Raw genomic sequence first — 57671 nt, 5'->3', positions numbered from 1 at the left:
GCGGACCCCGGCTTCGAGCTGCGCCTGCGGGCGACGATGACCTCGGCCGCCCGGATCATCCACCAGCCCCCCGGCCTGGCGCAGCACGTGATCGAACGTGGACGCCGCCACCGCCGACGCAAGGCGCTCACCGCCGCCGTCGCACTGGCGGTCGCGGCCGTCGGCGCGGTGGTCGTCCCGCAGGTCCTCCCCGAGAAGAAGTCGGCGATGTACCCCGCCGACACCAGCATCCTGCGATCACCGCTCGACACGGTGTACGGAGTGGACGTCCACTGGCTGCCGGACGGGTACGGCGTGCGTTCCCGCGAGGCCCAGAACCTCTGGGGATCGACTTCGGACCTCGACCGGTTCCAGATCGTCACTACCTACAACAGCCTTCCGACGACCGCGAGGTTCGCACCCCACCAGGTGCGCGACGCACCGGAGAGCCGGGGCTACACGGTGGCGGTCGGCCGCGGTCCCGACCTGGATCTTGAGGCCAGGATGCGGCGGATAACCGAAGCGATCGGCGAGGCCGATGTGGCGAAACCGATCCGGGCAGCGGATGTGCGCGGCCACCCGACTTATACGTACGCGCCGCCTGCGCACGGGGCTTACACCGGAGAGGATCTGACCTTCTGGTTGACCTGGAGTCCGGAGCCGGCGGTCGTGCTCACCGTGTGGGGGCCGTCGGAGGCCGACACCCGGAGGATCGCCGAGAGTCTCGTCGTCGGGCCGGAGCCGGACATCTCCCCAGACCCGGGACAGTCGCTCCAGGTCGAGCAAGTGGTGCACGGCGCCTTCACCACCGGCCCTGGAACGGACCCGCAGGACACCCTTGACCGAGTGGAGGGCGGCGAGGGCCTACGCACCTCCATGGACGGGGCGCTACGGACCAACCGGGAGCTGCTGGAAAGCATTCGGGTCGCGTCAACCGGGCCGGTCACCTTCCTGAACGAGACCGAAGCCGTGCTCGCCTTTCAGGTGGAAGCCCAGGAACAGGCGGTCGGCGGGGTGGCGAAGGTCTCGTGGTACGGCTCGGTCCGCGTAATCCGGACCGCCGACGGGTGGAAGGTCAGGAAACAGGACTACTGTGCCAGCGCGACCTGGCTGCTGACCTGCCCACCGGTGACCATCTCGTGACCGGGAGACATCGGAGGCATCCCGCCGACGGGCCTCAAGGAGTCACCGGCGGTGGTCGGTGGCTCCGCGGGTTACCCGTGGTCGGCGCGGCCGCAGTGACGCTTGCCGCGCTCCTGGCCGCCGACGCGGTCGTGGCGGCGCCGCGCGACTGGCCGCGGCATCAGCGGCCGAGCCGGCTCAGCACCGCCGACACCGTCGAGATCCGGGAGCAGGTCTGGGGAGTGCGGGTGGGGTGGGTTCCCGCCGGGTTCCGCCGGCAGTCACGCGAAGGCGAGTACTTCCGGGACGTCCGCGGCCCGCGGCGCGACCATTTCGAGGTGCGGGTGGTCTACGCCGCCGCGCCCGCCGACCGCGCGGGCGCCCGGCCCGCGAGTGCCCGATCTGACGACGCTGACGCCAGCACCGGGAACGCCAGCACCGGTGGGGACCTCCCGGTGGGGCCGGCGACATACGGGATCGGTGTCCGGCGCGGCCCGGCGGTCGACCTGGCCGCCGAGGTCGCGCATGCTCCAGGCGCCGGCTGGGAGACGGTGCTGCCCGCCGTCGTCCACGGTCACGGCGGGTTCCTCCTCAGCACCGGGATCGGTGACCGACGGTCGTTCTCGCTGCTGTGGAGTCCCGGTCCGGGTCTCGTGCTCAGCGTCGGCGGGGGCCGGGCGGACGAGGTCGCCCGGATCGCGGACAGCCTCGTGGTGGGCTCGGTGCCGCCGGGCCCATCCGACGCGGCGGGCGCGCGCAGGTCGGTCGAGGCCGCGGTGCGGGTCTGCTTCGGCGCGGGGAGATCCGCCGGTGGGGTCGCGGGTCTCGCGGTGGACCGGGTCACGCCGGTCGTCTTCCTGAGCGGGACCGAGGCCATGGCGGGGTACGAGCTGCGCGACCCCGCCGCGCCCGCCGGGGCGCCGCGGGCGGGCACGACAGTGAGCGGCGTGCTGGAGCTCGTGGCGACGCCGTCGGGCTGGCGGCCGGCCACCGGTCCCGGAACCGGGGCTTCGGTGCCCCGGTCCGCGGGATGCGCGAGCGACTCGGCCGACTCGGCCGGTTCAGGTGACTCGGCCGGCTCGGGTGATCACGTCGGCCCGGCGTCGCTGGGCGTCTCGCGGGTCGGGGCCTGGAGGGCCGCGCCGGAGGCGAGCAGCGCGTCGAGGTCGTCCTGGGCGAAGCCCCAGTCGAGCAGGACCTCCCGGGTGTGCTGGCCCGCGGCCGCCGGTGGCCCGCCCGGCCCCGCCGGGGTCCGGCTGAACCGTGGGGCGGGTGCCGGCTGGACGACGCCGTCCACCTCGACGAAGGTCCGCCGTTCGACGTTGTGCGGGTGGCGGGTGGCCTCCTCCATCGTCAGCACCGGGGTGAAGCAGGTGTCGGTGCCCTCCAGCTCGGCGGTCCACTCGGCCAGCGTGCGGGTGCGGAAGACCGCTTCCAGCGCGGCCCGGCCCGCCGGCCAGGTCGTGGGGTCGCCCTGCTGGCGCAGCAGCTCGTCGCCGAGGCCGAGCCGCTGGAGCAGCTCCGCGTAGAACTGGCTCTCGCCCGCCCCGACCGCGACGTACCGGCCGTCGGACGTCTCGTAGACGTTGTAGAACGGCGCCGCCAGGCTGAGGATGTCCGACCCGGGCTCGTCGGACCACAGTCCTTCGGCGCGCATCCCGTGGAACAGAGTGGTCAGCAGCGCCACCCCGTCGACCATCGCCGCGTCGACGACCTGCCCGAGCCCGGACCGGGCGCGTTCGACCAGCGCGCCGAGCACGCCGAGGGCCAGCAGCATCCCGCCGCCGCCGAAGTCGCCGAGCAGGTTCAGCGGCGGGGCCGGCGGCTGGCCGGGGCGGCGCAGCGGATCGAGCGCCCCGGCGAGGGCGACGTAGTTGATGTCGTGCCCGGGGCTGCGGGCGTAGGGGCCCTCCTGCCCGAACCCGGTCATCCGCGCGTACACCAGCCGGGGGTTGCGCCACAGGCACTCGTCCGGCCCCAGCCCGAGCCGCTCGGCCACCCCCGGCCGGTACCCCTCGACGAGGACGTCCGCCCGGTCGACCATCCGCAGGACGGCCTCGACGCCGCCGGGATGCTTGAGGTCGAGCGCGACGGACCGGCGTCCGCGGGTCAGCAGGTCGATCCGGCGGTGCCCCTTCAGGGAACGCTCGGTCGCGCTCTCTGCCTCGCTCGGCGCGACGTCCTCGAGCCGGGCGACGCGGACGACCTCGGCCCCCAGATCGGCGAGGATCATCGCGCCGAAGGGCCCCGGCCCGCGGCCGGCGAGCTCGACGACCTTCACCCCCGCCAGCGGCCCGCTTCCCGGCTTACCGTCCTTGCGCTCAGACAACGGATGCACAGCCGATAAGTGTACGTTCACTTTTTTATGGCCCGCAACGACCGGGCGCCGCCGGCGCTGGTGCTCAGGGACGCGGGTGCTCAGGGGCTCAGGGGCGCAGGCGGTCCAGCGCCGCCTCGGTCTCCAGTTCGACGAACGCCGCCCCGTACCGCTCGGCGAGGGCGAGCGAGACGTCCCGGCGCTGCCAGCCGTCGGTCCCCAGCGTCGACAGCCACACCGCGAGACCGTAGGCCGCCGAGGCACGGTAGGACAGCCAGCCGGCCTCCGGCGACGGGCGCCGCTCCCCCGGCACTTCCAGCGCCCCCAGGTACTCCGCGACCAGGTCGGCCTCGTGCTCACGCCGGTCCGCCACCGTCAGCGAGCCCACCAGGAAGTAGCCGACGTCCTGCGACCAGCCGCCGCGCCGCGCCACCTGCCAGTCGAGGAACCCGACGTCGCCGTCGGGCAGGACGTAGGTGTTGCCGATGTGGGCGTCTCCGTGCAGCAGGGTCGGCGGGTCCGCGGCCAGCGACTCCACGTAGCGCCACCACAGCCCGACGAGCTCGTCGGCGCTGCGCGACCTGACCTCGTCGGGCAGCAGGTCGATGCCGCGCTCGACCCCGGTCGGCACGCGCGTGCGCAGCGCCCCGGCGAAGCCCTCGGTCGCCGCCCAGGTCCGCACCCAGGCCAGCTCCGGGTCCGTCTCGCCGGAGAACCCCCAGTACCGGCTGTGCAGCCGGGCGAGCCCGCGCAGCCCGTGCGCGACCTGGTCGGGTGTCATCGGCCGGGTGGCGTCGCGAGGATCGGCACCGCGCCCGGTCACGTCCTCCATGACGATCACGTAGTCCTCGGCCGGACGGTCGATGACGACCAGGTACGAGGCGGGATGATCGACCGGGAGGGGGGCACCGGACGCGAACAGGTCCGGCTCGTTGAACATGTTCCCGTTGTTGCGGTGCAGCACCCGGTGCTCGCCGAGGCCCTCCGCCTTGCAGAACACGGTGTCCGGGCCGGTGCCCGCGCTGTAGGTGACGCCGAACCGGGCACGGCGGTTGTTGCCGTCGTCCCGGAGGACCAGCCTGACCTCGCCGACCTCCGAGCCCGGGTGCCGGCTGGCGAGTGCCGCCGTCATCCAGCCGGGAGTGACGTCATCCCAGTCCGCCGGTATCGGGAGTGCCCTCGGTTCCGGCCCGCCGTTCCCACCGTTCGACATTCGGGCGAGTATGCGTTCACTCAGCCAAGCCGTCAAGATCCGCCTCCCCACCACCACCCCCCGAACAGCGAACACCGACAGCCCACCAAGCGCACACGTTCAGCCACACACCTCGACTCGGCGGGCACCCCGGAGTGTGCGCAGTTGATGTGTGGCGAGTCAGCGAGCCTGTGGACTCACCCAGCCGCCACGCTTCTCCGCCGCCACGCTTCGATCTTGCTCTGGGGCCGGGTGCGGACGGCGACACCTGCACGGGGGCAGAAGCAGCACTCGGAGCGACGGCGGAGCCATTCAGCCGGCCGGGCGCTTTGGCTCGTCCGTCCCAACCCAATAGGATCTGAAACGGGTCCGGACGGCAGGATGACAATCGTCGAGGGCACTTTCGGCGGCCCCGACGGAGACCCTGGTCACAGGTCGGGAGGGCCGAAAGTCCGGCGGATTCAGGCGGCGCCGCGGCCGCCCGGAAATTGGACATCCGGCCCGTGGGAGCACTGCGCGTCACGGCCAGCGGATACCGTGCCGCACTACTCACATCCACTGCGGAAAATTCCGGCCGACAGATTTCGATCATGCCTCTTACCAGGCAAAACAGGAACAGAAACGAGTCTGATAGGCAAGCACCGACCAGCCATTGAAATGCCACCACTATTACCGGAAAACCGAGTAGTCAAGGTGTCACGCGGAGAACAACCGCAAGATTCTGCCCGTGTTTCCCTACGACATGACCCACGCAGCTGATGCCATACCCGAACCCCCAGGGTGATTCTGAACACGGTCCAGCCGTCGAGCAGAGGCGGAAAATCGGTTGGCAGCGGCCGGCTACCGCCTGGATACCGTCAACGGGAAGCCGCGAAGCCCAGCCAGTGCCAAGAAGTCGAGCGGAGAAGGATCGTGATCACGGACAGCGCCCGAACCGGGCATGCCGGCGAACCTGAACAGCTCGCGCCCGGCCACCGCTGGCCACATCTCGTTTCCTGAACGTCGGACCTCGCGTTGGCGGCTCACCAGGGTGGTGAGGGGCACCGCCGCGTCTCGGTCGGGCTGCAGAGCCGGCGACGGGCCGCATTCGAACCCTTTCCGCCGCCAACTGCCGAAGGTGGACCATGACGATCCTCGACGCCAGCGCCGCGTCCGGCCTCGCCGGGCCGCCAGGCTCCCACGGCCCGACCGACCGCGGTCCGGTCTACCACGGTCCGCGGCGTGACCCGGGGCCGTTGCTGCCCGGTCCCGAGCCGGCCCGGGTGCTCGGCACGCCGGCGGCGCGGGCGCTCGACGCCGAGCTGCTGCGCGCGCTCCACCGCCGCCTGGTGCTGGGACGTCGCTACAACCAGCAGGCCACCACCCTGGCCCGGCAGGGCCGCATCGCGGTCTATCCGGCCTCCACCGGGCAGGAGGCGTGCCAGATCGCCCCCGCGATGGTGCTGCGGGAGACGGACTGGCTGTTCCCGACCTACCGCGACACGCTGGCGGTGGTGTCGCGCGGGGTGCGGCCGGCGGACGTCCTGGCCATGATGCGGGGGCACACGCACGGTGGGTACGACCCGCGGGAACACCGGATCGCGCCGCTGGCGACCCCGCTGGCCACCCAGGCCTGCCACGCGGTCGGGCTGGCGCATGCCGCCCGGCTGCGCGCGGCGTCGGATCCGGGGGCGCCGCGGGACGTCGTGGCCCTCGCCCTCGTCGGCGACGGTGCCACCAGCGAGGGTGACTTCCACGAGGCGCTGACCTTCGCGGGGGTGCTGAACGCGCCGGTGGTGTTCCTGGTGCAGAACAACGGCTACGCGATCTCGGTGCCGCTGGCGCGGCAGTCCGCGGCGCCGACGCTGGCTCACAAGGCGGTGGGCTACGGCGTCACCGGACGTCTCGTCGACGGCAACGACGCGCCGGCGGTGCACGCCGTGCTCGGCGCCGCGGTCGAGCACGCGCGGGCGGGACGGGGGCCGGTGCTGGTCGAGGCGGTCACCTACCGGCTGGACGCGCACACCAGCGCCGACGACGCGACCCGGTACCGCACGGCGCAGGAGGTCGCCGCCTGGCAGGCCCGGGATCCGGTGACACTGCTGGAGCGGCATCTGCGCGACGCCGGCCTCCTCGACGACGCGGCGGGGGCCGCCGTGGCCGCGGCGGCCGAGGAGCTCGCCGCCGAGATGCGCTCCGAGTTCGGCGCCGAGCCCCCCGCGGTGGACCCGGGCTCGCTGTTCGCGCACGTCTACGCCCGTCCGACCAGCCAGCTGCGGGAGCAGGCCGCCGAGCTGGCCGCCCGCATCGCCGCCGAGACCGACCCCGCGGACACCGACCACGCGGACACCAACCAGGCAGGCAGCAACCAGGCAGGCACCGGCCCGGCCGGGGGCGAGGCCCGGTGAGCGCGGCGACGATGGTGCAGGCGCTCAACGCCGCGCTGCGCGACTCGCTGCGGGCGGATCCCGACGTCCACGTGCTCGGTGAGGACGTCGGTGCGCTCGGCGGCGTGTTCCGGGTCACCGACGGCCTCGCCGCCGAGTTCGGGACGCAGCGCTGCCTCGACACCCCGCTGGCCGAGGCGGGCATCCTCGGCACCGCGGTGGGCATGGCGATGTACGGGCTGCGGCCCGTCGTCGAGATGCAGTTCGACGCCTTCGCGTACCCGGCGTTCGAGCAGCTCGCGTCGCACGTGGCGAAGATGCGCAACCGCACCGGCGGGGCTGTCGGGCTCCCGATCACGATCCGCGTGCCGTACGGCGGGGGCATCGGCGGCGTGGAGCATCACAGCGACTCCAGCGAGGCGTACTACGCGCACACCCCGGGGCTGCACGTGGTCACCCCGGCCACCGTCACCGACAGCTACGGGCTGCTGCGCGCCGCGATCGCGTCCGACGACCCGGTCGTCTTCCTGGAACCCAAGCGGCTCTACTGGTCCACCGAGGACGGGCTCTCCCCCGCCGAGGTCACCCGCGCCGAGGTCGGGCCGATCGGACGGGCGGCCGTCCGCCGGCCCGGCACCTCGGCGACGCTGCTGACCTACGGCCCGGCGCTGCCGGTGTGCCTGCGGGCCGCCGAGGCCGCGGTCGCGGAGGGCTGGGACCTGGCGGTCGTCGACCTGCGCTCGCTGGTGCCCTTCGACGACGAGACGGTCTGCGCGGCGGTCCGGGCCACCGGGCGCGCGGTCGTGGTGCACGAGGCCGCGGGTTTCGGCGGCGTCGGCGCGGAGATCGCCGCCCGGGTCACCGAGCGGTGCTTCCACCACCTGGCCGCCCCGGTGCTGCGGGTCACCGGGTTCGACATCCCGTACCCGCCGCCGATGCTCGAGCATCACTACCTTCCCAGCGTCGACCGCGTCCTCGACGCCGTCGCCCGACTCCAGTGGGAGCAGTGACACCGTGGCCGCGGTACTCGAATTCGCCCTCCCGGACCTCGGCGAGGGGCTGACCTCCGCCGAGATCGTCCGCTGGATGGTCGGCATCGGGGACGTCATCGTCGTCGACCAGCCGGTGGCCGAGGTCGAGACGGCGAAGGCGGTCGTCGAGGTGCCGTGCCCGCACGCGGGCGTCGTCACCGCGCTCGCCGGCCCGCCCGGCACCGCCGTCCCGGTCGGCACCCCGCTGATCACCGTGACGGTCGACGAATCCGCGGAACAGCCGGCGGACGGCCCGGACGGCCCGGACGGCGCTCCGGGGCCGGCGGGCGGAGGGCCCGGCAGGGTCCTCATCGGCTACGGCCCCCGCGCCGAGCCCGCGCCGGCCAGCCGTGCCGGCCGCGCGAGCCGCGCCAGCCGCGTTGACCGGTCGCTGGTCGGTACGACCGCCCCGGAGTCCCTGCCGTCGACGCCACCCGTGCCGACGCCACCCGCGCCGATGCCGACGGCGCGCGACGCCCGGCAGGCGGTCAAGGTGATCTCGCCGCTGGTCCGGCGGCTCGCCCGGGACAACGCCGTCGACCTGCGTGAGCTCACCGGCACCGGCCCGGACGGCCTGATCCGCCGCCGGGACGTCGAGGCGGCTATCACCGCAGCCACCCGAACCACCCCGGCCGCGCCGGCGGACCTGGCGACCCCAGCCGCACCAGCCGCACCGGCCGCACCGGCGGACCTGGCCGGCCCGGACGGCGCGGACGTCGTCCCGTTGAGCCCGCTGGCGCGGCGCGCGGCGGAGGCGTTCGGGCGCAGCCGGCGCGAGGTGCCGGACGCGACCACCTGGGTCGACGCGGACGCCACCGAGCTGCTCGCCGCCCGGGACGCCCTCAACGCGGGCGGCGCCGAGCCCCGCATCGGCGTGCTGGCGCTGCTGGCCCGGGTCTGCGTCGCCGCGCTGCGCCACTTCCCCGACCTGAACTCGACCGTCGTCACCGACGCCGACGGCCGCGCGACCGGCGTGCGCCGGCACCGCGCCGTCCACCTCGGGTTCGCCGCGCAGACCCCGCGTGGACTCGTCGTCCCGGTGGTGCGCGACACCCAGGGCCACACCACCGCCAGCCTCGCCGCCGAGGTGACCCGGCTGACCGCCGCCGCCCGGGCGGGCCGGCTCACCCCCGCCGAGCTGACCGGCGGCACGTTCACCCTGAACAACTACGGCGTCTTCGGCGTCGACGGCGCCACGCCCATCGTGAACCATCCCGAGGTGGCCATGATCGGCATCGGCCGGATCCTCCCCAGGCCGTGGGCGGTGGACGGCGAGCTGGCCGTCCGCCGGATCACCCAGCTCTCGTTCACGTTCGACCACCGGGTCTGCGACGGCGCCACCGCCGGTGCCTTCCTGCGCTTCGTCGCCGACGCGGTCGAGAACCCCACCACCCTGCTCAGGCACCTGTGACCGCCGACCTTCACCCCGCAGGCGACGACCGCCGCCTAACCGGTCCCAGGAGACACGTCTTGCCTGCCCACGCCCCGCACGCCCGCCTCACCTACCTGGGCCCTGAGGGGACTTTCACCGAAGCCGCGCTGCGCACGCTGCCGGAGGCGGCCACCCACGAGCTGTTCCCGTCCATGTCGGTGGCGGCGGCGCTGGACGCGGTGCGCAACGAGGACGCCGCCGCGGCGCTGGTGCCGATCGAGAACTCCGTCGAGGGCGCGGTGACCGCCACACTGGACGAGCTGGCGACCGGCCGGCCGCTGGTCATCCGCCGCGAGGTGCTGCTGCCGATCAGCTTCGCGCTGCTGGTGCGGCCGGGCACGACGCTGGACGACGTCAAGACGGTCACCGGCCACTCGGTCGCCCAGGCCCAGGTGCGCCGGTGGCTGGCGGCGAACCTGCCGCACGCGGAGTGGGAGTCGGCGGCGTCCAACGCCGAGGGAGCCAGGCTGGTTCGGGACGGGCGGTTCGACTGCTGCTTCGCCGGGGAGTTCACGGCGCGGCGCTACGGCCTGGAGGCGCTGCTGACCAACGTCAACGACGCCGCCGACGCCACGACCCGGTTCGTCCTGCTCGGACGTCCCGGCCCGACGACCGCGCCGACGCGCGCGGACAAGACGTCCATCGTGGTGTGGCCGACCGAGGACGAGCCGGGCGCGCTGCTGGCGCTGCTGCAGGAGTGGGCGGTCCGCAAGGTCAACCTGATCCGGATCGAGTCCCGGCCGACCGGTGAGGGGCTGGGCCGGTACTGCTTCTCGATCGACGCGGAGGGGCATGTCAGCGGCCGCGGGGTCAGCGAGGCCCTGATGGGGCTGCACCGGATCTGCCGGAAGATCCGGTTCCTGGGTTCCTATCCCCGTGCCGACCGGCCCGCCCCGCCCGCGGGCCAGCGGCTGACGGGGCACGACTTCGTCGAGGCCGCGGACTGGCTCTCCACCTGTCTGACCGGCGACGACGGGGACTGGGAGCCCTGACCGTGGCGGCCACATTCCTTTGATTGTGACGTCGATATTTGCTTAGTGTGGTGCGCGGAGCACCTGCTCCGGCGGCCGCCGGGGAGGACGAGGCCAGCGACGGCGCGCTCCGGCCGTCGGGCGTGACATCGAGGTCACGTGCCCCCGCCCCGCCCCGTCTCGTCCCGTCTCGTCCCCGGACCAGGAGCGTGGCTTCCGTGAGCAGTGACAGCGACGTGCGCCCGAGCACGCACATCCTGTCCGACCTCGGTTTCGAGCTGACCAGGGTCGGTGACGAACTGCGCGGCTCGGCGGCGATCGTCCCCGAGATGTTCGTGCCCGGCACGCCGAGCGTCCGGACCTCCATTCTCGCCGTCTGGGCCGACACCGCGTGCGGGCATGCCGTCATGGCCGCCGTCGCCCCGCGGGTTCCGGTCACCCTCGACCTCGACGTGCACGTCTACCGCCCGCTGCACGAGTCCGGGACCATCAACACCGTGGCGCGGCTGGTCAAGGCCGGGAAGTCGGTCTGTGGCGTCGAGGTGGTCTTCACCGGCACCGGCGGCGACGAGCTGGCGTTCTGCACCGCGTCCTTCATGGCCGCCCCGAACCCAGAGATGATCATGCCATCGGCGCAGACCGGCCTGGCCTCCCGCCCCCGCGGAGGACGGCTCCAGGTCCCGCTGGCCGAGCGCGCGCGCTGCGAGATCCGCGAACCGGGCATAGCCACGCTCCCCCGCACCGAGGACGGGCTGAACTCGTCGCAGACGGTGAGCGGCGGGCTGATCGCCCTGGCCGTCGAGGAGGCGGCGCTCTCCCTGACCCCGGGCACCTCGCTCTCCTCCCTGGCCCTGCGCTTCCTGCGCCCGGTGCGCACCGGCCCCGTCGTGGCCACGGCCCAGGTACGGGACGGTCTCGGCCGCGTCGAGGCCCGCGACGCCGGCGGCGACAACCGCCTCGCCGTCCTCGCCACCACCAGGGTGTTCGGCTAGCCGCCCTGTTCGGAGGGGTTCATTCGGAGGGGTTCAACGGACGTCCGCGGGCAGGAAGGCGAGCGCCTCGCGGAGATTGCGTTCGGCGATATCCCTCATCAGGGCGCGCTCCGGGAAGTCACCGTCGAGCAGCCGCAGCGGCCCGGCGACGAGCGACAGGCGCATCGCCAGCGTGTAGAACGCCAGCCGCCGCGCGTCGAGGTCACCGTGTTCCAGCCACCGGTAATGCTCGCCGAAGCGCAGCCGCAGGAACACGTGCTCCCACTCGACGTCGAAGAACATCAGCCCCTCGACGTCGATGAGGACCGGCCGCCCACGCCGGTCCACCAGAACGTGGTCCGGCCCGAGTTCCCCGTGGACGAGCCCGTACCGCGAACGCGGGCGCACGGCCGCGGCCAGTGTGTGGACCACTGACTCCAGGCGCTCCCGGACGCGGGTGAGCCGCGTGTCACGGACGGCGGCTTCGGCGAGGTCGCCGAGCGCGCGCTCGAGGACGACCTGCTCGCAGGAGCTGCCCCTGGACGTACCGCCCTTGTTGGCCCGGGCGACCTTGCCGAAGTGTGGACCGTGGTGCCCCCGCATCACGGCGAGCGTCTCGGCGAGCTGTGCCATCGTCGCCTCCGCGCCGTGCGGGTCCTCCCGGAGCAGTGCTTCCAGGCTGTCGCCGGGCACGTCCTCGACCACGGCGACGTCCGCCGGGTAGTGACCCCCGCTCCGGTCAGTCAGTCGGATCCGCGGCGTGCGGATGCCGAGGACGTCCAGCTCGCGGGGGGCGGCCTCGAAGAGATCGAGGCATGAGGCCGGCTCGAACGGGTCCGTGTGGCTGTCGGTACCGCTGTCGGTACCGCCGGCCCGCGGGGTGGGCCAGTAGTTCTCGGAGTCGTCCCAGATGTAGACGATCGCGGTCGAGTCGTCGTCGAGAGTTAGTCGGTACACGCCCTTCCTGCTTCCGCCTCGCAGCCGGGAGACACCCACGAGTCGATGTCCAGCGCCCAGCGCGGCGCGTGCGACAGGCTCCAGGTGCTCTCGGGTGACGACTCTGCGCGCCATGTGCACGGCCTGCCTCTCCCGTGTGCCGATTGTTGACCTCAGACACGGCCCGGCGGCGGAGGCCCTGGTGCTTCTGGTGCTCGGCTACTCGCCTCTTGGTTTCTTTCTCGCCATTTCGGGGGGCATTTTCTGCGGAATCCGACCTGAAAGGGCGAGAAGGATGTCAGAGGGCGAGCAGGCCACCCTGACGTTCAGGCGGTTTATCCGATATAGGGCATAGCCCCTGGTAGGACGGCCCGGCGGCCCGGCGGCCCGGCGGCCCGGCGGCCCGGCGGCCCGGCGGCCCGGCGGCCCGACGGTGGCGCGGGGGTCCGTCCCGTTTCGTCATGCCCGACAGAATAGGCAATGGTCTTTCCTATTTGCAACGGCGGACTGCCCGCGCGACCGGAATGTCGACGTGGCCGAGAGCTAACGTGACTCACATGTCCAGGCCGGCCGCCGCGCAGACCACCCCGGCGCTGTTGCAGGCCGTGGCCCGGTCGCAGGCGTCCCGGGTGGCCGCCAGGTTCACCGAGGCCGGGCTCACCGGGCTGCGCCCGGGTCACGCGCAGTTGCTGATCCCCCTGCTGAGCGGTGGACGGCGGGTCTCCGAGCTGGCGGAGCAGCTCGGCGTCTCCCGACAGGCCGTGGCTCAGGTGGTTACCACGCTCGAGAAGGGCAGCTACGTCGAGCGGGTGGCCGATCCGCGCGACGGGCGGGCCCGCGTCGTCCGACTGACGGCGCTCGGCCTGGTGGCGCTGCGGGCGATGCGCGCCACCGCGCTGGCCGTGGAGCGGGAGTGGGCCGCCCGGCTCGGCGCCGACGGCCTCGGCCAGCTTCGCGACCTGCTCACCACCCTGCTCGACACCGACACCGACACCGACACTGGTGCGGGCGCGGGTTCCGACACCAGCGCCTGACGCGCCACCCCGGGCCATCTTGCGAAAATCGCAAGGCGAGGTTATCGTCGCAGAGTGCCCAGCATCCCCGAACGCCCGACTTCGTCCGGGCACACGACTTCGTCCGGTCAGGCGGCCTCCCCCAGGCACGCCACCGTTCCCGAGCGGGTCGCCGGGCTGATCGAGGCGTCCGGGCTGACCCGTCGCGATTTCGGGCTGCGCATCGGGCTCGACGAGTCGAAGATGTCGAAGTCGTTGCGCGGCACCCGCCGCTTCTCCTCGACGGACCTGGCCCGCATCGCGCAGGCCTGCGAGGTCACCGTCGACTGGCTCCTCACCGGTGACGAGCCGGCCCTCTCGCTGGCTGCCAGAACCGCCGGCGGTGACGCGGGCGGCGCGCTCGCCACGGCCAGACACCTCAGCACGATGCGCGCCGACCTGGCCGAACTCGGCTACCCGGCACCCTGGCAGGGGCCCCGGCTGGAGCACGTTCCCGTCGGCTGGTCCGAGCAGGGCCGGCGGCTGGCCGGGCGCGCGCTCGACGAGGTCGACAAGGCGGGCCGGTCGGTGCTGGAAGAGGACCTGATCAGCGTGATCGAGGCCGTCTTCGGCGTCGACATCGCCGTCGCCGACCTCGGCCCGGGCATCGACGGCCTGGCCGCTGCCTCCGCCGAGGTGGCGCTGATCCTGCTGGCGACATCCCCGGTGCCGGCCCGCCAGCGGTTCACCCTCGCCCACGAGCTCGGCCACCTGCTCGCCGGCGACGACCAGGACGTCCACCTCGACCGGGACATCTTCGACCTCGCCCAGGCGAGGGATCCCAGCGAGATCCGCGCGAACGCGTTCGCCTCGGCGTTCCTGATGCCGGCCGACGCCCTCGGCGACGCGGTCGGCGATCCGGTCGACCCGGCCGGCTTCGCCGACAGCTGTTTCGCCACCCTCGTCTGTGACCTGATGGTGACTCCGTCGGCACTGGCCTACCGGCTGCGCAACCTCCAGATGATCGACTCGGCCACGTGTGACCGGTTGAAGCGGATGACGGGGCCGAAGGCGGCCCACCTCGCCGGCCGCAGCGACCAGTTCGCCCGGCGGGCCGCGGTCGCCGGCACCCCGCGGCCACCCGGGCTCATGCTCCGGGACACCTACGCCGCCTACGAAACCGGCGTGACAACCCTGCGTCCCTATGCCAACCTGCTCGGCGTAGACGTCGATGATCTCAGCACCGCACTCGAAGCGGACCGCCCGGCGCCCGGGGAGTAGCCACGGAACTTCTCTTCCCCGACAACACCGTCCTGTGCAACTTCGCCGCCGTGGGGCGCCTTGACCTGCTCAGGTCGGTGCTCCGGGGGCGCGGGCGCTGGACGGCCGCCGTCGCCCACGAGGCGAGCCGCTCGGCGCGGTACTTCCCCGACCTGGCCCTGCTGCCGGCGGAGGGCTGGCTCGGCGAGGCGATCGAGATCGTCGACGAGGTCGACATCCGGCGGGTCAACCGCATCCGGCGGGCCGTGTTCGGCGGCACCGACGCCGAACCGCTGCGGCACCTCGGCGAGGCGGAGAGCTGCTTCGTGATCCTCGAGTGGGCGGCCTTCGCCGGCTCCTGGTGGATCTCCGACGACCGGGAGTCCCTGCGGTACGCCCGCCGACGCGGCATCACCACCGCCGAGACGATCGACGTCATGGGAATGGCGGTCGCCGACGGCCATGTCGACAAGCGCGACGCGGTCGCCCTGATGCACCGGATGACAGCCGAGGGCAGGCACCTTCGGCTGCCCCGCTCCGACGCCGACCTCGTGACCTGACGGGTCGCCTGGGGCGTGACCTGCGCCGCGGGCGCACCGCCATCCGCGCCCGGGGTCACACCACGTCGACGACGATCTTTCCGCGGACGTGGCCGGCCTCGACCAGGGCCAGCCCCGCGGCGACGTCCACCAGCGGGATCGTCCGGTCGACGACGGTGGTGAGCCCGCCGGCCGCGGCGAGGTCGGCGAGCGCGGCCAGTTCGGAGCGGTCGAGGCGGGTGGGCAGGACGCGCAGGTGCTGGCGGACGAACCTGTCGGCCGCTACCGCCCCGAGCATGGCGCCGACCGCGCCGAACACCCGCCCGGGTGAGCCGCCCGCGTTGACCACCAGCGTGCCGCGCGGGGCGAGCGCCCGCCGCAGCCGGCGCAGCGGGTGGTTCCCGACGTTGTCGAGGATCACGTCGTAACCCCCATGCCGCTCGAGGAAGCCGTCCGCGGTGAAGTCGCCCTTCGTGTAGTCCACGACGTGCGCGGCGCCGAGCGAGCGGACCAGTTCGGCGTTGCGCCCGCTGCACACGCCGGTCACCTCAGCGCCCAGCCCGGCCGCGATCTGGACGGCGTAGGTGCCCACCCCACCGGCGGCACCGTTGACGAGCAGCCTGGTCCCGGCCCGCACCTCGCCGGTCTCCCGCACCCCGCGCAGTGCCGTCGTGCCGGCGGTCGGCAGCGCCGCCGCGTCGGAGAAGGCGAGGCCGGCCGGTTTGCGGGCCAGCATGCCCGGCCGGGTGCGGGCGAGCTCGGCGAAGGCGCCCGGGCAGAAGCCGAACACCTCCGTGCCCGGGATCGGCTCGCGCACGTTCACGCCGACCGCCTCGACCACGCCGGCCGCGTCCAGCCCGGCCACCGGGTTCTTCGGCCGGCGCAGCCCCATCCCGCCCATCAGCCGCGCGACGTACGGGTCGCCGCGCAGCATGTGCCAGTCGTACGGGTTCAGCGCCGCGGCCCGCACCCGCACCAGCACCTCGTCCGGCCCCGGCACCGGCACGTCGACATCGGCCAGCCGCAGGATGTCCGGCGGGCCGAACCTGTCCTGGACGACCGCCTTCACCGTGACCTCCGACCGGGCTGACCGGGCCGACCGGGCCGGCCGGCCGCCACCGCGGCGCGGGCGCGCCCGGCATCCAAACTGAGAACCGTCATGAGGCAACGGTGGCGTCGCCGTGTTGAGCGGCGGCGGTGAATCGCTGGCGCGGCGGTTGAGTGTCGGTGGCGGGTCGCATACTGGCGGCGGGAGAGTTGATCGTCGAGGCAGGAAGTCGTCGAGGCAGGGAGCGCACCCGTGCTGCGGATCCGGCTGCTGGGCGGGGTCGGTGCCGTCACGTCCGGCGGCGAGCCGGTCGACGTCGGCCCGGCGAAGTGCCAGGCGCTGCTCGCCGCGCTCGCGCTCGCTCCCGGCAAGGTCGTGCCGGTCGGGCGGCTGGTGGAGCTGGTCTGGGGCCCGCACCCGCCCAGGACGGCCGACCGCACCCTGCAGTCGTACGCCACCCGGCTTCGCAGGGCGCTCGGTCCCGGTTCGATCCGCCGGGTCGGCGCCGCCTACCTGCTGGATGTCGCGCCGGAGGCGGTGGACGTCGTCCGCTTCCAGCGGCTGCTCGACGAGCGGGACGTCGCCGCCGCCCTCGCCGAGTGGGCGGGCCCGCCGCTGGCCGGGCTGGTCGTGCCCGGCCTGGCCGGAGCCGTCGACGGGCTGGTCGAGCAGTGGCTGGCCGCCGTGGAGGTGGATCTGGCACGCCAGGTGGAGACCGACGCGCGTTCCGCGCTGGGCCGGCTCACCGAGCTGACCGCCGCCTACCCGCTCCGCGAGGGCCTGTGGGCGCTGCTCATGACGGCGCTCTACCGGGCCGGGCGCCCGTCCGAGGCCCTGGCGGCGTTCCGCGCCGCCCGCCGGCACCTGGTCGACACCCTCGGGGTGGAACCGGGGCCGGCGCTGCGCGAGCTCGAGGCACTGGTCCTGGAGCACGACAGACGGCTCCTGCCGCCCGGCGAGGGATTCGGCCAGGTCGGCGAACGTCCCGTCCCGGGCGAGCACCCGGGCAATCTTCCCCGCCGGCTGGGGCGGCTACTCGGCCGCGAGCATGATCTGGAGGCCGTCGGCGGCGCGCTGGCCGTCTCACCCGTCGTGACCCTGGTGGGGCCGGGTGGGATCGGCAAGACCCGGCTGGCCCTCGCGGCGGCGGCGCGGCACCGCGACGCGGACGGCGTCTGGCTGGTCAAGCTGGCCGAGATCGCGGCTCCGTCCGATGTGGCGCGGGCGGTAGCCGGTGTCGTGGGCGTGACGGAGAGCTCCGGGCGCCCGCTGGGCGAGTCCGTCGTGGCGGCGCTGCGCCATCGCCGGGTGCTGCTCGTCCTGGACAACTGCGAGCATGTCGTCGACGGCGCCGCGGCGCTCGCCCAGGCGATCGCCGAAGGCTGCCCCGAGGTGCGGATCCTCGCCACCTCCCGGGAGCGGCTCGGCCTCGGGAACGGCTTCGAGCGGCTCGTCGCCGTGGGCCCGCTGGAGCCCGCCGGGGCGGCCGCCGAGCTGTTCGCGCAGCGCGCCCGCGCGGTCTTCCCCGCCTTCGACGCGCGGGCCGGCCACGCCGAGATCACCGAGATCTGCCGCCGTCTCGACGGCCTCCCGCTCGCCATCGAGCTGGCCGCCGCCCGCACCGCGGCCCTCGGCCTCACCGACCTGCTCGAGCGCCTCGACGACCAGCTGCGCCTGCTCGTCGGCGGCGCGCGGACGGCCGACGAGCGCCACCGGACGCTGCGCGCCACCGTGCGGTGGTCCTACGACCTGCTCGCTCCCGCCGCGCAACGCCTGTTCCGGCAGCTGTCGGTCTTCGCCGGGCCGTTCGACCTGGGCGCGGCAACCACCGTCGCGGCCACCGCCGTCGCGGCAACCACCGAAAGCAACGGTGCGGACGGCTCGCGCGCCGCCGGCCGGCCGGGCGACCCGGGCACGGCCGACGCGGGCGGCACGATGGGCGAGGCGGAGGACCTGCTCGGTGACCTCGTGGCGCGGTCGATGCTCGTGGCGGAGACCGGGCCGTTCGGGCGGCGCTTCCGGCTTCTGGAGACGATGCGCCAGTTCGCCGCCGAACGGCTCGCTGACGCCGGTGAGACCCGGCAGGCGACCGAACGGCACGCCCGGTGGTGCCTCGAGGCGGCCACCCGCGTCCAGGTGCTGCTTGCCGGCCCGGCCGAGGTCGAGGGCGTCGCCCGTCTCGACGAGCTCTGGCCCAACCTGCGGGCCGCGTTCGACCGGGCGTGCGCGGCCGGTGACACGGCGCTGGCCCGGGCGCTCGTGCGCCCCGTCGTCGTGGAGATCGTCCGCCGCAGCCGCCACGAGATCGGCGACTGGATCGAACGGCTCCTGGCACTCGGGCAGCCGGGGGCGGAGCCGGACCCCGACCTCGTCGTCTTCGCGCTCACCTGGGCGGCGCAACGCTACAAGATGAGCCAGGACAGCGCCGCCTACGAACGACTCGTCGAACGCCACGGCGAGCCGGACCATCCGTTGGTCCGCCATGCGCGGGCGTCCGTCTACGAGGACTACCCGGCCCATGTGACCTGGGCCGCGCCGGCCGTGGCGGAGCTGCGCCGGCACGGCGCGGACGACCTGGCCGAGCAGTTCGAGCTGGACGTCGGCGCGGCCCTGCTGTTCACCGGCCGGTTCGCCGAGCACGACGCCGTGGTCGGGGCGCTGGTCGAGCGGTACCGCCGGCAGGGGCCGCCCACCCTGCTGAACCTGACTCTGGTGCTGCTCGGCTACTCGGCGCTGCTGCGTGGCCGGCACGACCGCGCCGACCGGCTGTTCGACGAGGCCGTCGGCGTCGAGGTGCCGGCCCGGACGCACTCGCCGAACCGGGCCGTCCAGGCCCGGGCGGTCTTCCGACGCGGTGAGCGGGCGCGGGCGTTCGCCATCCTGCACTCGCACGTCGAGCAGCTGCTCGACGACGGGAACATGCAGGCCGTCTGCGTCACCACGGTCGAGTTCGTCAACATGGCGGCGGCCGTCGGCCGGCTCGAGGAGGCGGCACGCATGCTGGGCTTCCTCGAGACGACCGGCCTGCTCGAGCATCCCGCGTGGCGGACGCTCGTCGACGGCACGACGGCCCGGGTCGCCGCCGACCCCGGCGTCGACCCGGAGCGGGAACGGGCCGGCGGCCGGCGGCTGGACGACCGTCAGGCTCTGGAGTACATGCGAGGCGTCCTGGACCTCCTCACCTGACCGGCGGCCCGTGGTCTCCGGCCCGACCGGTCGCCCGCCGGATGACAAGCGGGGACGATGCTTGGCGGGCGTCTCATAACGCCCGCTCACGGCTCCGCACCGACGCAGGAGGACCGCCGATGACCGTCGACTCCCCGTTATCGACCCCGCGCCAGGACGACGCCGCCGGACCGCCGCCGCCCTTCGACGCCGAGGTGCGCCCGACAATGGTGATCATGCGGCAGGCGCTGGCGGGGATGCGGACGCTGGACGCCGTCCTGGCCGCCCGTGAGCACACCGGCCGGGCCCGGGACCAGGACGCGCGGCTGGCCCGCGACGGGGCGTTCGAGCTGACCGAGGTGTCGGTGCCCGGCCCGCCCGGCGGGCCCGAGGTGTCACTGCTCGTGTGCCGGCCCACGGCGACCACCGCGCCCCGCGCCGTCCTGTACTTCGCGCACGGCGGCGGAATGATCATCGGTGACAACCGACTGGGGCTCGACGACCCGCTGGACTGGGCGCAGGAGCTGGGACTCGTTGTGGTCTCCGTGGACTACCGCCTCGCGCCCGAGCATCCCCATCCGGCACCGGTCGAGGACTGCTACGCGGGTCTGGTGTGGACGGCCTCGCACGCAGCCGACCTGGGCGTCGACCCATCCCGGATCATCATCTCAGGACAGAGCGCCGGCGGCGGCCTGGCCGCGGCGACGGCGCTGCTGGCCCGCGACCGCGGCGGCCCGGCCCTGGACGGGCAGCTGCTGATGTGCCCGATGCTCGACGACCGCAACGACACCCCGTCCGCCCGGCAGATGGCCGGGGCGGGCGTCTGGGACCGGTCGATGAACGAGATGGGCTGGTCGGCTCTGCTCGGCGAGGCCCGGGGTGGCCCCGATGTCTCCTCCTACGCGGCCCCGGCCCGCGCCACGGATCTCTCCGCGCTGCCGCCCACCTTCGTCGACGTCGGCTCGGCCGAGACGTTCCGGGACGAGGACGTCGCCTACGCGAGCCGCATCTGGCAGGCCGGGGGCGAGGCTGAGCTGCACGTATGGCCCGGCGGCTTCCACGGGTTCGACCTGGTGGCCCCGCAGGCGGCGCTCTCGCGGGCGGCGAAGGCGGCACGGCTCCAGTGGCTGCGCCGCCTGCTGCGGGACTGACCCGCTTGCCGCGGTGACGTGATTCACTCGACACTCGTCCGTGTATGTGTTCACTTATGAGGCCTGTCGGCGGCCCGGCAGCTTGACATCGGGCCGCCTACCACGACGTGGGTGCCGACCGGCCCCGCGTGCCGCGGCCCGCGGCCTACAGAACTGGAGTCCAGGCGATGAGAGTTGTGGTGGTCGGTGCGTCGAGCGGCCTCGGCCGGTGTATCGGCGTCGACCGGGGCCAGCGCGGCGACCAGGTGGCGCTGCTCGCCCGCAGACAGCACCGGTTGGTCGAGGCGGCCAAGGAGGCCGGGTCGGGCACGCTCGCCATCGCCTGCGACGTGACCGACGAGGAGTCCTGCGAGGCCGCGATCGAGGAGGCGGCGGCGGGTCTGGGCGGGATCGACGCCATCGTCTACGCCACCGGCATCGGCCCGCTCTCCCGGTTCGAGACGATCGGCGCCGCCACCTGGCGCAAGGCGTTCGACACGAACGTGATCGGCGCGGCGCTGATCACCGCCGCGGCTCTCCCCCACCTGAAGGCCTCGGGTGGCGTGGCGGCCTACCTGTCGTCGGTGAGCGCGTCGCTGACGCCGCCCTGGCCGGGGTTCGCGGCCTACAACGTGAGCAAGGCCGCGCTCGACAAGCTCATCGACTCGATGCGCGGCGAGCACCCGTCCGTTGGCTTCACCCGCATCGTCGTCGGGGACTGCGCCGGCGGCGAGGGTGACTCGTCGACCGAGTTCATCGCCGGCTGGGACAGGGAGTACGCCGCGGAGGTGCACCAGATCTGGGCGCAGCGCGGCTACATGGCCGGCACGCTGCTCGACGTCGCGGAGCTGCTGCGCGTGGTGGACGTCGTGCTGCGGTGCGGCGGCACGATCCCCACGGTGGCCGTGACCCCACGCCCGGCGGCCATCCCTAACGGTGCGACCAAGCAGCTGGACTACCAGGAGTAGCTCCGGGAGAGCACCGACAGCCGCAATCGCTCCCCTCTCCGCCCACATGTGGCTAATGTCACCACCCATGACGCAGGCCACGTGCGGGCGTCCGGGCTCCCGGGGAGAAAACATGATTGCCGCGGTGGAGTTACCCGTCGCCCCACCTTCGCGACGTATGGGTGATCACGATGGGTGCTGAGCGCCGGGACCTGCACGCCCGGCCGCTCAGCACCCCGGGTTCCGACACGCCGGGCCGCCCAGCTCCGGATCACGCGGCGGCAGATCATGCCGCGCCGGGTCATGCCGCGCCGGGTCATGCCGCACCAGGTCAGACCGCGCCGGGTGCCGGGCCCCATGGCAGCGCCCCCGCACGGCTGGGGTCGCTGGGTGGTCTGCTCGCCGCGCTGCGCGGGAGGCCTCGGACGGGCGGGTACGCCGCCGGCGCGGACCTGGCCGGCGCGGACCTGGCCGGAGTGTGCCTCACCGGGCGGATCCTGCGCGGGGCGCGGCTGCACGGCGCCTACCTCAGCGGCGCCGACCTGCGCGGAACGGACCTCCGGGACGCCTGCCTGCGCGGGGCCGACCTGCGGGACGCCGACCTCAGTCAGGCCGCGCTCGGCGGTGCGGACCTCGCCGGCGCGCTGCTCGCCGGCGCCTTCCTCACCGGCGCCGACCTGCACGGGACGGACCTGCACGGAGCCTTCCTCCACAACGCGGATCTCCGGAAGGCCTTTCTCGCCCGCGCCGACCTGCGCGGAGCCGACGCCGACGGGATCATCATGCGCGGCGCGGACCTGCGCGCGGCCGACGCCACCGACGCGGTCCTGCGTCAGGCGGACCTGCGTGCGGCCGACCTGCGCGGGATCCGCCTGGCCGGGGCGGCCCTGCGCGGGGTCGACCTGCGCGGCGCGGACCTGCGCGCCGCGGACCTGGGCACCGCCCTCCTGAGCTCCGCCCGGCTCGACCGGGTGTACTGGTCGACCGCGACGGCCTGGCCGCCCGGTGAGTGGACCTACCGGATGCGGTCGGCGTCCCAGCAGGTCGCCCCGGGCGTCTTCCAGGTCTCCGACGAGCCGACGCGCCCCGGCCGCCATCGCCCGATGCCCGGCTGACCCACCGGCGGTGCCGCGGCCAGCCGCGCGGATCAGGAGACCGGCGGTTCCTTCCGCAGTCCTCCGATCGGGGCGACGGCGTGACCGCCCTCGGCCCGGCACCGCCACACCGGCCATCCGACGCCGTCCCAGTCCCAGTCCGGCAGGTGCAGGCCGCGACGATGGCGGGCGCAGGTCGGCCAGTAGAACTGGAACATCTCCATCACGCACTCCTGGACGTTCTCGGCGAGCGACAGGACCCTATGGGGCAGGTCGGCACCGTCCAGGCACTCCGCGGGGTTGCCCCCGCCGCGGTGGGGCTCGCCGCCGAAGCCGACGAGGAGCTGCGGCTCACCGTCCTCGCCGTATCCGCCCGACCAGTGGAGCGTCAGGCGGCCCAGGCCGGCCTCGGTCCCGTCCAGGTCCCGCTGCACGATCGTCAGGGCCTGCTCGGTCCGAGCCACGAGATCGGGCTCGAACCGGGCGCGCGACTCCTCCCAGGGAAACAGCTCACCCCACGCATCTGTCTGCGGCTCGAGGCTGTGGCCCAGCTCGGTGAGCGCGACGGGCAGCAGGCGGCGCGCTTCGAGATCGTCACGGACGCCGAGGCGGCCAGCTCACGCAGCGCGGGGCTGTCGAACCCGGCCGCCAGCGCGTCCGCCGCGAGGTGCGGCAGGCTCACTCCGATCTTGATGCCCGTCCTCAACGCGAACCACGCGTCCTCAAGCTCATCCACCCGTTCATCGTGACAGTGGGAACAGCGCCCGCTGACCGGAACGCACGCGGGGCCCTTACCGGCCCGGAACGGCCGTCTGACGCCGGCCCGGGCCCGCGGACGGCTCACTCGATCCTGGTGCCACCCACGACGACCAGCGAGAACAATCACCGGACCGGTGATGGCCATTCACCGGCGCGCGCTTTACCGAAATACATCGCACCACCGGCCAAAAATCCTTTGGACGTTTTCATTCCAGGTATGTCAGCACGAGCACCTAACCCCGCCGGAACGATCCTCCCGGAGTGTGTCGGCGCCAACCGCCTGCCCCCGGCGGCGGTCGTGCCGGCGTGGCTGATTCCTGTCGGACCCTCGTGCAAGCATCCGAGCGCGGGTTTCAACCGGCCCGTACAGGAACCACCAGCCAAGGATTCACATCCTCACCAGACCCGTGAGGCAGGAGGCGGACTGTGGAACACCGGACAGGAACCGCGGACGGCACGACGATGCTCCCGGCGGCGGCCCTGGATGCGCTCGCGAACGCCGTGGCCAAGGTGGTGCCGGCGCTGGCGGGCGTCATCCCAGCAGACCCGGCGGCCCGGCTCGGCCGGCTCGGCGTGCCCGGGGGGTCACACGTTCCAGGCCCGGCCGGTCAGGGCCCGAACCCACGAGGGCGCTCCACCCGAGTCAGCTACCAGGGGCGGGCCGTGTTCGATCAGCCCCGGTCACCGCACGCGGCGCCGGTGACGATCCTGGGCCTGTCCGGGCCCGGGCCGGTCCCACCTCCATCGCCGAGGCCGGGCCCACGGCCCGCACCGCAGCCGTTCTTCGTGCCGCCCTCCCCTGCCGGCGAGGCCGAGTCGCCCGTGCTGCGCACGCTGCGCGGACTCGGCCCGCTGCTGGCCGAACGCCTGCTCGGCGCACTTGAGCTGACACTCGGCGCGTTCGAGCTGGGCGGGGTCCCGACCGGGCTGGCGGCCAGCGTCCCGACGCCTGCCGGTAGCCAGGTGGTCGCGTTCGCCATGGCCAGTGGTGGCTGCGAGCCGGAAGCCGCCGTGATCACGCTTGACCAGGTCCGCTGGGGCGCGAGCACACTCACCTGCGACCTGGTGCGGGCGCTGAGCTCCCACCCGCTGGTCGCCCCGCTGCTCGTAGTGGAGACCGTGCCCAAAGAGGTCGTGGCGGAGGGAGAGACGGTAGCGGCCGAGGAGGTGATCGCGGCGCGGCATGGCGCGGTGCGCCTCGCCCTTGCGGTGGCGGTCTCCATCGCGGTGCTGCGTGAGCTCGGGCTGCCGGCGGTGCCGGCCCGGCCACCCGCGGTCGTCGGTCTGGCGCTCGGCGCCGCCGCCCATGTTCTCGCCGAGGTGCCGATGCCGGCCGCGTACGCGGCCGCGGCGCTGGCCCGTCGCCGGGCGGAGTACCGGCTTCCGCGCGGTTCCGCCGGGCGGGTCAGCGTGGCCGGCCACTGCTTCGCCCTCGCCGAGTCCGGCTCTCCGGCGCTGGAAGCAGCGGCGCCCACGTCGTTCGCCGCGAACGGACTGGTCGAGACCGTGCCCGGCGGCGCCCTGATCCGCACCGGGACAGCGGCCGGCTCGGCGCATGTCCGCCTGGCGATTCTCCAGGGCCCCCCGGACGAGGTCGAGCTCGACGGATGGGACGAGGTGGTGGAGGTCAGCTGGACGGCAACGGCCGGGTCCGCCTCCGTCTTCGGGGCAGGCCTGGCGATCCCCGCCCTGGAAGGAGAGACCCCGCCGTGGCCGGGTGCGTACCGCCTGCGTGTGCACGCCCGCGACCGGGACGAGGGCGAAGAATACGAAGGCGACCTGCGCGGCGGCGAGGGCTACCTGCTCGTCGTGTGGGCGGCCCCGGCCGCGCCGGAGGTCGTGCACAGGCGGTCCGACCGGCTGGGGCACCGGCTACGCGGCGAGCCGCCGCCCGCGGCCCGGCCGGAGGCCGCCTACCGCTGGGTGCGCCACAGCCCGATCGGGGAGGCAGCCACCCTCACCGTCGTCCCCGGGGCCGACGTCGCGCAGGTGCTCCGCGCGTTCGGCGCCGACCCCGCCGCGCCGGTGTCCATGACCGAGATGCGCGAGACATGGCGGGCCGGCCGGTTCTGGGTGGCCGTCCTGGCAGTGGAGGGTGCCGTGCTGGCGGTCGAGGACAACGGCTTCCAGGGCACCCAGGCGCAGGTGCTGCGGGCGCTGTCCCGGCGGGGCCGGGCGGCCAGCATGTTCTGGAACGTCAACGCGGTCACCCCGCTGTCGCTCGCGGAGCACGGCGAGATCGTCGCCTCCTTCGAACCCTGGCTCGACCGGGTGGCCGAGCTCGCCCCGGCCGTGCTGCCGTACCTGGCCGGCATGGACCTCACCGACCACCGGCACAAGGTCGCGAAATGCCTGGTGGCCGTCGAGCGGTTCACCGGCTGCCCGGTGCGGCCGGTGGACATCGAGCGGGTCGAGGCGGCCGGCGTGGCCTACCTGATGCCCGACAGATGAGGGATGGACCCAACGTGGCAGCAGAAGAACCGCCCGATCTTGGTCGAAGGTCCTGAAATCACCGTCCGCCCGGTCGGGACGCGGCAGCCGACCAGGGACGATGCCGGACCAGGATCGGAATGATCACACCGTGGCCGACCTCGAACACACGTTCCGCAGAGCCGGTGGGAATCTTGCCACGTGAGTCACTCGCCTGTGGTGGGAGGGAATCGCGGGCGACGATCTTGTCCGGCGTGGGCTCATGGCAGCGATCCGAATGGGGCAGGCCGGTCGTCGCTCATCCGCCGGTGATTTCCTGACGCCAGGTGTGGAAGAAGTGGCGTAGCCGGTCGGCGGCCGGGCGGGGCAGTCCCAGGTCGTCGTCGGTGAACCGGCTGATGGTTCCGATCATGTCGGCGAACACCTGCAGGTCGAAGCCGCCGTCCTGGGTTTGGGCGAGGTGGACGAGTTCCTCCTTGGTGAAGACGTTCGCCAGGTCGTGCACATCGGTGAAATCGCGTGCCTCGGCACGGCCGAACAGGGCGAGGGTCTTGCGGGCCGCCAGGTCATGGGCGCTGAGTGTCGGCCCGAGTTCGGTGAGGGTGGGTGGTTCGTCCGGCGGGCTGTCGACGCCGAGATCCACGATCAGCGCCTCGCTGTCTGCTTCGACGACAAGTCTGGCGAAGCTGTCCGTGAGCTGGACCCGCCGGGTGGCCCAGCCCTGCGAAGCCGCCGCGCGTTCGAACGCCGCTGCCGTGTCGGGGATCGATGCCGTGGGCGGGAGGGCGGTGAACAGGTCGACGTCGCGGGTCTCGCGGTCGACGAGATCACGTGCGATGAGCGCGGCGCCGCCCGCGACCGCGAAGCCCACGCTTTCAGGAAGCCCGAAGAAGATCCGCGCAACCGCCCGCTGCAGCGGCGTGATCACCTGAGGGCGGTCCGTTCCCAGGCGCGCCGGATCGGGGCGGGAAGGACAAGCTCCGGCCAGGCGTCGACGAGCAGTGCCCCGTCGACGTAGGCGAGGATGTCCTCCGCCGTTCCCTCGCGCAGGACGATCTCGTACAACCGGTGACGCTGTCGGCGGTCGGTAAGGTCGTAGGTCCGATCGGGGTCGGACCAGTTCAGATGGACCGGCAGGCGTACCCGTGCCAACGCCTGCCGGATCGGGAGCCGGGGCAGCCGATCCGGCACGGTGAACGGTCGTCCCCGCCCGTCCACCACGACCTCGAACGAGGGCACCGGCACGGCGTCCAGCCGGAAGCCCGCCGCCGCCAGCAGGCGCGTCGCGGTCTCCAACGTCGGTGACTTCACCCCGTGCTCATAGGCCGCCAACGTCGGCCGCGACGTGTGCGCCCGCCGCGCGAGCTCGGCCCCGGACAGGCCCGCCTCCAGACGCGCCGATTCGATCAGCCGGCCCGCCAGCGAATCCGCCACTCCCCCTCCATCACGATCCCCTCCATCACGACATGAAGCGTATCCGATGAGATACGCTACTCGTCTTTCGGTCCGTTCGCCGGCCCATACGGCGTGACCTCGGCATGAGCCCTGCCACCAGGCGGCCCGAGCAGCTTCTACGCTGTCGACGGCCTGGTCGATCGCGCCGGGGAGATGACCAAGCGGGCCGTCGGGTCGGTGCCCGAGCCGGTTGAGGAGGGCTCGCAGCCGCGGATCGCTGATCGCATCGGTCAGCGCACGGGTGAGACGTTCAGTGCCGAGTACCCGGATGTCCCGGGCATGAAAGCGGCGCGGCGCGGGGTCGACAGGCTCAGCCAGACCAAGCCGGTTCGTGGCGTCGGCAGGATCGTGGCCCGCCGCGAAGCTGACCAAAAGTCAGCGAGCACGACGGGCCGGCTCGTGGAGCTTCTGCGCCACTACTCCGAAAATCTTGGACTCCTCAACGACCTCCGCTGGCTACTCAAAGTAGTTAACGCTACCGAAAGTGACGACGAGCCGGATGAGCCTGATCTGCGCGACCAGCCCAACGGGCGGCATGGGAGAAGCGCGTGATCGGTGTTCGCCGGGCAGGGCCCCGGCGCAACATCATCCTCATCGGCGATGTACGCGCCCGACTAGCCGAACTACCGCCCGCCTCGATCGACTGCGTCATCACCAGTCCGCCGTACTACGGCCTGCGCGACTATGGCGCACCCGGCCAGCTTGGACTCGAAGACGACGTTGATGGATGGACGACTTCGCTGCTTAAGGTCATGACCTCGGTCGCCCAGGTGCTCAAACCTGGCGGCAGCGTATGGCTGAACCTGGGAGACGGCTACGCCCGGCATCGTCGGGAGGGCGCTCCGATGAAGAGCCTGTTACTTGGGCCGGAGCGGTTGGCCTTGGCGCTCGCGAGTGACGGCTGGACCATCCGAAACAAGGTCATTTGGGCCAAGACGAACCCCATGCCCACCAGCGTCGTGGACCCCCTGAGCACCACACACGAGGTGATCTATCTCCTCACCCGCAGCCGGCGCTACTTCTTTGATCTGGACGCCATCCGCACCCCGCACACCAGCAGCCAAGCTGCGGCGCAGGCCCGAGCCGCTGGTCGGGTCTACCCACCAGAATCGGCGGTCGCCACCATTCGCCAGACCAAGCGCACGCAGCGCAACACTGGACTCAGCACTCTGAAAGTCAGCGGCATCGCCGGACACCCACTCGGCAAGAATCCTGGCGACGTCTGGCGGCTGGCCACGGCCGGCTACCGGGGCTCGCACTTCGCCAGCTTCCCGGTGTCGCTGATCGAGCGGCCCTTGCTGGCCAGCACACCGGAACGGGTGTGCACCGCGTGCGGCACAGCGTGGCGTCGGAAGTCAGTCACCAGACGGGGGCACCTCGCCGCGCTCGGCGACCTGCATCCCGGTTGCTCCTGCCCCTCAGGCCACAGACCCGGGCTCGTGCTTGATCCATTCATGGGCGCGGGGACGGTGGCCGTAGCCGCAGAACGACACGGGCGGGACTGGGTCGGAATTGAACTGAACGAGGACTACGCCGCGTTGGCTGAAGCTCGGCTCCAGCGCGAGCGGGAGCGACGTTCGGGCCGGTTTTCCGGCCACTCGCCCTAACGCCCGGCGACCTCGTCGGTGACCTGCGGCCGTATGTCGTCATCCCCTGCCCTGGGGATGACCGGCCGCACCGCACCGAGGAGGTGGTTCGGGATGACCGAACCCACCAAGGCCGGAGGGCACAAGACCCTCGCGGTCAAGCTGCCACCCGATCTGCACGCGCAGTTGGAGCTGGTGTCGGGGCTGGATGGACTGTCGATGGGCGCAGCGTTGCTGCAGTCCGTCGAACTGTACGTCCAGACCCGGCGTTCCCAGCCCGACTTTGCCGAGCGGGCGGCGGCTGCAGTGGCCGAGGCGGAAGCCGAAGCTGCCGCACGGCGCAGCGCCATCCAAGCTTTGCTGGGACAGGAGAACCCTGACCCAGCGGACGGCTCCGAGCCGGCCAGGAACGGGCGTCGCGCCCGGGGTGGAGAGCCCACCGCGTAGACCGCACGGCGGTTGACCGCGCAAGCGGCTTCCACTCCACACCCGGCAGGGACGAGGTGGCCTTCACGGCCACCCGTTCCTGCCGGGGCAACACCCACGACGTTCATGCACCGCGTGTCGGTGCCAGGCAGCCCGGCCTTTCCGCCGGGCCGGGCTGCCTGGCACGGAACGGACCGCCGCGCCAGGCACCAGCTGCATCGGTCCGAAGGGTTGGTCGATCTTCCATGGCGGAGATCACGGCCATCGTCATCCCGGCAGCCATCGAGCAGCCGCTCCGGCAGGAGCGGATCGGTTCGGCGGATCTGCCTGCCTACCAGGCACTCGTCGGCGGGTCCATCCAGGCCATCGGGCTCTTCAGGCCCGAAGCGTCGATGTACATCAACGAAGAGGGCAAGCTGCTGGGGCTGCCGGTGAACCACCGGGCGACCGCGCTGGCGGCGGTACACAACAGCGACTTCCGCGACCAGGACTTCGTGGTCGGGGACGCCTTCATGATCGGGCCGCTGGACAGCAAAGGCCGGGACCGTACGGTCCCGGCGCAGTACGTCCGGCTGTGGCTCGAGGCTGCCAGCTTCCGCGTGCAGAAGCAGATCGCCGGCTCTGAGCTGTGGTTGACGAAGCCCGGCCGCTACGACGACGTGCATGTGGCGTACGTGGCGGCGGTGCGGCTGGCGCAGCGGGAGCCGGAGATTGCGGAGGTGCGGGTGATGACGATGAGGTAGGCCGCAGACCAACTGGAAGGCCCTCTCCGCTCCCTCCTGAGGGAGGTTGAGCGGTGAGGGCCCGACAAAAAGAAAGCGCGCGCCAGACTGAGCTTGTCCTCAGCGCAGTCATGTCCACTGCTCCTGCGCAAGGGGCGCATTGTTCAGCTGGTCGCGAAGGCTCCGCCAGGCCGGCATGCACTTATCCATAAGCTTGGTGAAGCGCTCGCCGTGGTTGCGCTCGAGGTAGTGCGCCATCTCATGGACGACAATGTACTCCAGGCAATCCGGATGTTTCTTTGCGAGCTCGACGTTGAACCAAATATGCCCAGTCTCGCGGCTACATGATCCCCACTTGGTCTTCATTCGCCTGACTGTCCACTGCGGAACCGACACCTCCAGTTTCGGTTCCCACTTGGCAATCAGGTGGGGGATCTTTTGTCGCAGTTGCTCGCGATACCAACGATCGAGCAGCTCGCGTCGCTGTTCGGCCGTGGTATCGGCCGAGACGTACAGTAGCAGCCGTTCGCCGTCCACCTCGAAGTGAGCCCGTCCCGGACGTTCGATAACCTTCATTCGACGGCGGACGCCCCACACGTAGTGCGATTCGCCGGTGACCATCTCTCGTGTGGACTGGCGTGTAGCCGAGCGAAGCTGATCGCGCCGCTCCTTGATCCACGGCAGCCGCTGGATTACGGCCAATCGGACGCGATCGTCATCGAGCCGGTGCGGCGCAGCAACTCGAACGCGCCCAAGTGGTGGATAGACGCCAATGTGCAGATTCTTGATATCCTTGTAGATGACATCGACATCGATACCGCGGATGGTCAGGTAGGCACTAGCGGTACTCATGACGCACCTTTACCAGTTCGAACAGTTCATCGAGCCGGTCGAACTCGTCAGGCAGTGCCCGCGCGAGCGCACGCTTGACCTTCTTCTCCTTGATCGGGTTGCCCACCCACGAGTCCGGCTTGGTGCGGAGGATAGTGGTGTCTACCGCGGCAGCCAACTTTAGCGATTGATCAAAGAAGTCGATCAGGGCCTGGCGAGCACCGTTGTTGGCCCACTCCGGATACTCTGTGTCCGATTCACCCTTGCCGATCTTGGTCGCGTGCTCCAGCAGCTTCGCGAGGTACGCCTTGTAGTCCAGAGCCCCTTGGCGCCGCTCTTCGAGAATGGCGTCAAGCAACTCAGACATCTTGTCGTAGTACTTGGGGTTCATCGCACGCTCGTCGATGATCAGCTTGCGCATGTTGTTGGTGATCGTCTCCGCCACCGCTTCGGGGTCCTTTTTGATCCCCTTGGGAAGCTTGTCGATCGCGCCAGCGCCCATCTGAACGATCAGCTGGATCAGCCCGGCATCCTGGAAGTCGGAGACTACCTCGGAGGGCTTGGCGCTGATGTAAGTGTCGAGCAGGTGGCGCATGCCGGCCTCATACTGTTTGAAGTCGACATCCTCGCCGGCGCCCAGCTTGACCTCGGCGCGCACGTTGGCGTAGTGGGCGATCTCATCCTTAATCGCTACGGCTTCGGCATCACTGTAGCCAGCGGCGTTCATTTCGTTGGCGAGGTTGCCGTACGCGCGGGTCACGGCCGCCACAGCCTTATAGAGCTCGACACGCTTCGGCTCGTTGGCTTTGAGCTGCTCGGCGTTCCCCTGCTCGCGGGCGCAGAAATACTGCTGGTACTCCAGCGTGTTCTTCGGCGGTTCGACTGGCTCACATAATGCCCGGATCTTCTCCAATGCCTCGTCGAGGTCTTCCCGAGCCTTCTCAATCCGGTCGGACAGCAGGCCCTCGATGTCCTTCTTCTCGTAGCCCTCCAAGGCGCCACCGGTGTAGTCGGTGATCGCGGACTCAAGAGAGTTGAACAGATCACGGTAGTCGACGATGTAGCCATAGTCCTTGTCCTCGCCATCGAGGCGGTTGACCCGGCAGATCGCCTGGAACAGGCCATGATCCTGCATCTTCTTGTCGATGTACAGGTACGTCGCGCTCGGGGCGTCAAAGCCGGTCAGGAGCTTGTCAACAACGATGAGTAGTCGCATCTGACCGGGATCGTTGACGAAGCGGTCCTTGACGTCCTTCTCGAACTGCTCGACCTTGAGCATCGCCTTGTCAGCAGACTCGTTGAAGTGGTCCGCCAGCATCTGCCGGTAAATCTCATATTGGCGCAGTCGCTCGGTGGCGCCGTGGCCGGAATCCTCTTTAGCGATGTCGCCTGCCTGCGGCACGTAGGACGTGACAATGGCACACTTTCCCCTGAACCCGGCCTGGGTGAAAAGCTCGTAGAACTTGCACGCCTGGTAGATACTCGAACTGACCAGTATCGCGTTACCGCGGCCATCCGACAGGCGGGGCTTGATCTCCATGTCAAGCAAGATGTCGTTGACGATCTGCCGAGCGCGCGGCTCCGAGCTGACGACCTTCTGCATAGTGCCCCAGCGCTTCTTGAGCTCAGCGCGGGAGAGGTCCGTCATACCCCTGGTCTTGGCCTGGAACCACTTGTCGACCTTCTCCGGCGAAGCCAGCTCTTGATCGATATTCCGCGCTTCGTAGCGCAGGTCGAGCACGACACCGTCGGCCACGCCCTCGTCAAACCTATAGGTGTGGATGAAGCTGCCGAACCGCTCGATGGTGGTGGCCTTGTCAGCCTTGAGCAGGGGTGTGCCGGTGAAGCCGATGAACATCGCGCCGGGCAGGAGCGCCTTCATGGCATCGTGCATCTTGCCCGACTGGGTGCGGTGGGCCTCATCGACAAAAACAAAGATATTGCCCTTGGCGTGGAAATCCTTCGGGACAGTCGCGTTCAGCTCGCGGATGAACTCGCTCTCGGCCTGGTCACGAGCAGCCTCGTCCTCCGAGCCGCGGAACTTGTGAACCAGCGAACAGAGCAGCCACTCCTCGCTCGCGTTCAGCGTCGCAAGGAGATCAGTACCGCTCTTCGTGCGGTAAATTGATTCGTTGACCCCGCGGAAGACCTTCTCGATCTGATCATCCAACTCGGTGCGGTCAGTGATGAGCAACACACGGGCATCCGGCTGGTGCTCGCGGATCCACTTGGCCAGCCACACCATCGTCAGCGACTTGCCAGACCCCTGCGTGTGCCAGATGATGCCGCCCTCACGCTTGGCGATCCGCTCTTGAGTCGCCTTGACACCGAAGTACTGGTTGTGCCGGCACGTCTTCTTCTGGCCTGTGTCAAAGACCATGAAGTCGTGAACCACCTCAAGCAGGCGCTCCTTCGAGCAGAGCTGCGTTAAGGAACGGTCGAGAGGATCGGCGATGTCAGACGGCTCGCGCCACCCCAGCCAGTACTTCTCCGGCGTGTCGATAACGCTGTAGCGCAGTCCTTCCACGTCGTTGCCGGCCATCACCAGCTGCACCGTCGTGAAGAAGGATCGGACGAACTCTGGCCGCTGGTTGCCGATGCTCTGCCGGATACCTTCGGAAACGGCGACCTTCGAGCGCTTGAGCTCGATTGTTCCGAGGGCGATACCATTGACGTACAGCACGATGTCTGGCCGCTTCGTGTGCTGACCCAGCACCGTTACTTCCTCGGCCAAGGCGAAGTAATTGGCCTCCGGGTGCGCCCAGTCGATAAGCCACACCGTCTCCGTCTGCTCACCTACACCAGGCTTGACTTTCACTCCGTAGCGCAGCAGGCTGTAGACGTCGCGGTTCGCCTCGTAGAGGTCGCGGCCGCCGCCGAGCGAAGCCTCGCTCTTCAGCTTGTCGACCGCCTTGTTGATCAGGCTGTCGTTGTAGCCGCGGGCACGGAGGTTCTGCGTGAGCAGCGCAACCTCGACGTTAGAGTTATCTGCGCGATACTCCCAGTTCCCGAGGTACTCGTAACCCAGCGAGGCCCGGAACAGCTCTATGACGCGGTCTTGAGCCTTGCGCTCGGGCTGACCGACGTTACTCATGCCGCGCTCTCCTTGACCGGAAGGCGGGTACGGCCAGTCAGGAGCTGCTGCATCATCCCGTGTTTGACCGTGTGCGCCTTAACCAGCCGTACAGCTAAGACCCGGAGCTCCTCTTCAACGTCGAGCAGAACATTCGCAATTGCATGCTGCTCTTCCAATGACGGAAACGGCACTACAAGACGTTTGATGATCGTGAGATTGAGACCGCCACGGCCGCCGTCGCCAGCTGACTCGCCTCGCAGCTCAGCATATCGGGAGTCGAGGTTGAAGTACAGATAGTCAGAATCGTGTTCCGAACTGGGATAGATGCCAGCGACTGACTGATTGGTTGCGAGCTGGATTCGAGAGATTGCCACGGTTCCGCGGGTCTTCCCTTGCCCCGCGAGCGCCATCAGCACCGTCTGCGGGGGCAACAGATGTGCACTGGACTCTTGAAGCCCGACCTTCGTGATCCGTCCTCGAACGCCCCATATCTGTTTCTGATGAATCTCCCCCGAACTCATCCAAGGCACGTCTCCGCCCCAGTAGCGGTCGACCGCCGTCGCTGGCGTACCACCAGCCCGCACTTCAGCAAAGTCGCCGATCCGCCGTTGAGACCACCGATCGGTGAAGCCATGGAGGCGGGTCTTCCCGGTCAGGAGCTGCTGCATAACGCCCTGCTTGATCGCCTCTTTCTTGGTGACCATCCGTTCAAGCGCAGCGATTAGCTCGTCAACGTCTCCAAGCGCTTCAGCAATAGCCGATTGATTCCTATACGGAGGAACAAGTAGCGGAAAAGGATTCAGCTTCGCAAGATTGAGATTGGCCTGCGCATTATGAGTTGCTATTGACTCGAGAGTTTGCTTCTGCGCACTGAGAGCGTATAGCAGCCAGCCTTGGTGCGTGCCATTATTCGGTCGAACTGCGACTAGGCTGTCTGGGCATGAACACGCGAATTGAGACACACCGAGGTCGCCGATGTTCGCGGCAATTGTAAGGAAGAGAGTTCCAGCAGGAAAGAGTTTGCTTACCTTGAGACCTTCTTCATTCAAGGTTTGAGAGTACGACTCGATCTTACCGCGGCTATTTCTAACGTCGCCCGTCTGAATGAAGGGGTATCTTCCGCCATAGTACTTCGGATCGTTCCGTGGCCGTGCGCTGAACCTCCCCCGCTCTATGTGCGCCAATCGCGCAAGCGGGAGCACTGTCCAGTCAGCAGGAGCGGTGCCTGTCATCGCAGCACCCCCATGTCATCCAGGTGGGCGGCGACCTTGGCTTGGAGCGTCTCTAGTTCAGCCCCCAGGGATTCGACTGTCTCTACGTAGCGTTCGCCGAGTTGCTGGATCCGGCCGACCAGAGTGAGCGTGAGCGAGTTGGCCACACTTACAACGCGATCCGCCATCGTCGCGTGCCACTTGTCGTCGAGTACAAGTTGCTTGATCTCGGGCAACATGAGGCCGCCGTACTTCCGGAGGGTCGCCAGGTCGAGTGCGGCCTGGGCTTCCTTGGCGGCCTTCTTAGCGACGGCTTCGTCGTTGTACAGCTTGATCAGATGTTGGAGAGCCTTGATCTCCTCTGGGTCGGTGCCTTCGTGCCGAGCCACCTTGAGCCGCGTCGCAGCAAGAGCCTTGGAGATCTTGCAGTCGTCCATCGCCTCGGCCAGCAGGCCGTCTTCAACGGCGTGCTCCTCGATGTACTCTTCGACGGCGCGGCTGGCTTCCTCAGCCGCCGCGTTCAGCGTGTCGACTTCGGCCTGCTCGTCCGCAAAGTAGCGGGCGACAACGAGCGCCGGCGGGATGAGGTCCATCTTGTACTTAGTGGCGCTACGTCCCGAACCAACAGCAAGGTCGGGAGTTTCGGAGAGCTTGCGCTCCTTGTCCTCGATGGTCTTCCGAGGCTTCGCCGCGTCGAGCCATCCGTCGTTCATGATAAGGAACACATCGTCGTGCATGACGCCGTGCCAGTAGGTCATGAGCTGCTCGTAGACGTCGTACTCGTCGAGCAGGGGGGTGTCCTTGAATCGGGCCAGAAGATCGTCGCTGATGCGAGCGATCAGCTCTTTGGGGACGGTGTTGGCATCGAGCGCTTGCAGGATGGGCCGGTGGGCGGCGAACCAATCGTCCACCTGGCCGCGTACGTCGGTGGCGAACTTCTGGAACTCGTTGGAGTCCAGGATGGTCTGCTGCACCTCGGTCACGCCGACCGCGAGGTCGCTGTAGCCGGGGCGGTTTGGTGCGAAGAGCGTGGCACGAAGGCTTGGGAACGCCTCCCAGTACCCGTTGAGCGCGTCCAAGTCGCGGTCCGGGATCCCGCCGTGCAGGTGAGCGTGAAGGTCCTGGATGTCCTCCGGCTCGGCGGAATCGACGTAGCGCGGAATGTTGAGATTGTAGTCGTGTTTCGGATCGGCGATCTCGTGGAGCGGCACCATGCGCGAGTAGCGCTCGATCTCGATCTGCCTGTTGAAGACGTCGACGATCTTGTGGATGTCCTGGCTGCGAAGGCGGTTCTTGTTGCCGTCCTTGATGAACCCCTTGGAGGCGTCGATCATGAAGACACCGGTGCGTGCCTGGGCGTTCTCCTTGTCGAGGACGATGACGCAGGCGGGGATACCGGTGCCGTAGAAGAGGTTGGTGGGCAGGCCGATGATGCCCTTGATGTAGCCGCGACGCAACAACTCCTTGCGAATCTTCGCCTCGGCGTCACCGCGAGAGGCGTTGCCACGGAAAAGGACGCCATGCGGCAGGATGACCGCCGCCTTGCCGTTGCTCTTGAGGGATTTGAGGATGTGTAGCAGGAAGGCGTAGTCACCGCACTTCTCCGGTGGTCTGCCAAAGTCGAAGCGGCCATAGTCGTTTTCCAGGCCATTGTTCCACGACTTGATCGAGAATGGCGGATTGGCGACGGCGAAATCGAAGGTTCGTAGCTGGCTTCCCGCGGTGAACTGTGGGCTGGTGATCGTGTCACCCTTGCGTATATCGCGGTCTTCGTAGCCGTGGAGGATCATGTTCATCTGGGCTAGCGCCCAGGTGGCGTTGTCTTTCTCCTGGCCGTAGATCGTGAGACCTCGCGGCGCCTCGTCTGCTACCTTGAGGAGCAACGAGCCCGACCCGCATGTGGGGTCGTAGACTGTGTGGTCCTGTCGGGTGCCCGGTCCGATGCCGACGACCTTGGCGAGCACGCGCGAGACCTCGGCCGGGGTGTAGAACTGGCCCTTCGACTTGCCCGACTCGGTAGCGAAGTGCCGCATCAGGTACTCGTAGGCGTCGCCGAGCAGGTCGTCGCCTTCAGCGCGGCTACCCCGGAAGTCCAGATCAGCGAAGATCGTCACCAGCTTGGAGAGGCGATCCTGCATCTCCTTGCCCTTGCCGAGCTTCTCCTCGTCGTTGAAGTCGGCCAGGTCGATGACCTTCTCCAGCTCGTTGGCCTCGGCGAGCCTGCTGATGATCTTGTTGATCTTGTCGCCGATCTCCTTGTCACCCTTGAGTGCGACCATGTCATCGAAGGAGCCGCCCGCGGGGACGTCGATCAAGGAGGTCCGGTCGGACTTGGCCTTGTCCGTCACGTACTTCACGAACAGCAGCGTCAGGATGTAGTCCTTGTACTGGCTGGCATCCATGCCGCCGCGCAGCTCGTCGCAGCTCCGCCAGAGCGAGCTGTACAGGTCTGACTTCTTCAGCGCCACTACAACGCCACCCCCGTCGACACACTCCGTGACCAGCCAGTCGGCGCCATCTCAGTCAGGGGCAGCCATTGGACTCTCTGTGACCGCATCGAGCGATGCTTCCGCCCGTCCCAGGCGCCATGACAGCCCCAGCACGCGTACTCCATCGCCATCCAGCGGTCCTCTCGATCATTGACACGTTCCACGGGAGCCCACGATCGGCGGTCACGCCAGTGGCTACCAAGCTCGACTCTAGTGGGCATCCCGGACAACATTTGGACGCCACGCATGGTGTGATCACGCGGCTCACGCGATGGCGCCAAGCTGCTCCGAATGCGCGCCCGACCAGGATCCGCTGCGACCGTTCCCCGGCAGATCGCGTCCGTACGAGCCTCATTTCAGCCCATGCCGAGGTACCAGGTGTCGACCTGGCGGCGCAGGGCAGCAAGGCGCTCGACATCGCGCTCCCAGTGGGCTTCCTGCTCGGGCTCGTGCGGACTCCAGCCGTCGAGGTAGGGCCGCAGATCATCGGGCGTGGGTTCGGCGTCGAAGGCGAAGTCGGCCCGGGTAGTCGGATCGAGCTGGTCGGCGGCGGCACGAGCCCAGCTGATGCAGCGGGCGCGCTTGCTGGCGCGGGCCTGATCGATGTCGTGGTGGGCTGCCTGGTCGAGGGCGTCGGCGAAGGCACGGATCTCGGTGGCAGCGATCCAGGCGTCGTAGGCGGCGCGGAAGGTCCGTCTGCGGACTGCTTCGAGGGCCTTTGGCCGTGCCCTGTCCAGGGCTGCCTGCCACTGCTGGCGTTCTGCCTCCTCCTCGCGTACCACTTGGTCGAGGTATTCCCCGTACCGCCGCCTCTCGGTGCGGCGGTCCTGCTCGTCGGCTGTGACGCCCGCCTCGACGTCGTCGAAGATCTCTGGGATACGTTCCTCGATCCGGGTGGCGCCGCTGTCAGCCCAGCCGTCATGGTTACCCCGGCCGGTGCGGGCGATCCGCAGGCGGAGGCGGCCGGATGCGATCTTGCCGGTCGCTGGCAGGTGCCACTCGGGGTGTTTGCGCAGCAGCTCGCGTTCTCCTTCGGTGAGCGTCATGGGAACGTCGTCGTACTCCTCGTGGAGCGAGACGTATCGGCGGACTGACCCGATCTGCAGGTACGGCTTGGGGCGGGCAGTCTTCCGGTTCACGTCGACGCGGTGGCCTCGGGTGCGTGCTTCGTCCGCCAGGAGCCGGATCAGGGCGAGGGCACGGCCGAGGGACGCCGCGGTGACATCCAACGCCGCAGGGTCCTGCTCCAGCGCAGCAACGACCTGTGCCGGGTCGGGACTGGCCAGGCGGGTGTGGCGGGGCGCCCGGGTGTTGAGCCGGATCCGGTTCCAGTCCTCGTCGTCAGGCTGGCTGTCGTCGGACAGCCGGATGATGAGGTCGCCGCGGTCGCGGCCGGTGTGCCTGAGGTGGAAGCCATCCGGGACCAGCCGGTGGCGTTTGGCGGCGTCGATCGTCCGCCGGTACCGCGCCCGGGTGTCGTCGTCGGGCTCGTCGACCCGGAGGGTTCCGCCTTCACGTTGCAGTTGCGCGATGAGCTCTCTGGCCTGCTCTGCTCCGCCCCCTTGGGGCGGAACGGCCGGCGACGGCTGGACAGACGGCGGGCTGGCGCGCCGCCGACGCCGCGCGGAAGGGTCCGCAGGGGGATCATGGACAGGGCGGTCGGGATGACGGCCGTGTTCAAAGTAAAAGGTACCGGCGTCGGTGATCACCGCGCGCCAGGTGCCACCTCGTCGGCTGACATCGACAAGGCCGCGGCTCTGCAGGCTTCGTGCTGAAATCCGCTGGCCGACCTCGTCTGGCCCGCTCAGGTCATCGCCACCGCGGATCCGTCGCAGTAAGAGCAGCTGCCGATCGGTCAGCGGTTTCCCTCGACCCATTCCCCGACACTTCCAACGCCGCCCATAGTGAGGCAAGTGGTCTCGGGGTGTCCCTTATGGTCGTCCTGTCCACACGGTATCTATACATCGAAGAGTAGGTCTGCCAGGAACGATGCGATCGGCTACAACTGTTGCCATGGTCGACCTCCGCGCCCCGCTCAACGCCCGACAGCTTGAAGTCCTGCGCTGGATCGGTGACGGTTGTCCCGACGGCGCCATGAAGGACCACACCTACAAGACGAGCGCAGTCGCGATGGACTGGCGTGGGCTCGTCACGGTGTCGAAGAAGGGCGGGGTCTGGCGGGCGACCGTCACCGACAGCGGGCACTACTACCTGGAGCATGGCGGCTTCCCCCCGCCTGGCGCGGTGCCCGCTCCGGCTCCGCGCCGACCCGAACTGCCGGTGGCAACGCCAGCTCCCAAACCCAAGGCCAAGCCGACCGTGAGCAAGCCACCGAACCCGCCGGTGACTGATCAGCTGGTGGCAGCGGTCATCACGGCTGGCGGCGTGTTGACAGTCGACACCCGAGCGGAAAACGTTGACTACGGAGCCCGGGTCAAAATGGTGAACCGCTGGCACAAGGCCCCCGTAGGCAAACAGCTGGTGTACCAGCGGGTTGGCTCGTCGTGGTACATGTGGGAGATCCGGCTCGAAGATCTTCCGGCCTGGCGGACGGCTGTGTTGGAGCCGATCCCCGTGCCGGCCACACTGCACAAGCCACATCCGGTGGTAGTGGCGCTCCGCGATGACGACGTCATCAAGGACATCAAGGGACCGGCCCGGCAGCGGGCCCTGCGGTTGGTCCAGGCGCTGGCGGCCGAAGCGGCCAAGCGCGGCTATCGGACACGGATCGCGACCGACTCACAGACGTACCGTCGGCGACGGCGGAAAGAGCCAGATCCCGACATCACGATCACCGTTGGCCGCCACTCTGTGGGTGTTGCCATCCGGCAGGAGATCGACCGGGCGAAGCACGTTCCAACGGCCGCCGAGCTCGCACGGCAGGAGAAACACTACTGGGAGCGGCCGCCGAAGTACGACGAGACGCCGACTGAACGACTCACTGTCCATGTCCGAGGCCGCTTCGAGCACTGGCAGTCCGAATGGTCAGACCGGAAGGGGCCGCTCGAAGATTGCCTGGCGCGGATCCTGCAGGAGATTGAGCTGCGGGCAGCTGCTGCTGAAGAGGCCTGGCTGGCGGCCGAGGAGGCAGCCCGCGAGCGCCGGCGGCAGTGGGAGGCCGCCATGGCCAAGGCCAAGGTCGATCATCGCGAGGCGCATCGGGCGAAGGTGCTGGAACAGCAGATGGTGGCCTGGCGTCACGCAGGGCAGCTCCGGGAGTACATCGTGGCGATGGAAGAACGGATCGCCTCGATGGACGGTGCCGAGGCGGAGACCGCTGCCGAGTGGCTGAGCTGGGCCACTGAGCACGTGGCGCGGATCGACCCGCTTGGAACCAGGCTGGCAATGCCAGTGGATCCGGAGCCGAAGGCGGATGAGCTGAAGCCGTTCCTCGGCAGGTGGAGTCCGTATGGGCCGGAAGGGTATTACTGACCGGAGCTGCCCGATCCGTGTCACTGGTGGACCACGTTGGCCTTCGCCGAATCGCCGATCTTCACCCGAGATACGGCTACCGTCCCCTGCGTGCGCGACGTGACGTACGAGAGCCATGGGGTCCCGCTGGAGGAATACCAGCTGACACGGAAGGATCATCGGGAACAACGGATAAGCGAAGATACTCAGCGGTGGGTCGAGCGCGACATAGCTAAGAAGAAGGCGGAGGAAGCTGCCGATCCGGTGCTGAAAGCGCATCGGGACGAGGTCGCCCGCCGCGCCATGGCCATGATCGCTCGCTGGCACACGCCCGACCACGAGCTCATGCGGTGGCGGGTGCGGCTGTACTGCGGGCACATCGTCGAGACCCGGCGCCATGCTGAGAGCGCGCGACCAACATTTGCTGGGGCGTCTTCGATGAAGTGCCCGGAGTGCGGCAAGGATCCGTCGGACATCGTCGCCTTCGAGCCGCTCGGCCTGCTGGCCGAGCCACCGAAGCCGCAGGAACCGGCTGTGCCGCCGGCGCCGAAGCGGCCGACCCGGGCGCAGCTGGAGCGGCGGCTCGCTGAGCTTGAAGCGGAAGTTGACAATCTTCGGCAACGGTCGAACACCTCGAATCACGGCAATCCGTAGGGCGGCTGGCTGAGTCCAGGTAGAGGTGCGCCTCCCTGCCCAGGGACGGCCAGAGTTCGCTACGGCACCGAAGCCCCCAACGAGGCCGACACACTGGGTAGGCGGGCCCTGTTCGTATGATCAGCGGCTGTGTCTATCGACGAAGCTTCAGCGGGGCCGGCGGCGGTGGTGACCGGTGCGGGTCATGGGATCGGCTTGGCGGCCGCGCAGACGCTCGCCGCCGCCGGCTACCGGATTGTGGCGGTCGACCGGGACCGCGGTGCCTTGGAAAAGGCGGAGCTGCCTGCCGGTTCGGTGCTGCTGGAGCATGACATCGCCGAGGTCGAGTCGGACGTCCTCGCGGGGCTCGATGATGATCTCCGCATCGAGGCGCTGGTGAACAACGTGGGCGTCATGGACGGTCGGTCGTTCCTGGAGCTGCCGGTGGCGGATGCCGCCCGGGTGCTGCACACGAACATCGTCGGATCCTGGGCGGTGACCCGGACCGTGGTGGATCACATGCTGGCCCGGCAGGTCCGCGGGGCGATCGTCTTCAACCTGTCGCTCCATACCTCGCGGGTGCGGATGTGTCCGGACTACTCAATGAGCAAGGCCGCGCTGGCGATGTTGGTGCAGGAGCTGGCGGTGGAGCTTGGTCCGGCGGGGATCCGGGTGAACTCGGTGTCGCCCGGGGCGATCGATACCGGGCACGGCCCGGCTGAGGACGCGGAGGCTCATCGGGCCCGCAGCGCGGCGCTGGTCGCCCTGGGCCGGGTGGGCGAGCCGGACGATGTCGCCAAGGTCATCGCCTGGCTGTGTTCGGAGCAGGCCGGGTATGTGACCGGGACGGACATTCGGGTGGATGGTGGGCTGTTCCACTACAACTGGCTGCACCACCTGTATGGCAGTGCCGCAACTGAACGCCACCGCACGCAGTAGCCGGCGGCCTCAGGCTCGCCGGGCAAGCAGCGGTGCGGTCCAAGCGGCGACGCTGGCGGATGTGCCATCCGGCCAGGTGACGTGGCCCTGGGGGTCGGTGCTGAGGGTCCAAATGTCGGCGGCGGCCAGCCAGTGGCGCACGCGGCGACCTTCCGCCTGTTGGAACAGCGCGGCCTTTCGTGCGTTGGCGAGTTCAAGATCGCCGTGGGTCGCGGCGGCGAAGACCCCGATGGCGACCGGACCGATGGCATCGTCGAGGTAGCCGTCGGCCGTGAAGGTGGCGGCTGCGGCGTCGAGGAGCTCGTCGATGGTCGCCAGCGACGCCTGGCCGACGAGGGCCGTTGCCCGGGACATCTGGCACTGGGCGACGCCGGGAGGCAGGCCAAGGTCACGGTTAAGCTGCTCGACCTCGTCGATCTCCGCGAGGACCAGCGTGGGGTTGCTCCAGCACTGGGTCAGGGCCAGGTGGCGGCGGGCCAGGGCGAGGAGTAGCGGTGAGTCCTGTGCTTCGGCGGTCTGCCGGGTGAGGGCGAAGTGGTGGGCTGCCCGATCGAACTGGCCGCCGCACCACCAGATGTGCCCCAGCAGCTCGTGGAGTCGGTAGTGCAGTTCGCCGTCGCGGATGTCGGGGTCGAAGCGTCGGGCCAGGGCCAGCGCGGCGACGTTGTCACCGTCGCGTGACCGCGAGTGGGCCAGGGCGATGAGGGCTTCGTGGGCGAGCCGGTCGTCGTGTCCGGTGGCGATGGCCTGGAAGGTCGCCGCGGCGTCACCGCCGCCGCGCAGGTCGTAGGTCTCGCCCAGGTAGTACAGGGCCAGGCGGCGCAGGTTGTCCTCGATCGGGGGCGGCGTCGCTGCGGCGAAGGGCGTGAGCAGGTCGATGGTGCGCTGCAGGTCGCCGATCTGGCGTTCCATCATCCCGTCGAGCAGGGTGAGCAGGCTGCGGCCGTGTTCGGTGAGTAGCGCCTCGGGCTGGTCGCGGCCGGCGTCGATGGTGGCCCAGACGCCACGCAGCTGGACCTGCATGATGATGTAGGCCAGCTGGGGGATGTCGGTGCCAAGGGTGCTGTGGAGCCCGGCAAGTTGCCAGAAGGCCAGGGCCTGCGTGCGGCGGTCCTGCCACAGCGCGGAGTCGGGGTCGTCGAACAGCGCCGACCAGTGAGCGACCAGCCGGGCTGCGACCTCGGCCCATTCCTCGGCGGACCAGGGGTTGGCGGTGAAGGAATCCTGGAGCCGGACCGACGTCTGCAGCAGCTCGTGGATCGAGAAGACGTCATCCTCGCGGTGCAGGACGAAGCTACGGTCAAGGAACTGTTCGACTGCGGAGGAGCGGAGCGCGGGCACCGCAACACGCAAAGTGTGCCGGTCGAAGACCCGCAGCAACGCGGCGGCGCGTAGCAGATCGCTCTGGGGGTCGTCGAGGTCCTCCATGAGTCGCATCACGACCTGCGGCAGCCCGCCGGCGAAGTCGCTGACCGCCGGGGTCTCGCCCCGACTGAGCAGCGACATGTAGTGGTTGCAGGCGACATCGAGGTAGAGCGGCATCCCCTCGGACAGCCGGGCGACCTCACCGCGCAGGCCCTCGGGGATGACCGGCTCGCCGGCGTCGTCGCACAGGCAGTGCTCGAGATAGTCCCCGCTGTCCTCGGCAGAGAGCATCCCGACACGGTGCTGATCCGAAGCCGGACCGTCCGCGAGCCCCGGCCAGACGGCTGGTCCGCTGAACTCCAACGACGGCGCCCGGGTGTCGGAGGCCCAGTCGAGCCGACGGCGGGAGGTGACGACGAACATCGTGGTCGGGAGGAAGAAGGCGCTGCGGACGATGCTGTCTTCCAGGTCGGCGAGCCGGGCCGACCGGCGCTGGTTCGGCACGTGTTCGAACGTGTCGAGGAAGATCGCGATGTCGGTGTCACGGTTGGCCTGCAGCCGCATGAGGTCCCAGGCCAGCAGGAGCGGCAGGTGCAGGCGCAGCTGCTCGGTGTCCTCCTCGGTGGCGCAGGCTTCGAAGAACGGACAGTTCTTCCGCAGGTCCCGCACGACCCGCGAGTTCTGGACCTGCCGCCAGGCGAACCGGGCGGCCCGGCTGGCGCCGCCGACGACCAGACCCGCCCCGTCGATGACGCTCTGGGTGAACTCCGACAGCTCGCGGGCGAAGCGCTGCCGCTGGGCAGTCGTGCCCAGGGACGATTGGTGCGCAACGAAGTCGGCGAGTGGAACCCCCGGGTTCTGCCGCGCCCAGTACAGCGCCAGCCCGGTGTCGAACGCGGGGAAGGTCTTCAGGGATGCGAGTCCGGACCGCAGGTGCAGGACATAGAGCTCGGGATCACGGGCGGTCGGCTCCGAGAAGTCGATCCGCACGGCCTGACGGCGGCCACTTCCCGCCAGAAATCGGCGTTCGAGCTCGCGACTCAGACTCGTCTTCCCAATTCCCCCGTCGCCGTAGAAGGCAAGGACGTTGCGGCGGGGGGCGGCGAAGTCTAAGGCCACGTCCGGATGCTCCGTACGGAGCTGGCGCAGTTCGTCGAGCTTGGCGGTGAACGCCTCCGCTTCCGACACCCGGTCGGTGAAGATCCGCTGCGCGGAGATACGGGCGCCACCAAGCCGACGTGCGCGGATCTCTTCACCGATGCCCATCAACCCGCTCCCACCTCACCAGATTCCACAACGGGCGATCTGCGCCGGGGGTTAGTCTCGCCCGTACGTAGCGAGCGCCGCTCCTGTTTTCAGGAAGTCCCAGGTAGGACGGTGCGTAGCCCCGGGTACTCCCCCGGTACCGCGTTGTCTGCCTGAGCCCGATCCGCTCCACCCAGCGCGGCGGCGTGAGCCGGCTGAGGAACTCCGGGCTGACGTTGGACACCGCCAGCCCGGCCACCCTTCAGATCCTTGATGGAGGCATCATCCAGCCCCGACAAGCCGCGGCGCCGGTACCAGGTTCAGCCGCCCGATGGCCTCGTTGAGGTCCTTCGGCCAGATCCACAGCCGGTACTGCGGCGGGATGGTGCAGTAGTCCTCCGGACCGTGCAGCAGGCGGCTGCGCATGTCGGCGCAGTACCGCTCGCGCCAGGAGGTCTCCTCGCCAGCGCGCAGCGGCTCGCCGTTGACCTTCTTCTTGGTCACCCGGTACAGCTTCTCCATCGCCCGGTACTCGTAGGCCAGCAGGGTGTGCGGGTCGGCCCAGATGCCCTTGGGATCTGCCGGTGCGGCCGCGGTGGTGGCCGCTTCCAAGAGCAGGGGCAGATCGAGCTCGCCAGGGATGGAAGGGTAGATCACGAACGGGGCAGCCCACCCGGCGGCGACGAGATCCAGGTTGAAAGTGGCCCGCTGCTCGCGTGTGAGGGTCCGCCGTTCGGCCTCGGTGTAGTCGGGGGCGACGTAGGCCAGGAGGCGGTTGTTGTCATCGAAGGGAGGCTCGGCGGCGCGGATGAACAGGTTGCGCTTGCTGCCATCCGGCTTGGTCAGCCGCGTGTCGATATTTTGCTTCGCAAAGGCAGATGCCTTCCCACCTTGCTCGAACTGAAGGGTGCCGGCCTGGCCGGTCTCCAGCTTCGGGAGCAGGAACTCGGCCAGGCCCGGGGAGATCGGCGCACGGCCCTCCCCGATCCATGTCGCAAGCTGCAGGAACTCCTGGTCGATGGCGCGGGCTCGGGCCGCGGTGCGAGCGGTCACCTCCGGCGTGTCGACCGACAACATGCGGATGGGCATGCGGACGTTGGGGGTGTCGCCGTCGGTCACGTCGACCAGCGCGCGAGCGCCCAATGAGGGCAGGTTTAGCCCGGCCGGCGACCACAACACCTGCACTGCTTCGATCATGTTTGTTCCCCCGGATGGCAGAGTTATAACGGTCCGGCTGTGTAGCGAGGCCGTGACCCAGTTCTCAGCATCGGCAGTCTGTCAGATCGTCACCGACCGCGACCAGTTGCGTCAGCCTCGCGACTCAGATTGGCCGGCAGGATGGTACTGGCGGGGCTTGCGGAGGTAGAGGCGGTGCTGCGGCCCATGATCGCCCGCCCGACAGACACCGAAGATGTCGGAGAGGCATCACCCGATCACGCCCCGGGTCCAGCGCAGGGCACAGCTTCCGGTGACGAGCCCCCCTTGCCTTCGACTTCAGCTGCTGCTTCCGCCCGCAGCGGCCCGCCTCCACACCCTTTTCGGCTACCAGGAGCGCCACGACGAGTCCGGAAGTCGAGCCGCCGAGGGTTGGCTTCGGGACCGTCTGGCGGATGTCGCCATATTGCACGCCGATAGGCTCGGGACCGCTCGGGAGGAACTGGCGGCGAGGGTGAGGGGGGTGCATGTCGGACGGTCAGCGACTGCGTCGTCGGTTCATGTGGGACGAGGTGGAACCCGCGCTTCTGCGAGAGATGCTAGGCGCCGTCTACGCCGATAGCGGTCGGTCGGAGGAGGCCGAGAGGCTGGCGCGGCTGACCGGCCCAGAGCTGCCGGACTGGGCGGAGCGCGTCTTCGGACCCCGATTGAATCCGCGGCATATGCAGGTAAACGCACTCGTGGACGTGTTGAGGGACCGATGGCTGCCACACGCCGACCCCTTGGCTGTTCGGAGCTTGGCCGAGATGGTTCGGCTTTCGCTGTCCGGCGAGGCCCGGACCACTCGGTTGGATTCACTGGCTGAAGAGATCGCGTTTCTGCGGAGGCGGAACCGAACGAACAGCTTCCGGGCGAGCCTGCGAACCGCATTCCTCGAGGACCACCGCCGGGCCGTGCCGGTACGCGGCGAGGAGACGTCCGGTGGCGAGCGGGACAGCTTGCCCTGGGTGCTCGTTGGCGAAGGCCGGGACGACACGCGTATCCCGTTTCCGTTCCAGCGGTCGGCGTGGCAGAAGCTGGACGAGCTGGCCAGCGTTTCCGGTGGCGCCGGCCGATCCGGCTTGCTTGTCCTGCCGACGGGCGCGGGCAAGACCTACACGGCGGTCCGCTGGCTCCTCGATCGTCTGCACGCCGACCGGCGGTTGAGAGTTCTATGGGTCGCTGACCAACAAGAGCTCGTAGACCAGGCTGCACGGACTTTCGTGGAACTTGCTCGCAGCATGCCGGTGCCATTCGAACGGGTGCTGCGTCGTATCCATTCCCTGGCCAGCCCTCCGACGAGCCTCGCCGATCCTGACCTGGACGTCGCCGTGGTCACTCGGGCGAGTCTGGCCGGTGGCCGCGCCAAGGACGCGGCCCGCAAACGGCTTGCGCGCTTCCTGGAACGGCCGTGTGTCGTAGTCGTGGACGAGGCGCATCACGCGGTCGCGCCGACTTATGCCGAGCTGCTTGATTTCGTGACGATGGCGAACCCGGTACTCGTTGGACTGACCGCGACGCCCTGGCCCTCAGGCATCGGTGCGGCCAAGCGGCTGCGGGACCGCTTCCCTGTTGCTGTCATAGAACTTGCCGCGCGGGACCTCATCCGGACAGGTGTGCTGGCCCGGCCCGTCTTTCACACCGTGGATACAGGCGAACGACCGGAACTCACCGACGAAGAACAACGTCTGCTTGGCGACCGCGACCTGCCGCCAACGGTACTGCGCCGGCTCGACCAGGAGCATCGCAACCACCTGATCGTCGAGACATGGTTGGCGCGGCGGGAGCAGTGGCGCAAGACCCTGGTGTTCGCAGTCAACATCGAACACGCCGAGCGTCTCGGGGCCTTGTTTACGAGCCGCGGAGCCCAGGCCCAGGTGGTGCACAGCCGCTCAGCCCTCACCCGCGAGCTCACCCTGAAATGGTTCCGTGAGGAGAAAGGAAGCTGTGTGCTGGTCAGCGTCGGCATGTTGACCGAAGGGGTGGATCTCCCCGACGCGCACACCGCCTTCCTTGCCCGCCCGACCCGTAGTCGGGTTCTGATGCACCAGATGATCGGCCGAGTGTTGCGTGGCAGCCAGAGCGGAGGGGACGAGGTCGCACACATCGTGGACCTCCGGGACCGGTGGAGCGACGACATCGATGTGCTAGCGCCAGGGGAGATTCCGGGTCTGGGTGAGCCACCGGACGACGAAGATTACCAGAGCAGTGCGAACGGGACCGGGTATCGTCTGCCGCCGGTGCCCGACGAACTAACCGGACAGCCGATTCCCCAGGACGTACTGTACCGAGTGCTCCGTTCCTACGCCGAACGTATCGGACCCCACACTGATCTAGTCCCGATGACCAGCACGACGATCATTGGCTACTACGAGCTTGGCGAGGTCAACGTTCCGGTTTGCGAGCATACCCGCGAGCGGTTCGATGACCTGATTGACATCTATGTGAGCGGTTCGAAGCCTGCGTCCCGATCCCCCGCCGATCTGTTCGACGATCTGCCGTTTCCGCGGCCAGTACGCGCCGATGTGCTCGCCGTCGTCAACTACGTGAAAACCTATGAGGCAGCCCCTCCCTTCGTAGAGGTACGCGCTGCGTTCAGTCTGCGCATGGTGGCCCAAGAGCTACTTGACCTGCCCGCGATGACGGTGAGGGAACGGCAGGACTGGCTGCGGCAGCGACACGGGAGCGGCTTGGCGAGCGTCGTTGTCCCGAGTTTCCAAGCCTTCTGTGAAGCCATTGAACAAGAGCTCTTCATCCTTTCCCAGCATGCCGATCTCCATTACAATCCGGAGGACGTTCCGCTGCCGGCCGCCATCGCCACTGGCGAACGTATGACGCTGGCACGACTCGACGACCGTGATCTTACGGCTTTGCTGCGTGGAGTGACCGAAAGGGGGCGCAGCCTCCTTGCCGATGAACCCGAGTTGGTCCAGCTACTGAGCCATGTCCCGGATATCGAGTGGACTCGCAAGCCAATCCGATCAGCGTTGGCATACTGGAGCCCACGTATCGGCGGCCGGTCCAGAGGCACACCCATTATTCGGGTGAACCGGCTGCTCTGCGCGCCCCCCGAGCAGATCCCAGACGCCGTTCTTAAGTTTCTACTCTGGCACGAGCTGCTCCACCACCTACTTCCCGGCCAAGGGCACAACGCAGAATTCCGCAGACTAGAAACACTCTGGCCAGACTCCGACCTGCACGACCACTCCCTCGACTCGCTACTCGAACTCTTCGATGTCAGCGTCTAACGGATGAGGGCGAATTAGCGGAAGTACGGGAACCCGTGGCGCCTGCTCCGCGGTGGCCGACGCGGACGCAGCTGGAGCGGCGTGCGGCTGAGCCGGAAAAGGAACTTGGTGATCTTGGGTCGAAGGCCTCAAGCCGGGGATATCGGTAGCAGAGGTTGAACAGTGCCAGCAAAGACAGCCCCTGTAAACCACTACCTCACAGTTGATCTATAATAAACCTATGAAAGATCAGTACAGCTATCAAGAGTTCTGTGACTATGTGCGTCGGTTCAACCAGGAAGAGCTGCTGGCGACGGTGGCGACGGTGGCGCTTGCGCTACCCGGCAAGGTCACCGAGCCCGGATATATACAGACTCCGCCGTGGGCCCTCACGAATGTTGTCAGGGCTTCGATCTGCCACGGAAACCGGTACCGGAGCACATCGGTGAAGCCGGGTGAAATCGCCACGGCCTGTGAGATGTATATGAGCCCCTCGGATGAGGAGATCGAACCACTGAGCACAGATCCCTTGTCTGGTTTCTTCGTTCGGACTGCCTACGAGCAGTTTTCTTACCAGGAGTCGAACCCTTTCGCGGACATGGCGCGACCGCTGTGCGTCTTCGAAGACTATTCGGGTCGCAAGAAGCTTAAGGTCGTCACGAAGGACGCGCTTGCTGAGCTGATCGGTGCGCCGCTCCCAATTGCTGTCGGCGTCGCTCAGATGCTGCACGTCTCCGCTGCTGCCAACAACGGGTACTTTGACCCGGCCTGGATGGATCAGAAAAATTTTGCTGCGGTGCTCGACTTCCTTCCCCGCGATAAAATTCTAGGCGTCGTCGACTCGGTTTTTGCACATAGCATGGAAGAATTCAAGCAGCAGAATACCGAGACGACAGTGTCGCCGATTCTGAGGCGCTACCAGTTCAATCCATTGACAGCGCGTCCGCTGGTGCGCCTGCAGGATGGCCGGCTTCTTGCGCCAGTGCCACAGCTCATCCCGCGTAAGCTATCGCCGATAGAGTTGTACTATGTCGGCCTTAAGCGGTGGGGCAGCCCATACGCCGATGAGATGGGGGAGCTCTTCGAGGATTATCTTGGTCGTCAACTGTCTTTGCTGCCGGATGTCACAGTGCATCCTGAAATCACCTACAGATACAAAAAGAATAACGTGCAGAGTGTAGACTGGATTGTCGTCGCGCCCGATTTGGTCATCCTGATTGAAGCCAAGGCTGGCCGGGTGCCCGCGCCCGCGAGGGCAGCCGATGAGTCTGCGGAACGCGACTACTACAGTAAGATACTCGGCGGCGCGTTCCGGCAGATCAACCGCGCCTGCAGCGCCATACGGGAGGGTGTGCCAGAGTTCGATAAAATTCCAACTGATCGACCGGTCATCGGCATTGTTGGAACGCTCGACTCGTGGTATATGGCAAACAGTCTTCCGGTGCGTTCGTTCCTGCCTGAAACTGACGTGCCGACGCTCGTGTCACCTATCACAGATATAGAAAACTTGGTGACAGTCGGGCAGCGCACTCCAGCCTCAAAGATCCTTGCAGCTATCTTGTCGGATGACGAGCGCCGTACCTGGGATCTCAACGTTGCCCTTGGTGATCTCTATGTCGACGGCGATCAGAACCCGCTGCTCCGAGATGCCTGGGGGCGGCTGCCATTTAGTTCAAGACCTAGAAATCATGCCCACGCGTAAGGACGGAGCACCGCGCCCTGTCAGGAAGACTGCTGGAAGGTGGCGCGCAGCGTGTTCGTCAGTGGGAGGCGCGTGGCTTATCCCTGGGTATGGTACAGCGCCACGCGGCTCCTGTGCTGTTACCACGAGATCACGGGAGCGCGAGTGACGCACCATCACTCGCCTGACCTGCACCACCTCGGTTCGGCCGCCCAGTGGCCGGGTAGTTACAGGCTTGTCATTCGAACACGTATGCTAATCCCGAGCACGACGAACCCGGCTCGGATGGACCGACCGGGGGTCGGCCTCCGAACCGGGTCCGGTGCCTTGGACAGCCTGACGACCCTACCGGGCTCGGTTGACGCTGGCGTTAACAGGCACGCCACGTTGCTGAGCCGGGGGCACTTCGGAGCGCTGTGCTCAGGAAGGGTCGATCACATGATCGAGTTCACCGGTCGCCGTATGAACGGCCACGGCAGTGACCATCAGGGTATCGCCAAGCTGCAGTGGGTCAACCGGCAGTCAGGTAACAGTGACCTGAGCGATGTCAGGCCCACGCTGGTTGACTTCGTCCGGAAAAACCCGGGGCAGTCTCGCGTGAAGGACTCCTCGGGCAAGTGGGCCGAGGTCCGCGTGGTGGAGGCGCAGCCGCCTTACCTGCGCTCCTACGCGGACGGCGTGCCGGCGAACAACCTGTTGGCGCTGCCGGAGATTTGATCGGCCGGACGCTCAGGACCCGTGGGGCCGTTGAGGTCGACGGCCCCACGGTTTCGCGCGGTCGAGCGCAGGCTGCGGCTGCCCGCGGTGTCGGCGGGAGACGTTGCAGCGCAAGCGCTGATCAGTCCCGCAACAGCTCCAACGGATCCACCTCGATCACCTCGGCGATCCGCTCGACCGACTTGAGGGTGAGGTTCCGCTCGCCCCGCTCCACCCCGCCCATGTAGGTGCGATGAACACCGACGACGTCGGCGAAGGCTTCCTGGCTGAGGCCACGCTGCTCGCGGTAGCGGCGCAGGTTGCGGCCGAAGATCCGCTGCAGGTCGCCTTCCATGTCGACACTGACGGTGCCGAGAGTGCTACTTGTAGGTCTACAGACTTATGAGTAGCATCGGCCAGGATCGGGCGACCATGAGGAGGTGGCGGCATGGGCGGCGAGGGCAACTGAAGACGACGGGGCCAATCGGCCCCGGGAAGCCCCCGGGTGGCTACGCCCCGGGGGCTTCGTCGTGCGCGGAGCGTTTCCGGCACACATTTAATAGTGATATAATTAAGCTAGTTTATGGCAGATCTCCGCGACCAGTTCGACCGTCTCCAGACCGCGTTCATCGGGTTGGTTACGGCGCTCGCGGGATTGGGGCTGCTGATGCTGGCCCGCCACCTGGACGCCCTGCCGGGGCTCGGGTGGTTGGACTTCTTCCCGCTCGGCGAGGTCGGCGGCCTGCTCTTTTCCTTCGGGCTGCTCGGCATCGGCATCGACTACTGGCAGCGACGGCAGGCCGCGCAGTTGCAGTCGGCCCAGCTGCGACAGGTCATCACCGAGGAGGCGCCGGCCTTGCGGGATGCCGTCATCCGCGGCTTCGCCTTCGACGCCGAGGACTTGGCCCGGGTGGCCACGCCGGCGATGTTGGATCAGATCATCCGTAACAGCCTGGCGCTGCGGCTCGGTGATGCCGCCTTCGCCCACGAGCTGTACGACGACATCCGTGACCAGGCCATCGCTTCGGTGGAGCGCTGGCACGATGCCCGGGTCGAGGTTCGGCTGTCGCCCCTACCGGAGGGAACGGGAACTCCCGTCGGGAGTTCCCCAGCAGCGGCCGCTGCTGGGGCCGGCCTCTTGGTGGCAACGGTGAGCTGGGAGTACACGACGGTCCCGGTCAGCCCAGTTCGCCGTTTCGTCTGCACATCCGATCGGGAGGAGTACCGGGAGCTGAGTGCCGAGGCCGGGGCGACATCGGCGTGGTTCTTCCGGCCGGTCGGCGGGCTCGATGGCGCCTCGCGGGATGCGTTCGAGTTGGTGCAGTTCACCATCGACGGGCGGGCCCGACCCATCCGGCGCAGCGCGAAGCGTGACAGCCAGACGTACAGCGCGGCCATTGGCAAGGAGGTCATCGCCGCGGGTCGGCCTGTGGTGGTGTCGTATACCTACCGAGCGATCGTGCGGCAGGATGGCCGGCTGATCAAGCTGGACGTTGAGCAGCCGACCCGTGGCCTGAGCGTGGAGCTCGATTACAGCGACGCTGACATCAAGGATGTGCGGCTGCTGGAGTTCTTCGCCAGCAGCACTCGGGCGCGGATCAACCAGACGGCGGCCGGGTTGCCGACGAGGGCCATCCGGGCCGACTTCGATGGGTGGGTGCTGCCGCGGGGAGGGGTGGTGTTTGTGTGGGAACCGGGGAAACGTATTAATTAACTTTTTCTTGGTTAAAGTCTCCATCTCGCCGGAGTATAAATGGCATGACGGAATAACGGGAATCTATTTCATCGTCAGGGTTCATCCACTCTGGAAGGCTTCATGAGGGAGAAGATCGGCCCGTTCTTCGGTGTCGAACACGATCTGCCCGCTTAGCGAGACTTTGCTGTAGTTTGAGATGGCGGAACTCGTATATGGCTCCCGATTGACGAAGAACGCCGCGTTTCTCGTGGGCATCAGCCAAGAAGCCGGCGAGTCGCCAAGGCAAGCGACCCTGGAATGCCAGCCAGCAGCGGGCTAGGAAGTACGATCCCCATGCGCCTCGGAGAAGACAAACCACAATTCCGACGATGGATCCGGATGCGAGTCCGGCGCCAAGTCCGTGGCGCACTACTGCGATAAAGCTTGGCTGAATGGAGTTTTCCAATACTACGATGAACCCTACCATGATGGTACTGACAAAAGCGCTCATTGCTCCGGTCGCCAAACCGATCATCACTGAGGCATGTCGGTCCCGGACAAGGACAGTCATCGGCGACGCCGCAGTTTCTAGATCAGCGGAGGCTTCCGTCAGGCCCACGACGAGGGTGTCGAGAATTCCGACAGTAAGCCCAACGAGGAGTCCGACCATGACTCCGATGGTCAGACCGACCGCCAGCCCAACCGCGAGCCCAACCGTGAGTCCCCCGGCCACACCTGCAGGCGACCATCGTAGCCCTCGAGCAGGAAAGCGTTGCGCAGCCATTCCTGTTGCCAATCCAACTGCGAGAGCGACTCCCAGACCGTTCACAATCCCCGCCGGAGCGCCGCTCCCAAAGTTCGAGACCAGACCACCAGCCAAACCTCCAGCAAATCCACCGGCAATGCCATCGGCAAGACCTGCGATGGTTCCGACCCCGACCCCGACGCCGAGTCCCGTGGCAAGTGCGCCCGTGGGACTGTCTGCCATACCCACGCCGAATCCCCCAGCAAGCCCCGCGGCAAGCGCCCCGAAAAGTCCTCCCATAAGTCCTCCGGCAATACCTCGAGTATAGGAGTGGCTATCCGATACTCCCGCTACACGCTGGAGAGATAGCGTGACCGCAAGGCCTATCGAAAGCCCTGCGCCCAGACCGATTCCGATGTCTGTGCCGATACTTGCCGCAGGTCCGCAAATAAAAGCAGTGACGGAAGCGAGAATAAGCCCCACAAGCGGACGAGGGGTGGCGTAGTGAATCTCCCACCAGGCAAGACCTGATCTATGGTTAAGCCGATTTTCAAGGTGGTTCGCGAGGAAGGATAGCCATTTATCGGCCTGCTCGGCAGACCATGGAGTCGTATACTCCGGATGCCGGCGATAGGCGGCAGAAATAAAGGCGTCGAACAGGTACTGCTCGACGGCGGCCTTAGTTGGAAAACGATCGGGATCGCACAGTTTGGATGGGTCGGGCAAATTCGCCACGCCTTCCCGGGGGCGCGGATTATAGATCGTCCGTGCCAGTGTGGCCATCAGGGGCGTGGAGAGTGCGTCCTTGACCGGGGGCGGCGGGTTAGCTAGAACTCGATCCCATCGGGCTGGGTTACCGGCCGAAGTGCGCAGAAACTCCGCGACAGCATTCGTGTCGAGCGGACAGAGAAGAACGCCGGCCACACCGGTGAGTCTCACTCCGGTCCCGGTCTGCGGATTAGTGACCTCCCGATAAGATTTCGCGCGGCTCGAGATCACCAGGCGCTGCCCTGGCTGCAGTCCGTTGTTGATGCAGTCGATTGCGAGTCCGCGCGCATCCACAGAAATCTCGTCTAGGCCATCCAAAACCGGAAAGATCATCCCAGAATCTATGAGCGCCCGGCCTTTCGTGAGACGAGATCCCTCCGCCACAGGCTCCCGCAGAGCGGGATAATCCATGGCCAGCCGGGATTCAAACCAGCTTTCGAGACCCTGTTCATCGGGGTTCCAGGAGGCCAGTGGCATCAATATCGGCACAGGATCTCCTGCTCTGCGCCGGTTCAGCAGGTCCAGCACCAAGCGCACCAGCAGTACGGTCTTACCTGCTCCTGGCTCACCGAGCATGAGCAAGCGTCCGGTAGGTATACGTTCCAGAATCCCAATAAGATCATTATCGCTTCCGTGGAGGTTGACAGGGCCGTCCGCCCAGTGCGACGGATCGCGTTCTGGCCATCCGAGGCCCCGTGTGGCGAGCCGGATGATCGCCGTCCAGTCATCTACAAGATCGTGGTCGACGGGGCCCCACTTGACCGATAGTGAGTCAACGGCGAGACGCCGTACGTTAAGTTCATGAACCCACTGGGCGCGAACTGCCTTGGCGAGATCATCCGAAATCTTAATCAATAGTTGGGGATCGGCTGACGCGGGAGAATTGTAGCGAAATTCGGTCCATGACATGTATAGCTGCGGCACGACTGGAGCCAATGAGCCCAGGACCGCGACGATGTTTAGCTCGTTGTACAGCGTGACACCCAGAGCCACTGCGGCGTAAATGCCCGTGAGTATTAGGTAGATCAGCCCCTTACGTCTCGAGCGCGGTTCCTCCATGATGGCATTATCCTAGTGAGGCGAACTGATCTATTGCCGACGTGCGCGCGATCTGGAGTCAGGTGTATGGATGGCCGAACCGGGCGTTCCTGGCTATTTTGGTCGCCTGTTTACCCTGGCCACAGGATTCCGAAAGTTCACTCGTTAGCGGATCTAGAGCTTTACTGTTGCCTAAATGGTGAAGTGCCCGGAGTAATATGGGTCGCGCGGTGATGGCGGACACGCACGAGGTACGGGCGTGACTTTGAGAACTTTTTGTAGTCGAGGACGGTTTAGTCCTATTGAACTGCGAGCCGCGTGCGCGATTCGGAGAATGTGCGCCCGCGCTTGGTTCTCTCGGTGCACAGCTTCTACACCGCCTCGAGCCTTTCGATCGCCCGCGCCAGCGCCATATGAGCAGCACGCAGCGTCTCCAGAAGGTCGGCGGGGTTCGTGGTTGGCACCTGTAGCACGAAGGCACCTTCGCCTTGGGCGATCCGGAGGAGCCCCTCTTCCTGGAGGAGTGCCTGAGCCGCTCGCACCGTGTTGAGCGCGGCGCCGTAGTGGGCTTCGAGGTCAGTGAGGCCGGGGAGCTTGGCACCAACTGGAAACTCGCCGGTCTGGATGCGGCGACGAAGGTCATCGGCGATGTCTTTGTACTTGGCCATATCAACACTGTAGGACAGTGTTGCGAGGGTCTGCAACAGTCAGAACCTGGGCGGCCGTCAGGTGGGTAACCAGCAGCGATCTCTGCGGCGATGAAGCCTCCCAGCCCCGGCTCGTCGCCAGCCAACCGGATCCAGCTGCGAAGCAAGGAATCCTTGGTGGCCACACCTCAAGCCAGCCAGCTGTCGGCGTTCGCCGAGTGACACCAATCACATTCAATTGACCCGATTTGTCCTCCACGACCGTCCCTAGCTGCGCCTTCGACGTCAATCTCGACGTTTACCTGCGTTTGAATTCAATTGACGCACTCTTAGGGTCCTTGCCTACTGTTTCGAGGCGTCGTTCTCCCCCTGACCCCGCCGAGAGGACCCTCGTATGCGTGGGCGCACCCTGTCGTTGTCCCTGCTGCTCGCGATCATCGCGGCACCGCTGCTGGTGCTGGTGCCTGTGCCAGCCGCTTCAGCCGCGACCGTCGCCGACTGCGCGGCCCAGGCGTCGACCAACCCGGACGGCTGGCACAAGAGCCGCTACGAATGGTGCAAGATCGAGCGGCTGTCCGCCGGCGAGCGCGACCGGGGCGGCCGGGTCATCGGCACCGTCGATGCGCTGTACGCCATCGCGGTCACCACCAACCAGAACAGCCAGGCTGTGCGGGTCGAGGTGCAGGTTCGGGAGATCAAGTCGACGGGCACGTTGGCGGACGCCGAGCTGAGCGTGCAGCTGCCGTGCAGCCGCTGCACTCCCGGTGTGGCCCGCGGCCGGACGGCACCGCTGGCCAGCTGGCGAGCCGACCCCTCGACGGCCTTCGACTTCACCGGGACGCTGGGCGACCTCATTGGCGGCGGGCCGGACCGGGTGGCGCTGCACTACTTCAACCCACGCTTCGTCCTGAACGACCTGCTGACCTACAA

The 57671-nt window shown here is 68.5% G+C and carries 46 protein-coding genes (1 of these 46 running past the window's edge); 26 read left to right on the top strand and 20 right to left on the bottom strand.

Annotation, left to right across the window (positions count from 1 at the left end):
- Positions 1-1122 carry the 3' portion of a hypothetical protein gene (locus AC559T_RS21830; RefSeq protein ID WP_498869924.1) on the top strand. 15 nt of this gene lie to the left of the window's left edge, so the window shows 1122 of its 1137 coding nt (coding positions 16-1137); its start codon lies beyond the left edge, outside the window; the stop codon is at positions 1120-1122.
- A gap of 260 nt (positions 1123-1382) precedes the next feature.
- Here AC559T_RS21830 and AC559T_RS21825 read toward each other — a convergent pair whose 3' ends face one another.
- From AC559T_RS21825 to AC559T_RS21810, 4 genes are all read right to left on the bottom strand, one after another.
- Positions 1383-1679 carry a hypothetical protein gene (locus AC559T_RS21825; protein ID WP_498869923.1) on the bottom strand — a complete coding sequence of 99 codons (297 nt, stop codon included), beginning with the start codon at positions 1677-1679 and terminating at the stop codon, positions 1383-1385.
- Positions 1676-2092 carry a hypothetical protein gene (locus AC559T_RS21820; protein WP_112107936.1) on the bottom strand — a complete coding sequence of 139 codons (417 nt, stop codon included), beginning with the start codon at positions 2090-2092 and terminating at the stop codon, positions 1676-1678. Before AC559T_RS21820 ends, AC559T_RS21825 begins: the two co-directional genes overlap by 4 nt.
- A 96-nt stretch (positions 2093-2188) precedes the next feature.
- Positions 2189-3439, bottom strand: a complete 1251-nt coding sequence (locus AC559T_RS21815) for a CaiB/BaiF CoA transferase family protein (protein WP_498869922.1) — start codon at positions 3437-3439, stop codon at positions 2189-2191.
- A gap of 88 nt (positions 3440-3527) precedes the next feature.
- On the bottom strand, positions 3528-4631 hold the full coding sequence (locus AC559T_RS21810; protein ID WP_498869921.1) for a phosphotransferase: 1104 nt from the start codon (positions 4629-4631) through the stop codon (positions 3528-3530).
- 1103 nt (positions 4632-5734) lie between these two features.
- Between AC559T_RS21810 and AC559T_RS21805 the strand changes: the two genes are divergently transcribed.
- The 5 genes from AC559T_RS21805 (at position 5735) to AC559T_RS21785 (ending at position 11402) form a co-directional block, all read left to right on the top strand.
- Entirely contained in the window at positions 5735-6997 is a 1263-nt protein-coding gene (locus tag AC559T_RS21805) for a thiamine pyrophosphate-dependent enzyme (protein ID WP_498869920.1), read from the top strand.
- An 11-nt stretch (positions 6998-7008) separates the two neighbouring features.
- Positions 7009-7986 (top strand): alpha-ketoacid dehydrogenase subunit beta, encoded by a 978-nt coding sequence (locus AC559T_RS21800; protein ID WP_116430140.1) that lies wholly within the window; start codon positions 7009-7011, stop codon positions 7984-7986.
- A gap of 4 nt (positions 7987-7990) precedes the next feature.
- Positions 7991-9418, top strand: a complete 1428-nt coding sequence (locus AC559T_RS21795; RefSeq protein WP_498869919.1) for a dihydrolipoamide acetyltransferase family protein — start codon at positions 7991-7993, stop codon at positions 9416-9418.
- A 59-nt stretch (positions 9419-9477) separates the two neighbouring features.
- Positions 9478-10431 (top strand): prephenate dehydratase, encoded by a 954-nt coding sequence (gene pheA / locus AC559T_RS21790; protein ID WP_112107940.1) that lies wholly within the window; start codon positions 9478-9480, stop codon positions 10429-10431.
- Between the two features lie 197 nt (positions 10432-10628).
- A complete protein-coding gene (locus tag AC559T_RS21785) occupies positions 10629-11402 on the top strand; it encodes a PaaI family thioesterase (protein ID WP_498869918.1) in 774 nt (257 codons plus the stop codon).
- 33 nt (positions 11403-11435) lie between these two features.
- On the opposite strand, the gene AC559T_RS21780 is transcribed toward AC559T_RS21785, so the two are convergent.
- Positions 11436-12338 (bottom strand): phosphotransferase family protein, encoded by a 903-nt coding sequence (locus AC559T_RS21780; RefSeq protein WP_498869917.1) that lies wholly within the window; start codon positions 12336-12338, stop codon positions 11436-11438.
- Between the two features lie 536 nt (positions 12339-12874).
- Here AC559T_RS21780 and AC559T_RS21775 point away from each other — a divergent pair.
- Genes AC559T_RS21775 through AC559T_RS21765 form a run of 3 tightly spaced genes read left to right on the top strand, consistent with a single transcriptional unit; the run spans position 12875 to position 15129 of the window.
- On the top strand, positions 12875-13351 hold the full coding sequence (locus AC559T_RS21775) for a MarR family winged helix-turn-helix transcriptional regulator (protein WP_165938866.1): 477 nt from the start codon (positions 12875-12877) through the stop codon (positions 13349-13351).
- A gap of 54 nt (positions 13352-13405) precedes the next feature.
- The gene (locus AC559T_RS21770; protein WP_498869916.1) at positions 13406-14590 is read left to right on the top strand and encodes a helix-turn-helix domain-containing protein; all 1185 of its coding nucleotides are present in this window, start codon (positions 13406-13408) and stop codon (positions 14588-14590) included.
- A 32-nt stretch (positions 14591-14622) separates the two neighbouring features.
- On the top strand, positions 14623-15129 hold the full coding sequence (locus AC559T_RS21765; protein WP_476739402.1) for a hypothetical protein: 507 nt from the start codon (positions 14623-14625) through the stop codon (positions 15127-15129).
- 55 nt (positions 15130-15184) lie between these two features.
- On the opposite strand, the gene AC559T_RS21760 is transcribed toward AC559T_RS21765, so the two are convergent.
- Entirely contained in the window at positions 15185-16177 is a 993-nt protein-coding gene (locus AC559T_RS21760) for an NAD(P)-dependent alcohol dehydrogenase (RefSeq protein WP_498869915.1), read from the bottom strand.
- Positions 16178-16408: 231 nt separating this feature from the next.
- Here AC559T_RS21760 and AC559T_RS21755 point away from each other — a divergent pair, with 231 nt between their 5' ends.
- The 4 genes from AC559T_RS21755 to AC559T_RS21740 all read left to right on the top strand — a co-directional run bounded on the left by AC559T_RS21755 (position 16409) and on the right by AC559T_RS21740 (position 22513).
- Complete coding sequence (locus AC559T_RS21755) at positions 16409-19342, top strand: ATP-binding protein (protein WP_498869914.1); 2934 nt, start codon at positions 16409-16411, stop codon at positions 19340-19342.
- Between the two features lie 119 nt (positions 19343-19461).
- Positions 19462-20472 carry an alpha/beta hydrolase gene (locus AC559T_RS21750; RefSeq protein ID WP_368954812.1) on the top strand — a complete coding sequence of 337 codons (1011 nt, stop codon included), beginning with the start codon at positions 19462-19464 and terminating at the stop codon, positions 20470-20472.
- Positions 20473-20639: 167 nt separating this feature from the next.
- Positions 20640-21419, top strand: a complete 780-nt coding sequence (locus tag AC559T_RS21745) for an SDR family oxidoreductase (RefSeq protein ID WP_498869913.1) — start codon at positions 20640-20642, stop codon at positions 21417-21419.
- A 170-nt stretch (positions 21420-21589) separates the two neighbouring features.
- Positions 21590-22513 (top strand): pentapeptide repeat-containing protein, encoded by a 924-nt coding sequence (locus tag AC559T_RS21740; protein ID WP_498869912.1) that lies wholly within the window; start codon positions 21590-21592, stop codon positions 22511-22513.
- A gap of 32 nt (positions 22514-22545) precedes the next feature.
- Here the strand turns inward: AC559T_RS21740 and AC559T_RS21735 are convergent, their stop codons facing one another.
- Both AC559T_RS21735 and AC559T_RS21730 read right to left on the bottom strand, forming a co-directional pair.
- On the bottom strand, positions 22546-22956 hold the full coding sequence (locus AC559T_RS21735) for a hypothetical protein (RefSeq protein ID WP_498869911.1): 411 nt from the start codon (positions 22954-22956) through the stop codon (positions 22546-22548).
- On the bottom strand, positions 22932-23228 hold the full coding sequence (locus tag AC559T_RS21730; RefSeq protein WP_498869910.1) for a hypothetical protein: 297 nt from the start codon (positions 23226-23228) through the stop codon (positions 22932-22934). Before AC559T_RS21730 ends, AC559T_RS21735 begins: the two co-directional genes overlap by 25 nt.
- A gap of 449 nt (positions 23229-23677) precedes the next feature.
- Here AC559T_RS21730 and AC559T_RS21725 point away from each other — a divergent pair, with 449 nt between their 5' ends.
- Positions 23678-25702: a DUF6461 domain-containing protein gene (locus AC559T_RS21725; RefSeq protein ID WP_498869909.1), complete on the top strand. Its 2025-nt coding sequence runs from the start codon at positions 23678-23680 to the stop codon at positions 25700-25702.
- 277 nt (positions 25703-25979) lie between these two features.
- On the opposite strand, the gene AC559T_RS21720 is transcribed toward AC559T_RS21725, so the two are convergent.
- Entirely contained in the window at positions 25980-26609 is a 630-nt protein-coding gene (locus AC559T_RS21720) for a nucleotidyl transferase AbiEii/AbiGii toxin family protein (RefSeq protein WP_160144315.1), read from the bottom strand.
- Positions 26606-27115, bottom strand: coding sequence for a helix-turn-helix transcriptional regulator (locus tag AC559T_RS21715; RefSeq protein ID WP_112107958.1), 510 nt, complete (start codon positions 27113-27115; stop codon positions 26606-26608). The genes AC559T_RS21720 and AC559T_RS21715 overlap by 4 nt, the downstream gene beginning before the upstream one ends.
- A 174-nt stretch (positions 27116-27289) precedes the next feature.
- Here AC559T_RS21715 and AC559T_RS21710 point away from each other — a divergent pair, with 174 nt between their 5' ends.
- The 4 genes from AC559T_RS21710 (at position 27290) to AC559T_RS21695 (ending at position 29891) form a co-directional block, all read left to right on the top strand.
- Positions 27290-27688 (top strand): hypothetical protein, encoded by a 399-nt coding sequence (locus AC559T_RS21710; protein WP_498869908.1) that lies wholly within the window; start codon positions 27290-27292, stop codon positions 27686-27688.
- Positions 27685-28743, top strand: coding sequence for a DNA-methyltransferase (locus tag AC559T_RS21705; RefSeq protein ID WP_498869907.1), 1059 nt, complete (start codon positions 27685-27687; stop codon positions 28741-28743). The genes AC559T_RS21710 and AC559T_RS21705 overlap by 4 nt, the downstream gene beginning before the upstream one ends.
- A gap of 93 nt (positions 28744-28836) precedes the next feature.
- On the top strand, positions 28837-29169 hold the full coding sequence (locus AC559T_RS21700) for a hypothetical protein (protein WP_498869906.1): 333 nt from the start codon (positions 28837-28839) through the stop codon (positions 29167-29169).
- Positions 29170-29393: 224 nt separating this feature from the next.
- Positions 29394-29891 (top strand): DUF3846 domain-containing protein, encoded by a 498-nt coding sequence (locus AC559T_RS21695; RefSeq protein ID WP_498869905.1) that lies wholly within the window; start codon positions 29394-29396, stop codon positions 29889-29891.
- 108 nt (positions 29892-29999) lie between these two features.
- Here AC559T_RS21695 and AC559T_RS21690 read toward each other — a convergent pair whose 3' ends face one another.
- The 5 genes from AC559T_RS21690 to AC559T_RS21670 form a co-directional block, all read right to left on the bottom strand.
- The gene (locus AC559T_RS21690) at positions 30000-30722 is read right to left on the bottom strand and encodes a M48 family metallopeptidase (protein ID WP_498869904.1); all 723 of its coding nucleotides are present in this window, start codon (positions 30720-30722) and stop codon (positions 30000-30002) included.
- The gene (locus AC559T_RS21685; protein ID WP_498869903.1) at positions 30709-33795 is read right to left on the bottom strand and encodes a type I restriction endonuclease subunit R; all 3087 of its coding nucleotides are present in this window, start codon (positions 33793-33795) and stop codon (positions 30709-30711) included. Before AC559T_RS21685 ends, AC559T_RS21690 begins: the two co-directional genes overlap by 14 nt.
- A complete protein-coding gene (locus AC559T_RS21680) occupies positions 33792-35009 on the bottom strand; it encodes a restriction endonuclease subunit S (RefSeq protein WP_498869902.1) in 1218 nt (405 codons plus the stop codon). The genes AC559T_RS21685 and AC559T_RS21680 overlap by 4 nt, the downstream gene beginning before the upstream one ends.
- Positions 35006-37456, bottom strand: a complete 2451-nt coding sequence (locus tag AC559T_RS21675) for a type I restriction-modification system subunit M (RefSeq protein WP_498869901.1) — start codon at positions 37454-37456, stop codon at positions 35006-35008. The genes AC559T_RS21680 and AC559T_RS21675 overlap by 4 nt, the downstream gene beginning before the upstream one ends.
- A gap of 377 nt (positions 37457-37833) precedes the next feature.
- On the bottom strand, positions 37834-39186 hold the full coding sequence (locus AC559T_RS21670; protein WP_498869900.1) for a hypothetical protein: 1353 nt from the start codon (positions 39184-39186) through the stop codon (positions 37834-37836).
- A gap of 304 nt (positions 39187-39490) precedes the next feature.
- Between AC559T_RS21670 and AC559T_RS21665 the strand changes: the two genes are divergently transcribed.
- From AC559T_RS21665 to AC559T_RS21655, 3 genes are all read left to right on the top strand, one after another.
- Positions 39491-40909 (top strand): hypothetical protein, encoded by a 1419-nt coding sequence (locus tag AC559T_RS21665; protein ID WP_498869899.1) that lies wholly within the window; start codon positions 39491-39493, stop codon positions 40907-40909.
- Positions 40910-40999: 90 nt separating this feature from the next.
- A complete protein-coding gene (locus AC559T_RS21660) occupies positions 41000-41542 on the top strand; it encodes a hypothetical protein (RefSeq protein WP_498869898.1) in 543 nt (180 codons plus the stop codon).
- A gap of 129 nt (positions 41543-41671) precedes the next feature.
- Entirely contained in the window at positions 41672-42460 is a 789-nt protein-coding gene (locus AC559T_RS21655; protein ID WP_498869897.1) for an SDR family NAD(P)-dependent oxidoreductase, read from the top strand.
- A gap of 9 nt (positions 42461-42469) precedes the next feature.
- Here the strand turns inward: AC559T_RS21655 and AC559T_RS21650 are convergent, their stop codons facing one another.
- Positions 42470-45091 carry a tetratricopeptide repeat protein gene (locus AC559T_RS21650; protein WP_498869896.1) on the bottom strand — a complete coding sequence of 874 codons (2622 nt, stop codon included), beginning with the start codon at positions 45089-45091 and terminating at the stop codon, positions 42470-42472.
- Positions 45092-45352: 261 nt separating this feature from the next.
- Positions 45353-46267, bottom strand: coding sequence for a nuclease (locus tag AC559T_RS21645; protein WP_498869895.1), 915 nt, complete (start codon positions 46265-46267; stop codon positions 45353-45355).
- Positions 46268-46752: 485 nt separating this feature from the next.
- Between AC559T_RS21645 and AC559T_RS21640 the strand changes: the two genes are divergently transcribed.
- The 3 genes from AC559T_RS21640 to AC559T_RS21630 all read left to right on the top strand — a co-directional run bounded on the left by AC559T_RS21640 (position 46753) and on the right by AC559T_RS21630 (position 51889).
- On the top strand, positions 46753-49512 hold the full coding sequence (locus tag AC559T_RS21640) for a DEAD/DEAH box helicase (protein ID WP_498869894.1): 2760 nt from the start codon (positions 46753-46755) through the stop codon (positions 49510-49512).
- 220 nt (positions 49513-49732) lie between these two features.
- On the top strand, positions 49733-51193 hold the full coding sequence (locus AC559T_RS21635; RefSeq protein WP_498869893.1) for a hypothetical protein: 1461 nt from the start codon (positions 49733-49735) through the stop codon (positions 51191-51193).
- Positions 51194-51610: 417 nt separating this feature from the next.
- Positions 51611-51889 carry a DUF3892 domain-containing protein gene (locus AC559T_RS21630; RefSeq protein ID WP_498869892.1) on the top strand — a complete coding sequence of 93 codons (279 nt, stop codon included), beginning with the start codon at positions 51611-51613 and terminating at the stop codon, positions 51887-51889.
- Positions 51890-52010: 121 nt separating this feature from the next.
- On the opposite strand, the gene AC559T_RS21625 is transcribed toward AC559T_RS21630, so the two are convergent.
- Positions 52011-52223: a helix-turn-helix domain-containing protein gene (locus AC559T_RS21625; RefSeq protein ID WP_498869891.1), complete on the bottom strand. Its 213-nt coding sequence runs from the start codon at positions 52221-52223 to the stop codon at positions 52011-52013.
- 228 nt (positions 52224-52451) lie between these two features.
- Here AC559T_RS21625 and AC559T_RS21620 point away from each other — a divergent pair, with 228 nt between their 5' ends.
- On the top strand, positions 52452-53582 hold the full coding sequence (locus AC559T_RS21620) for a hypothetical protein (protein WP_498869890.1): 1131 nt from the start codon (positions 52452-52454) through the stop codon (positions 53580-53582).
- A 100-nt stretch (positions 53583-53682) separates the two neighbouring features.
- Here the strand turns inward: AC559T_RS21620 and AC559T_RS21615 are convergent, their stop codons facing one another.
- Together AC559T_RS21615 and AC559T_RS21610 are read right to left on the bottom strand one after the other, a co-directional pair.
- Positions 53683-56115, bottom strand: a complete 2433-nt coding sequence (locus tag AC559T_RS21615; protein ID WP_498869889.1) for an NACHT domain-containing protein — start codon at positions 56113-56115, stop codon at positions 53683-53685.
- Between the two features lie 350 nt (positions 56116-56465).
- Positions 56466-56762: a GntR family transcriptional regulator gene (locus AC559T_RS21610; RefSeq protein ID WP_498869888.1), complete on the bottom strand. Its 297-nt coding sequence runs from the start codon at positions 56760-56762 to the stop codon at positions 56466-56468.
- A gap of 373 nt (positions 56763-57135) precedes the next feature.
- Between AC559T_RS21610 and AC559T_RS21605 the strand changes: the two genes are divergently transcribed.
- Positions 57136-57671 (top strand): hypothetical protein (locus AC559T_RS21605; protein WP_498869887.1); only part of this gene is annotated, 536 nt, incomplete at its 3' end.

Source organism: Frankia sp. Hr75.2 (assembly GCF_949319125.1).
Taxonomy (GTDB): Bacteria; Actinomycetota; Actinomycetes; order Frankiales; family Frankiaceae; genus Parafrankia; species Parafrankia soli.
Note: the sequence above shows the minus strand (reverse complement) of the source record. Positions and strands in the feature narration are given on the sequence as shown.

Bases quoted from the DNA above. Each gene is read 5' to 3' on its own strand.
- AC559T_RS21690 (WP_498869904.1), bottom strand. From the start codon at position 30,722: ATGAGTACCGCTAGTGCCTACCTGACCATCCGCGGTATCGATGTCGAT.
- AC559T_RS21625 (WP_498869891.1), bottom strand. From the start codon at position 52,223: ATGGAAGGCGACCTGCAGCGGATCTTCGGCCGCAACCTGCGCCGCTAC.
- AC559T_RS21610 (WP_498869888.1), bottom strand. From the start codon at position 56,762: ATGGCCAAGTACAAAGACATCGCCGATGACCTTCGTCGCCGCATCCAG.
- AC559T_RS21750 (WP_368954812.1), top strand. From the start codon at position 19,462: ATGACCGTCGACTCCCCGTTATCGACCCCGCGCCAGGACGACGCCGCC.
- AC559T_RS21665 (WP_498869899.1), top strand. From the start codon at position 39,491: ATGGTCGACCTCCGCGCCCCGCTCAACGCCCGACAGCTTGAAGTCCTG.
- AC559T_RS21695 (WP_498869905.1), top strand. From the start codon at position 29,394: ATGGCGGAGATCACGGCCATCGTCATCCCGGCAGCCATCGAGCAGCCG.
- AC559T_RS21630 (WP_498869892.1), top strand. From the start codon at position 51,611: ATGATCGAGTTCACCGGTCGCCGTATGAACGGCCACGGCAGTGACCAT.
- AC559T_RS21745 (WP_498869913.1), top strand. From the start codon at position 20,640: ATGAGAGTTGTGGTGGTCGGTGCGTCGAGCGGCCTCGGCCGGTGTATC.
- AC559T_RS21685 (WP_498869903.1), bottom strand. From the start codon at position 33,795: ATGAGTAACGTCGGTCAGCCCGAGCGCAAGGCTCAAGACCGCGTCATA.
- AC559T_RS21640 (WP_498869894.1), top strand. From the start codon at position 46,753: ATGTCGGACGGTCAGCGACTGCGTCGTCGGTTCATGTGGGACGAGGTG.
- AC559T_RS21700 (WP_498869906.1), top strand. From the start codon at position 28,837: ATGACCGAACCCACCAAGGCCGGAGGGCACAAGACCCTCGCGGTCAAG.
- AC559T_RS21615 (WP_498869889.1), bottom strand. From the start codon at position 56,115: ATGGAGGAACCGCGCTCGAGACGTAAGGGGCTGATCTACCTAATACTC.
- AC559T_RS21680 (WP_498869902.1), bottom strand. From the start codon at position 35,009: ATGACAGGCACCGCTCCTGCTGACTGGACAGTGCTCCCGCTTGCGCGA.
- AC559T_RS21710 (WP_498869908.1), top strand. From the start codon at position 27,290: ATGACCAAGCGGGCCGTCGGGTCGGTGCCCGAGCCGGTTGAGGAGGGC.
- AC559T_RS21740 (WP_498869912.1), top strand. From the start codon at position 21,590: ATGGGTGCTGAGCGCCGGGACCTGCACGCCCGGCCGCTCAGCACCCCG.
- AC559T_RS21810 (WP_498869921.1), bottom strand. From the start codon at position 4,631: ATGTCGAACGGTGGGAACGGCGGGCCGGAACCGAGGGCACTCCCGATA.
- AC559T_RS21650 (WP_498869896.1), bottom strand. From the start codon at position 45,091: ATGGGCATCGGTGAAGAGATCCGCGCACGTCGGCTTGGTGGCGCCCGT.
- AC559T_RS21800 (WP_116430140.1), top strand. From the start codon at position 7,009: ATGGTGCAGGCGCTCAACGCCGCGCTGCGCGACTCGCTGCGGGCGGAT.
- AC559T_RS21775 (WP_165938866.1), top strand. From the start codon at position 12,875: ATGTCCAGGCCGGCCGCCGCGCAGACCACCCCGGCGCTGTTGCAGGCC.
- AC559T_RS21645 (WP_498869895.1), bottom strand. From the start codon at position 46,267: ATGATCGAAGCAGTGCAGGTGTTGTGGTCGCCGGCCGGGCTAAACCTG.
- AC559T_RS21635 (WP_498869893.1), top strand. From the start codon at position 49,733: ATGAAAGATCAGTACAGCTATCAAGAGTTCTGTGACTATGTGCGTCGG.
- AC559T_RS21620 (WP_498869890.1), top strand. From the start codon at position 52,452: ATGGCAGATCTCCGCGACCAGTTCGACCGTCTCCAGACCGCGTTCATC.
- AC559T_RS21805 (WP_498869920.1), top strand. From the start codon at position 5,735: ATGACGATCCTCGACGCCAGCGCCGCGTCCGGCCTCGCCGGGCCGCCA.